The sequence below is a fragment of the Companilactobacillus mindensis DSM 14500 genome, assembly GCF_001434275.1.
Lineage (GTDB): Bacteria > Bacillota > Bacilli > Lactobacillales > Lactobacillaceae > Companilactobacillus > Companilactobacillus mindensis.
The window spans coordinates 26400-84070 of record NZ_AZEZ01000095.1; the positions used below are offsets into that span (position 1 = coordinate 26400).

General features: G+C 38.3%; 52 protein-coding genes, 1 tRNA gene, 2 pseudogenes and 1 other annotated feature (1 of these 56 only partly in view). Of the genes and pseudogenes, 16 read left to right on the forward strand and 39 right to left on the reverse strand.

Going from position 1 to position 57671, the window contains the following annotated elements:
* Nucleotides 1-344: 344 nt before the first annotated feature.
* Nucleotides 345-1196, reverse strand: a pseudogene (locus FD29_RS09185) (alpha/beta hydrolase).
* A 255-nt stretch (nucleotides 1197-1451) separates the two neighbouring features.
* Here FD29_RS09185 and FD29_RS09190 point away from each other — a divergent pair.
* The 3 genes from FD29_RS09190 to FD29_RS09200 all read left to right on the forward strand — a co-directional run bounded on the left by FD29_RS09190 (nucleotide 1452) and on the right by FD29_RS09200 (nucleotide 4610).
* Nucleotides 1452-2483 carry a branched-chain amino acid aminotransferase gene (locus FD29_RS09190; protein ID WP_057888645.1) on the forward strand — a complete coding sequence of 344 codons (1032 nt, stop codon included), beginning with the start codon at nucleotides 1452-1454 and terminating at the stop codon, nucleotides 2481-2483.
* Between the two features lie 667 nt (nucleotides 2484-3150).
* On the forward strand, nucleotides 3151-3624 hold the full coding sequence (locus tag FD29_RS09195; RefSeq protein ID WP_057888646.1) for a nucleoside 2-deoxyribosyltransferase: 474 nt from the start codon (nucleotides 3151-3153) through the stop codon (nucleotides 3622-3624).
* A 185-nt stretch (nucleotides 3625-3809) separates the two neighbouring features.
* A complete protein-coding gene (locus FD29_RS09200; RefSeq protein ID WP_057888647.1) occupies nucleotides 3810-4610 on the forward strand; it encodes a hypothetical protein in 801 nt (266 codons plus the stop codon).
* A gap of 254 nt (nucleotides 4611-4864) precedes the next feature.
* Here the strand turns inward: FD29_RS09200 and FD29_RS09205 are convergent, their stop codons facing one another.
* The 4 genes from FD29_RS09205 to FD29_RS09220 form a co-directional block, all read right to left on the reverse strand.
* Entirely contained in the window at nucleotides 4865-5623 is a 759-nt protein-coding gene (locus FD29_RS09205) for a hypothetical protein (RefSeq protein WP_057888648.1), read from the reverse strand.
* Nucleotides 5624-6582: 959 nt separating this feature from the next.
* On the reverse strand, nucleotides 6583-7737 hold the full coding sequence (locus FD29_RS09210; RefSeq protein WP_057888649.1) for a hydroxymethylglutaryl-CoA synthase: 1155 nt from the start codon (nucleotides 7735-7737) through the stop codon (nucleotides 6583-6585).
* Entirely contained in the window at nucleotides 7737-8978 is a 1242-nt protein-coding gene (locus FD29_RS09215) for a hydroxymethylglutaryl-CoA reductase, degradative (protein ID WP_057888650.1), read from the reverse strand. The genes FD29_RS09210 and FD29_RS09215 overlap by 1 nt, the downstream gene beginning before the upstream one ends.
* Complete coding sequence (locus FD29_RS09220) at nucleotides 8975-10129, reverse strand: thiolase family protein (RefSeq protein ID WP_057888651.1); 1155 nt, start codon at nucleotides 10127-10129, stop codon at nucleotides 8975-8977. The genes FD29_RS09215 and FD29_RS09220 overlap by 4 nt, the downstream gene beginning before the upstream one ends.
* Nucleotides 10130-10225: 96 nt before the next feature.
* Here FD29_RS09220 and FD29_RS09225 point away from each other — a divergent pair, with 96 nt between their 5' ends.
* On the forward strand, nucleotides 10226-10510 hold the full coding sequence (locus FD29_RS09225; RefSeq protein ID WP_057888652.1) for a hypothetical protein: 285 nt from the start codon (nucleotides 10226-10228) through the stop codon (nucleotides 10508-10510).
* Here the strand turns inward: FD29_RS09225 and galU are convergent, their stop codons facing one another.
* From galU to map, 3 genes are read right to left on the reverse strand one after another with little or no spacing between them, the layout of a single operon-like run.
* Nucleotides 10511-11422, reverse strand: a complete 912-nt coding sequence (gene galU, locus FD29_RS09230) for a UTP--glucose-1-phosphate uridylyltransferase GalU (protein ID WP_057888653.1) — start codon at nucleotides 11420-11422, stop codon at nucleotides 10511-10513.
* A gap of 2 nt (nucleotides 11423-11424) precedes the next feature.
* Nucleotides 11425-12381, reverse strand: coding sequence for a YihY/virulence factor BrkB family protein (locus FD29_RS09235; RefSeq protein ID WP_235804297.1), 957 nt, complete (start codon nucleotides 12379-12381; stop codon nucleotides 11425-11427).
* A gap of 15 nt (nucleotides 12382-12396) precedes the next feature.
* Entirely contained in the window at nucleotides 12397-13191 is a 795-nt protein-coding gene (gene map / locus FD29_RS09240) for a type I methionyl aminopeptidase (protein ID WP_057888655.1), read from the reverse strand.
* A gap of 386 nt (nucleotides 13192-13577) precedes the next feature.
* Here map and FD29_RS09245 point away from each other — a divergent pair, with 386 nt between their 5' ends.
* Complete coding sequence (locus FD29_RS09245) at nucleotides 13578-14033, forward strand: flavodoxin (protein WP_057888656.1); 456 nt, start codon at nucleotides 13578-13580, stop codon at nucleotides 14031-14033.
* Between the two features lie 2 nt (nucleotides 14034-14035).
* Nucleotides 14036-14494, forward strand: a complete 459-nt coding sequence (locus tag FD29_RS09250) for a GtrA family protein (RefSeq protein WP_057888657.1) — start codon at nucleotides 14036-14038, stop codon at nucleotides 14492-14494.
* A gap of 659 nt (nucleotides 14495-15153) precedes the next feature.
* Here FD29_RS09250 and rplT read toward each other — a convergent pair.
* The 4 genes from rplT to wecB all read right to left on the reverse strand — a co-directional run bounded on the left by rplT (nucleotide 15154) and on the right by wecB (nucleotide 17625).
* A complete protein-coding gene (gene rplT, locus FD29_RS09255) occupies nucleotides 15154-15510 on the reverse strand; it encodes a 50S ribosomal protein L20 (RefSeq protein ID WP_041499548.1) in 357 nt (118 codons plus the stop codon).
* Nucleotides 15511-15536: 26 nt separating this feature from the next.
* On the reverse strand, nucleotides 15537-15734 hold the full coding sequence (gene rpmI, locus FD29_RS09260) for a 50S ribosomal protein L35 (protein ID WP_025084493.1): 198 nt from the start codon (nucleotides 15732-15734) through the stop codon (nucleotides 15537-15539).
* A 14-nt stretch (nucleotides 15735-15748) separates the two neighbouring features.
* Entirely contained in the window at nucleotides 15749-16276 is a 528-nt protein-coding gene (gene infC / locus FD29_RS09265) for a translation initiation factor IF-3 (RefSeq protein ID WP_083477833.1), read from the reverse strand.
* A gap of 16 nt (nucleotides 16277-16292) precedes the next feature.
* Nucleotides 16293-16418, reverse strand: a sequence feature (ribosomal protein L20 leader region).
* A gap of 64 nt (nucleotides 16419-16482) precedes the next feature.
* Complete coding sequence (wecB, locus tag FD29_RS09270; RefSeq protein WP_057888659.1) at nucleotides 16483-17625, reverse strand: non-hydrolyzing UDP-N-acetylglucosamine 2-epimerase; 1143 nt, start codon at nucleotides 17623-17625, stop codon at nucleotides 16483-16485.
* Between the two features lie 399 nt (nucleotides 17626-18024).
* Between wecB and fba the strand changes: the two genes are divergently transcribed.
* On the forward strand, nucleotides 18025-18894 hold the full coding sequence (gene fba / locus FD29_RS09275; RefSeq protein ID WP_057888660.1) for a class II fructose-1,6-bisphosphate aldolase: 870 nt from the start codon (nucleotides 18025-18027) through the stop codon (nucleotides 18892-18894).
* 638 nt (nucleotides 18895-19532) lie between these two features.
* Here fba and FD29_RS09280 read toward each other — a convergent pair.
* Nucleotides 19533-20744 (reverse strand): GGDEF domain-containing protein, encoded by a 1212-nt coding sequence (locus FD29_RS09280; protein ID WP_147007958.1) that lies wholly within the window; start codon nucleotides 20742-20744, stop codon nucleotides 19533-19535.
* Between the two features lie 113 nt (nucleotides 20745-20857).
* Nucleotides 20858-22201: an FAD-dependent oxidoreductase gene (locus tag FD29_RS09285; protein ID WP_057888662.1), complete on the reverse strand. Its 1344-nt coding sequence runs from the start codon at nucleotides 22199-22201 to the stop codon at nucleotides 20858-20860.
* Nucleotides 22202-22402: 201 nt separating this feature from the next.
* Here FD29_RS09285 and FD29_RS11795 point away from each other — a divergent pair.
* A pseudogene (locus tag FD29_RS11795) lies at nucleotides 22403-22839 on the forward strand (GNAT family N-acetyltransferase).
* Between the two features lie 90 nt (nucleotides 22840-22929).
* Complete coding sequence (locus FD29_RS09295) at nucleotides 22930-23604, forward strand: EAL domain-containing protein (RefSeq protein ID WP_057888663.1); 675 nt, start codon at nucleotides 22930-22932, stop codon at nucleotides 23602-23604.
* 58 nt (nucleotides 23605-23662) lie between these two features.
* Here FD29_RS09295 and FD29_RS09300 read toward each other — a convergent pair whose 3' ends face one another.
* Nucleotides 23663-25024 (reverse strand): FAD-dependent oxidoreductase, encoded by a 1362-nt coding sequence (locus FD29_RS09300; protein WP_057888664.1) that lies wholly within the window; start codon nucleotides 25022-25024, stop codon nucleotides 23663-23665.
* A gap of 431 nt (nucleotides 25025-25455) precedes the next feature.
* Between FD29_RS09300 and FD29_RS09305 the strand changes: the two genes are divergently transcribed.
* Nucleotides 25456-26658: a GGDEF domain-containing protein gene (locus FD29_RS09305; RefSeq protein ID WP_057888665.1), complete on the forward strand. Its 1203-nt coding sequence runs from the start codon at nucleotides 25456-25458 to the stop codon at nucleotides 26656-26658.
* A 649-nt stretch (nucleotides 26659-27307) separates the two neighbouring features.
* On the opposite strand, the gene FD29_RS09310 is transcribed toward FD29_RS09305, so the two are convergent.
* The 4 genes from FD29_RS09310 to FD29_RS09325 all read right to left on the reverse strand — a co-directional run bounded on the left by FD29_RS09310 (nucleotide 27308) and on the right by FD29_RS09325 (nucleotide 30968).
* Nucleotides 27308-27961, reverse strand: coding sequence for a YczE/YyaS/YitT family protein (locus FD29_RS09310; RefSeq protein WP_057888666.1), 654 nt, complete (start codon nucleotides 27959-27961; stop codon nucleotides 27308-27310).
* A gap of 178 nt (nucleotides 27962-28139) precedes the next feature.
* Complete coding sequence (locus tag FD29_RS09315; RefSeq protein WP_057888667.1) at nucleotides 28140-29606, reverse strand: multicopper oxidase family protein; 1467 nt, start codon at nucleotides 29604-29606, stop codon at nucleotides 28140-28142.
* A 274-nt stretch (nucleotides 29607-29880) separates the two neighbouring features.
* Nucleotides 29881-30510, reverse strand: coding sequence for a DUF421 domain-containing protein (locus tag FD29_RS09320; RefSeq protein WP_057888668.1), 630 nt, complete (start codon nucleotides 30508-30510; stop codon nucleotides 29881-29883).
* A gap of 8 nt (nucleotides 30511-30518) precedes the next feature.
* Nucleotides 30519-30968: a DUF3290 domain-containing protein gene (locus tag FD29_RS09325; RefSeq protein ID WP_057888669.1), complete on the reverse strand. Its 450-nt coding sequence runs from the start codon at nucleotides 30966-30968 to the stop codon at nucleotides 30519-30521.
* A 196-nt stretch (nucleotides 30969-31164) separates the two neighbouring features.
* Here FD29_RS09325 and FD29_RS09330 point away from each other — a divergent pair, with 196 nt between their 5' ends.
* Nucleotides 31165-31563 carry a helix-turn-helix domain-containing protein gene (locus FD29_RS09330; protein ID WP_057888670.1) on the forward strand — a complete coding sequence of 133 codons (399 nt, stop codon included), beginning with the start codon at nucleotides 31165-31167 and terminating at the stop codon, nucleotides 31561-31563.
* A 166-nt stretch (nucleotides 31564-31729) separates the two neighbouring features.
* Here the strand turns inward: FD29_RS09330 and FD29_RS09335 are convergent, their stop codons facing one another.
* From FD29_RS09335 to FD29_RS09350, 4 genes are all read right to left on the reverse strand, one after another.
* Entirely contained in the window at nucleotides 31730-32236 is a 507-nt protein-coding gene (locus FD29_RS09335) for an acyl-CoA thioesterase (protein ID WP_057888671.1), read from the reverse strand.
* Between the two features lie 88 nt (nucleotides 32237-32324).
* Nucleotides 32325-32398, reverse strand: a tRNA-Arg gene (locus tag FD29_RS09340).
* A 46-nt stretch (nucleotides 32399-32444) separates the two neighbouring features.
* Entirely contained in the window at nucleotides 32445-33674 is a 1230-nt protein-coding gene (locus tag FD29_RS09345; RefSeq protein ID WP_057888672.1) for a DEAD/DEAH box helicase, read from the reverse strand.
* Nucleotide 33675: 1 nt separating this feature from the next.
* Complete coding sequence (locus FD29_RS09350; protein ID WP_057888673.1) at nucleotides 33676-34671, reverse strand: Gfo/Idh/MocA family protein; 996 nt, start codon at nucleotides 34669-34671, stop codon at nucleotides 33676-33678.
* A gap of 123 nt (nucleotides 34672-34794) precedes the next feature.
* On the opposite strand from FD29_RS09350, the gene FD29_RS09355 reads away from it, so the two are divergent.
* From FD29_RS09355 to FD29_RS09375, 5 genes are all read left to right on the forward strand, one after another.
* Nucleotides 34795-36135, forward strand: coding sequence for an APC family permease (locus tag FD29_RS09355; RefSeq protein WP_057888674.1), 1341 nt, complete (start codon nucleotides 34795-34797; stop codon nucleotides 36133-36135).
* Nucleotides 36136-36203: 68 nt separating this feature from the next.
* Nucleotides 36204-37532: a PTS transporter subunit EIIC gene (locus tag FD29_RS09360; RefSeq protein ID WP_057888675.1), complete on the forward strand. Its 1329-nt coding sequence runs from the start codon at nucleotides 36204-36206 to the stop codon at nucleotides 37530-37532.
* Nucleotides 37532-38422: an alpha/beta hydrolase gene (locus FD29_RS09365; protein ID WP_057888676.1), complete on the forward strand. Its 891-nt coding sequence runs from the start codon at nucleotides 37532-37534 to the stop codon at nucleotides 38420-38422. Before FD29_RS09360 ends, FD29_RS09365 begins: the two co-directional genes overlap by 1 nt.
* A gap of 276 nt (nucleotides 38423-38698) precedes the next feature.
* Nucleotides 38699-39808, forward strand: a complete 1110-nt coding sequence (locus tag FD29_RS09370) for a sensor histidine kinase (RefSeq protein ID WP_057888677.1) — start codon at nucleotides 38699-38701, stop codon at nucleotides 39806-39808.
* 1 nt (nucleotide 39809) lies between these two features.
* A complete protein-coding gene (locus FD29_RS09375; protein ID WP_057888678.1) occupies nucleotides 39810-40556 on the forward strand; it encodes a response regulator transcription factor in 747 nt (248 codons plus the stop codon).
* A 62-nt stretch (nucleotides 40557-40618) separates the two neighbouring features.
* On the opposite strand, the gene FD29_RS09380 is transcribed toward FD29_RS09375, so the two are convergent.
* From FD29_RS09380 to FD29_RS09455, 16 genes are all read right to left on the reverse strand, one after another.
* Nucleotides 40619-40846, reverse strand: a complete 228-nt coding sequence (locus tag FD29_RS09380) for a helix-turn-helix domain-containing protein (protein WP_057888679.1) — start codon at nucleotides 40844-40846, stop codon at nucleotides 40619-40621.
* A gap of 90 nt (nucleotides 40847-40936) precedes the next feature.
* Nucleotides 40937-41128 carry a hypothetical protein gene (locus FD29_RS09385; protein WP_057888680.1) on the reverse strand — a complete coding sequence of 64 codons (192 nt, stop codon included), beginning with the start codon at nucleotides 41126-41128 and terminating at the stop codon, nucleotides 40937-40939.
* A 19-nt stretch (nucleotides 41129-41147) separates the two neighbouring features.
* Complete coding sequence (locus FD29_RS09390; protein ID WP_057888681.1) at nucleotides 41148-41387, reverse strand: hypothetical protein; 240 nt, start codon at nucleotides 41385-41387, stop codon at nucleotides 41148-41150.
* Nucleotides 41388-41562: 175 nt separating this feature from the next.
* Nucleotides 41563-42924 carry a 23S rRNA (uracil(1939)-C(5))-methyltransferase RlmD gene (gene rlmD, locus FD29_RS09395; RefSeq protein WP_057888682.1) on the reverse strand — a complete coding sequence of 454 codons (1362 nt, stop codon included), beginning with the start codon at nucleotides 42922-42924 and terminating at the stop codon, nucleotides 41563-41565.
* A 56-nt stretch (nucleotides 42925-42980) separates the two neighbouring features.
* Nucleotides 42981-43979: a diacylglycerol kinase gene (locus FD29_RS09400; RefSeq protein ID WP_057888683.1), complete on the reverse strand. Its 999-nt coding sequence runs from the start codon at nucleotides 43977-43979 to the stop codon at nucleotides 42981-42983.
* A gap of 12 nt (nucleotides 43980-43991) precedes the next feature.
* Nucleotides 43992-45422 (reverse strand): Asp-tRNA(Asn)/Glu-tRNA(Gln) amidotransferase subunit GatB, encoded by a 1431-nt coding sequence (gatB, locus tag FD29_RS09405; RefSeq protein ID WP_057888684.1) that lies wholly within the window; start codon nucleotides 45420-45422, stop codon nucleotides 43992-43994.
* On the reverse strand, nucleotides 45422-46879 hold the full coding sequence (gene gatA, locus FD29_RS09410; RefSeq protein WP_057888685.1) for an Asp-tRNA(Asn)/Glu-tRNA(Gln) amidotransferase subunit GatA: 1458 nt from the start codon (nucleotides 46877-46879) through the stop codon (nucleotides 45422-45424). Before gatA ends, gatB begins: the two co-directional genes overlap by 1 nt.
* Nucleotides 46879-47178, reverse strand: coding sequence for an Asp-tRNA(Asn)/Glu-tRNA(Gln) amidotransferase subunit GatC (gene gatC / locus FD29_RS09415; RefSeq protein ID WP_057888686.1), 300 nt, complete (start codon nucleotides 47176-47178; stop codon nucleotides 46879-46881). The genes gatA and gatC overlap by 1 nt, the downstream gene beginning before the upstream one ends.
* Nucleotides 47179-47193: 15 nt before the next feature.
* Nucleotides 47194-48327 carry a CamS family sex pheromone protein gene (locus FD29_RS09420; protein WP_057888687.1) on the reverse strand — a complete coding sequence of 378 codons (1134 nt, stop codon included), beginning with the start codon at nucleotides 48325-48327 and terminating at the stop codon, nucleotides 47194-47196.
* An 11-nt stretch (nucleotides 48328-48338) separates the two neighbouring features.
* Nucleotides 48339-50357, reverse strand: coding sequence for an NAD-dependent DNA ligase LigA (gene ligA / locus FD29_RS09425; protein WP_057888688.1), 2019 nt, complete (start codon nucleotides 50355-50357; stop codon nucleotides 48339-48341).
* Between the two features lie 11 nt (nucleotides 50358-50368).
* Nucleotides 50369-52606: a DNA helicase PcrA gene (gene pcrA, locus FD29_RS09430; RefSeq protein WP_057888721.1), complete on the reverse strand. Its 2238-nt coding sequence runs from the start codon at nucleotides 52604-52606 to the stop codon at nucleotides 50369-50371.
* Between the two features lie 221 nt (nucleotides 52607-52827).
* Nucleotides 52828-54123 (reverse strand): adenylosuccinate lyase, encoded by a 1296-nt coding sequence (gene purB / locus FD29_RS09435; protein ID WP_057888689.1) that lies wholly within the window; start codon nucleotides 54121-54123, stop codon nucleotides 52828-52830.
* A 3-nt stretch (nucleotides 54124-54126) separates the two neighbouring features.
* Complete coding sequence (locus FD29_RS09440) at nucleotides 54127-55257, reverse strand: ATP-grasp domain-containing protein (protein WP_057888690.1); 1131 nt, start codon at nucleotides 55255-55257, stop codon at nucleotides 54127-54129.
* Between the two features lie 18 nt (nucleotides 55258-55275).
* Nucleotides 55276-55857, reverse strand: coding sequence for a xanthine phosphoribosyltransferase (locus FD29_RS09445; RefSeq protein WP_057888691.1), 582 nt, complete (start codon nucleotides 55855-55857; stop codon nucleotides 55276-55278).
* 51 nt (nucleotides 55858-55908) lie between these two features.
* Entirely contained in the window at nucleotides 55909-56556 is a 648-nt protein-coding gene (locus FD29_RS09450) for a glycoside hydrolase family 73 protein (protein WP_057888692.1), read from the reverse strand.
* A gap of 77 nt (nucleotides 56557-56633) precedes the next feature.
* Nucleotides 56634-57671 carry the 3' portion of an MFS transporter gene (locus FD29_RS09455; RefSeq protein ID WP_057888693.1) on the reverse strand. Its footprint extends 189 nt past the window's final position, so 1038 of the gene's 1227 nt are visible here — the last part of the coding sequence; the start codon falls outside the window, past its right edge; its stop codon occupies nucleotides 56634-56636.

Genomic DNA, 57671 nt, shown 5'->3' on the forward strand with positions numbered 1-57671 from the left:
AACAACTGGATGGCCTATTTTAGTATTGTTTTAAATAAAATATTGAATCATTAGATCCAAAATTTTAATACTACTAATGTAAAACAAATAAAAAACCGTTTAGTCTGGAATGGAATTCCGGTGGATGCTCAGCCGTGGTAGTCTCTTAGCTGGCGGTACCTTGCCAGGTTAGAGACAGACAAGCTTAGAGACAATTTGAACTGTAATTGGCTCTAAGTTGCTCTCACTGCGTTCCAGCGTCCACCAGAATTTCATGGAAGACGGCAGTGAACAACCAAACTTGAAAAAGAGCCTAAGTATTAAATCAGAGATTTTTTATGTTAATATTCTAAAAAAATCCAAAACTATTTTTTCCACAAGAAATTGATCAACAACTTATCCACTTGTTTATTCTCGTGCAATTTACTGTGTTGAGCCATCTTACCAGTGATTTTCTTCTCTTGATAAGATTTAGCGCGGTCACTGACTAAGTATTTCAAAGATTTGGAAGAAGCATTGCTGACTCGACCATCAGAATGGGTCCCATCACCCTTATCGCCGTATATATTCAAAACTGATGTCTTAGTTGGGTAAACTTTCCGTAATTTCAACAGTTGCTTGTAATCTTTATCCATCTTGTTCGGTTTCCCGGAAGCATTCAATTTCATCTTGTTAGGCTCGTCGTTCATCCCTAAAATACCGTTAAAATGACCTGCAATATCTACGACCTTATTGACTTTAGGCAAGCCTTTTTTACCGGCATAATCCATAATGTAATAATTGATAGCCATATTCCCCATCGAGTGACCAACAAAGTTGACGCTGCTGAATTTGAAGTGTTTTTGCAACAAAACAACCACATTCTTGGCCCATTCGCCGGCCTTCTTATAGTTACCCATCTTGTTATTATCAAAATTGACTTCAACTAAAGGATTCTTAGTTCCCTTAGGAATTGCTCAAATCAATTTGGCATAACCATTGGGGCTGACGTTGACTCGGACGATCTTTTTAGTGACCCCAGCCTTTTTAATAGCTCCAGTCATCTGAGTTTCAGCGTTGAAACTACTGCCATAGCCGTGGAAGAAAATGGTCGGCGTGCTGCTTTGAAGATACTTCTCAGAATTGCTGGCTTGCGTGTGGTGCTCGATGCCAAATAGTCCGCCGATAACTACTAGCAATGCCACAATAATTGAAATAATTACTCGTTTTTTATTCATATTTATTCCTCTTATACTTCATTATCTCTTATTGTAACTACCCTCAGAGCCAATACCTAGAGAAAACACTCCAATTGTTTCTTCAGCAATATTGACTTTGTGATTCAAATTAAAATAAATCTAAGAAAATGTAAATTTAGCCAAAATATATTAAATTTTTCATTGACACTCACTGATTGGTTAATTATGATAAGTCTAATAAATTTAATAATTCTTTAATTTATTAGATTGAATTTAACAAAGGAGATATAAGATATGGCAAAAGCAGATGCAACAAAAATTGATTGGAACAATTTAGGTTTCAATTACATGGACTTACCTTACCGTTTTACTGCTCATTGGAAAGACGGAGAATGGCAAGATGCTGGATTGACAGACGACAGTACCCTTCACATTAGTGAGGCTTCACCAGTCTTGCACTACGGACAAGCAGCTTTTGAAGGTATGAAAGCTTATCGTACACCCGATAACCACATTCAATTGTTCCGCCCTGACCGCAATGCTAAACGTTTAAAGGACTCATGTGAACGACTCTTGATGCCAGTTTTCCCAGAAGACAAATTCGTTGAAGCAGTAAAATCAGTTGTTAAAGCTAACGCCGATTTCGTGCCTCCATATGGAAACGGAGCTACTCTTTATATCCGTCCATTGATCATTGGTACTGGTGAACAAATTGGTGTTCACGCAGCTCCAGAATACATCTTCACTATTTTCGCAATGCCCGTTGGCAATTACTTCAAGGGTGGTCTTACACCAGTTAACTTCACTACTTCTCAATACGATCGTGCCGCTCACAAAGGTACTGGTCAAAGTAAAGTTGGTGGTAACTACGCTGCCAGTCTTTACCCCGGTGCTCAAGCTCACGACAATGGCTTTGCAGACTGTGTTTACTTGGATCCAATCGAACACAAGAAGATCGAAGAAGTTGGATCAGCTAACTTCTTTGGTATTACTAAAGATGACGTCTTCGTTACTCCTAAGTCACCATCTATCCTTCCAAGTATCACTAAATATTCCCTACTTTGGTTGGCTAAGAACCGCTTAGGCCTTGGCGCTGAAGAAGGCGATGTTTACGTTGATGATCTTGACCGTTTCAAAGAAGCCGGTGCCTGTGGTACTGCCGCTGTCATCTCACCTATTGGTGGTTTGGAACATAATGGTAAACTTCATACTTTCTATTCACAAACTGAAGTTGGCCCTGTAACTAAGAAATTATACGAAACTCTAACTGGAATTCAATTCGGTACTGTCGAAGCACCCGAAGGTTGGGTTCAAGTAGTTGAATAAAAATTAGTATTAAGGATTCTATCCTATTAAAGATCATCTAGAAAAACTAGATGATCTTTTTTTATACTATCTTTAATAGTTATCTAATTATTTTAAATTCTAATCACCCCTAATATTACTAACGCAAAACAAACAAAGAATTTATTAGTCTGGAATTTCATGGAAGACGGGAATCAAAAAAATATCTAGGTTTTAGACAAAAAAAGAGCCATGACAGGGGTAGTCACAGCACTTCTTTAATATATATATATTGTTATATGTTGGATTAATCGTAACTATTAATTAAGACATCTGAAGGGTAAGCTTAATTAATTGATTACTCATACGATTGGATGAGGCAGCGGGTTCAATTCGTAATATCCTCATAAAACCCTTTACTCGTTGATAGCCCTAAAGAACGCACAATAAAGCTGCCGTCCCCAGAATTATTAGTATCACTATTCATAACTCTATTGGGATCTAAATCTTCTCGCTAAGTAAAGGTTTATTACTCCTTGAATCTTACAAGACACATTGTATATTGAATCCCCCTTTTTGGTTTATCTCTATCTGTAAAGATTTTTATCCAAAATTGGAATAATCGATTATTCACTAAATGTTATATCCTATATTTAGATTAAGCATGATAGAATATTACAGAACAAATAATAAAAAGAGGTATTTTCAAATGAAGATTTATTTTGCCAATGGCTTATTTGCACTAGCAGATCGTATGTTTAACGAGTTCGTAGTTGATAAAATCAGAAAGATGGATGACACGATCGAAGTTTATCTTCCCCAAGAAAATGGCGACATCAATGACAAAATGAATTACGCTGATTCAATCAAAATTGCTCAAGAAGATAACAAGGAACTACTTTCTTCCGATTTAGTCGTGGCAATTTTGGATGGCGACACAATGGACGACGGCGTGGCTTCAGAAATCGGTTTAGCTTTTGGAAAAGACATCCCCGTTATCGGCGTTTACACTGACCTTAGACAACACGGTTTCGAAAACCCTGAAAAGCTTGAGGCTGTAAAGGGACTCGGTGAAAATCCTTTCGCATATATTAACAATTACACCGTTGGATTGATCAAAATGAATGGCCAAATGGTCAATAATATTGATGATATGTTATCAGCAATTAAAAAATATATCTAAAATATCTTTGCATATTTTGACTTATTTATATTTCAATTCGATTACGCGCATTTTACAGATAAGTTATAACTAATTTACAGTTGAGTTATAATCAACATTTCCCGGTCTAGACGTTATATGATTACTTCCGTTGAGAAAATTAGTAAAACAAAACACGTTTTTTAATTCGGGGGAATCTTTTTATAATGAAGATCAAAAATTTTGTAGCATCCATTTTTACAGTAACAACACTTGCATTGATCGGAGTAAGTGCACAAGCACAAACTGTTGATGCTGCTACTACAATGGCAAATATCAGTGGTGTCGTTTATGTCAACAATACAAACGGCGCAGTTATTTACAACTCACCTAACGCAAATGACGTTACAGAATCAAGAAGATTAGCTAACCAAACTGGTTGGGTCATCAACAAATCTGCTAACGTTGACGGTACTATTTACTATCAAGTAGGTACTAACGCATGGGTTGTTGCTTCTGATACTTCAAACGATGCTCCTGCAGTATCTTTGGACAAAGATATGTACATTAACGTCAATGGTGGTGTAAACGTCTATGATGCTCCTAATGGTAGCTATACTGGTGCCGTTAATGGTGGCGTTATGACTCACGTTTACGCAAGCAAGACTGATGCTAATGGTACAACTTGGTACAACCTAGCCAACAATGGTGGCAACCGTTGGATCAAGGGTGACTTCCTTTCAGAAGATAATGTTAAAAAGACTGTTACAATGTCTGCTACAGCTTATGATCCTGCTGTTCTTGGTTCAAACATGGGTTACAGTGGTGTTGCCGCTAACCTATCAAACTACCCTAAGGGAACACATTTGAGAATTACTGATAGCAACGGTAAAGTCTATGACCGTGTTGTTAATGATACTGGATACTTCGCATACAGCAATCCTAACCAATTAGATATTGCTATGCCTAACTCAGAAGCATTACAATTTGGCCGTCAAAATGTTACCGTTCAAGTTCTTGGTAACTAATTAATTAATTGAGAGAAATAAAAGCTTGGATCTGTGAGGGATTCAGGCTTTTTTGTTTGTTCGTTCACTGCCGTCGTCCGCTCGGCAATATCGGGGCTGGAACTGCTCTCGCTCCCGACTAATTAAATTTAATATGAAATGTATTAAAAAAATAAAGCCTATATCAACTGATGTAATAATAATTCAGTTGATATGGGCTTTTGTATATTTCCAGAAATTTATGTATTTGATTAAATACCATCAAAAATAATCATTTAATGATTTTGTGAATCAATATATTCTTGATGTAATTTTGGTCCGATTGCTTCTGGATCAGTAACTTCCAGACCAGGTTGTGGTTTCAAGTCTACTCCATCGACACTGCCTTGGATCTCGTCGCCATCATTGATGACCGTAAAGTAATTGAAGTTGCCATCAGGATTACCGGAATTACCATAACGGGAACCTTTGCCCAAGAATGATACATCTGTTGGCGTCGTTGACAAAATATCGTCGGCTGTAGGCCATCTGGCATCCAAAGATGTCGCAACTGTCTTATATCTGATCACACCGGCTGAATTAATTTCATAAGTTCCTTTAGTGTAAATGATTCCTGGATTGTTGGTATCGATATTGGCAACTTTATAATTATAAATATATTCACCATTACCTTTTAAAAGCAGCGTATAAGTGTCGCCCTTCCAAGTACATGTGTAAGGTACATCGGCAAACTTCTTGTCAGAATAATCAGTGCTATTCTTGCTGTCTGTTGAAGTTGTATCTTGGGTTGCATTTTGTTGAGTTGTAGCTTGTTCGTTATCTGAGTTATCGTCGCTCTTGTTTGCAGTTGAAGTAGCCTTAGTAGCCGTCTTAGTTGCTACTGGAACCTTTTTCTTCTTTGGTTTAGCAACTTGTTCCGTCTTTTGCGTATCGCTAGCAGAACTCTTGTTGTGTTCCATCCCCATAACGATTCCGACGATCAAAACAACCGCAATTACGACTATTCCACCGATAAATTTTAATATCTTTTTCATTATCTTCCCCCTAATTCATAATAAAAATTATATCAAATATTCTTAACTACGGATTATTTTTATTATTCAAAATATTTCCAATAAAAAGAGCGCAAAAAAAAGAGCCCTCGCTGTTGAGGACTCCCTTTAGTAGATATAAGTGGTAAGATGAAATTTACTGCAGTTTCATCAACGTTAAAATGAATCTAAACTTTAAATGTGAATCTTACTACTTGATACATATCTTACTATATGAATATGTAATACTGTTCAACTAATGGATCCTAGCGAAACACGTATTGAGTTTGCGCGACTACTATATTATTAGGTCGATCTTATGTTAACTTTTGTCGCTAGTTCCAAAAATGTCGTTGAACTGTACAGACTCTAAATTTTCCTTTGTTTTGGTACTAATCCTACCATCGAAACGATAAAACTTTCATAAATCAAAATCTTCTTTAGGGCTACAGTTCCTGACATTTCATCTTTACCACACCCATAATATAGCACGTTCGGTAAGCGGTTTCAATATTAAACACTCAAGTTAGAATATTTTTTTTGACACTAAAAAAGGACTCTCCGTTGGGGAGAATCCCTAGTTAGATATAAGTGGTAAGATGAAATTTATTGCAGTTTCATCAACGTTAAAATGAATCTAAACTTTAAATGTGAATCTTACTACCTGATACATATCTTACTATATGAATATGTAATTCGTTCAACTAAAGGATCCTAGCAAACTATGTAATGGATTTCGTGCGACTACCTAAATATGTCGATCTTATGTTAACTTTTATTGCTAGTTCCTAAAATGCCGTTGAACTGTAATGCCTTAATATTATTTTGCTCTCTACTAATCCTACCATCTCCTAGAAACGATAAAACTTTCTGAATCAAAATCCTTTCTTGGAATACAGTTCCTGACATTCCATCCTTACCACACCCATAATATAACATGTTAAGTAAGCGTTTTCAATACTCTATTTCAACTTTTTATAAAGCCGTTCATTCTCTTTAATTTCACTCAAATAGAACTTCTCGGTGATCGTCTTAGGATCAACGATCGTACCATCTTGATACTCAACTTGATAAATTCTTTCGTAATCATCGATGGTCATTTTTTGACGGTCATCGATGATTTTTTGTAGAGCTTTTTTATCGATAACTTTTTCAAAGTCAGCTTGGATCTGTCCACTGTACAATTCACCCACAGCTCCAGAACCGTAACTGAAGAACAACACTTCTTCACCAGCTTTAGCAGCGTTAACTAAGTATGACAACAAGCCCAGATAGAGTGAACCAGTGTAAAGGTTCCCTACCGCACGGCTGAATTTGATGCTGGCTTGGTAATGCTTTGTCAATTCAGCGTATTTAGCATCTGAAACCTTGCCCTCCAAAGTTCTCAATGCCTTAGTACCCATCTTCGTATATGGAATGTGGAATAGCATCGTTGAAAAATCATCAGCCGTGACATCATATTTAGCTTGATATTTGTTCCAAAGCGTCTGGAAAAAGTCCACGTAAACTTCATTAGAAAACTTTCCCCGAGCAAAAGCTGTCTTAGAGAAAGTTGGACGCCAGAAATCACCGACATTGCGAGTCATATAAACTGACTTGTGATCTAATTTCAAAACTCGAGGGTCTTGGCTGATGATCATAGCAACTGAACCGGCACCTTGTGTCACTTCGCCAGGAGTCTTGATGCCATAACGAGCAATATCAGTCGCAATGACTAATGCTTTTTTACCAGGATTATTGCTGACAAAATCGTAAGCAGTCTGTAAACCGGCTGTGGCTCCGTAACATGCTTGCTTGATTTCAAAAGAACGAATATCTTCAGGCAGATCCAACAGATCCATCAAAAAAGCTGCGGTGGATTTCGATTCATCGACACTGCTTTCGGTTCCAACGATCAGTAAACCTAAGTCCTTTTTATCTTCAGCAGTCAAAATACTGTCAGCTGAACTGGCCGCCATAGTTACTGCATCTTGATAAGGAAATGGCACGGCTTGTTTATCTTGGCCGATACCAATCGTAAATTTATTAGGGTCGACGTCGCGAGCCTTGGCTAATTCAACAATATCAATGTAATCTTTGGGAACGTAAAAACCAATCTTATCAATACCTATATTCATTATTCTTTTCTCAACTCCATCAAAATATTTTGTGCATTTTCAAGCGTATAATTCTTTGTTTGATTTAATTTAGCTGAAACTTGTTGGATCTCTTTACCGACGGCACCAGCTGAAACAGCCAACGATTTACTCTGTAAGCTCATGTGTCCAGCTTGAATCCCAGTCGTGACCAAAGCTCGCAAGGCTGACAAATTATTAGCTAAGCCAACCGCACCAACGACTGATTGCAACTGTTTACTACTATTGATCTTCATGATCGTCAAACTCAACTGTGCCATTGGCAAAGCTTTGATTGCCCCACCAACGCTGCCGAGTTCGATTGGCATTTCAAGCGTTCCAACTAATTGATCATTTTCGATTTTCCACTCACTGAATGGTTGATAAGCACCATTTTCAAAGGCATAACTGTGAGCAGCCGCTTCTTGAGCCCGAAAGTCATTGCCGGTAGCCAAGAATACGGCATCGATACCGTTCATAATCCCTTTGTTGTGCGTTACAGTCCGTTTGACGGACGTTTTAGCAAATTGAGCTAGTTGAACGATCCTTTTAGCAACTTCTTGTCCAGACATAGTTTTAGTGGCTAATTGGGCAAAATCAACTTTAGCATCGACCGTGATGACTTGTCCTTGGCCACTATTCGACAAAATACTGCATAAAATATCTCCAGAAATCAGGTCTGAAATATAATGTGCGGTTTTTTCCAAAATAGTATTCACTAAATTAGCTCCCATCGCATCGACCGTATTGACGCCCAATTCGATCTCAGTGAAATCAGTATAGTGATGAAAATCAAGCGAAACCACGCCACCGCCACGTTTGATCAAACTAGGATGAGCATTTTGAGCAAATTCTAAAATCTCCGGACGTTGCTGCTCTATACATAGCTGCTCAGATTCCGTTAACTTTTCCAAAACGATTTGGCCATAAACAATTCTGGCACTCGGAATCGTCTTGAAACCACCACTCAATTTCACACGCTTAGCTCCATTGGATGCGGCTGCCACCACCGATGGTTCCTCAGTTACCATGGGAACTAAGTATTCTACGCCATCGACCAAAAAATCAGTTGCAAAGCCATAAGGCAAGCTGAAACTGCCGACTTGATTCTCGCTCAAACTGTCAGCTAGATCCGTTGAGATCGTTTGCCGATTCTGCAATAATTCAGCTTGGTTCTTGGTAATATGCCCGCCATCGAGCAGTAATTTTATTCTCTGTTCATCAGTCATTTCGTAAATTTTCATCGTAATTTGGCACCCATTGCCATACCCATGCCACCACCAATACATAGTGATGCTAGGCCTGACTCTTTACCTTCTTGTTGTAAGGAATTGATCAACGTTGCAATCATTCTAGTACCCGTGGCACCTAGTGGATGACCCAAAGCAATCGCCCCACCGTAAATATTCAACTTGTCAACTGGCAATTGTAGATCCCGACTGACCGCAACAGCCTGAGAGGCAAAAGCTTCATTGACTTCGAACAAATCAAAATCAGCAACTGTCTTTTGATAACGGTCGAAGTATTTATTGATAGCATAGTAAGGAGCATAGCCCATATAATTAGGATCAATACCGATTTCAGCGTAACCAGTAACTTCAGCTACAAAGTTTAACCCTAGTTCCTTAGCCCGACTTTCTGGCATCAAGATCAAGGCAGCAGCTCCATCGTTGATTGGTGATGAGTTTCCAGCTGTTACTGTACCCTTTTTATCAAAGACAGTTCTTAACTTACCCATTTGTTCTAACGTAGTTGTTGGACGAACGGACTGATCAGTTGTAACAAGTTCGTCATTAACTTCGATCGGTAAAATTTCTTTAGCTAGTTTGTCTTGTGCTTGGTGAGCTTTTTGATGTGAATCAAAGGCAAACTTATCTTGTTCTTCACGAGTGACGTGATATTTTTTGGCAACATTTTCCGCTGTGATTCCCATTGGCAAGTGATTGAAGGCATCATTCAAACCATCGTTGAACAACGCATCGGATAATTTGGGACTTACGTCCATCTTGCCAGTTCTGGGTGCGTAAAATGGAGCGTTCGACATGCTCTCGATACCACCAGCTACTACGATCTCAGCATTTCCCATCTTAATAGCAGAAATACCTTCATAGATAGCTTTCATCCCTGAACCACAAACTTGGTTGACGGTCATGGCAGTTGAGTCCACGCGACCACCAACGTTCAAACCGATCTGACGTGCACTGTTTTGGCCCAAACCAGTTTGATAAACATTGCCGAAGATAAATTGGTCAACGATCTTAGGGTCGACGTGATTTTTCTTCAACAGTTCTGAAACGAGTTGCGTTCCTAGTTCAACCGCCGTTAAATCAGCAAATTGGCCTCTGAATTTGCCGATAGCAGTTCTTTTTGCATCTATAATTACAATTGGATCCATTATTTAAGTGTCCCTTCAAACTTGGTAGAATATCTCTAAGCCTTAATGATAATTTAATTACTGAATAAAAACAAATATAAATGGTGGAAATTTCTTATGCGTACTATTGATTTAATCTTATTATTAAATGATTTCAAAAAAAATAACCGTGTCTTTGTAGAAACAAACGACCAAAAGCTCGCCGTGATCGACTTAGAAATCATCGACGATGAAGTGATCCTCAAGACCTCGACTAAATTGCATGGTCTCAAGAACTGGGAGTTTCTCGCTTTGATCAATCAAAAAGCTTATTATGAAATGCCCGTTTTCTTCAATAACAAAAACAGCCACCAACAACTCTTCGGTTTCAGAGTTGCTAATGACTGCTTATTATTCGGTTAATTATTTAGTAGTTTTCTTAACAGGTTTGTCATTTGCTTGAAGTTTCTTAGCAAGATCGACAATGTAGCTCTTCAATTCATCTTTAACTTCGGGGTGAGTTAGACCATATTCAATATTAGTCTTAACGTAGCCGAACTTGTTACCGACATCGTATCTGTCACCCTTGAATTCGTGGGCAAAGACGCGTTGAGTCTTGTTCATTCGGTCAATAGCATCTGTTAATTGAATTTCGTTACCAGCACCTGGCTTTTGAGTTGCTAGTAAGTCAAAAATTTCTGGTGTCAACAAGTAGCGGCCAATAATAGCCAAGTTACTTGGGGCATCTTCTGTCTTAGGCTTTTCAACGAAAGTCTTAACATTGTATAGACCTGGTTCATTCTCGCCTTCAGGATCGATAACACCGTATTTAGAAACATCCTTTTCAGGCACCTTCATAACGGCAATCGTTGAAGCGTGAGTCTTCTCATAGTCTTCGATCAATTGTTTTGTCAAAGGAACCTTATCCTTCATCAAGTCATCGCCTAGCATAACGACGAAAGGTTCGTCAGCGATAAATGACTTAGCTTGAAGAACAGCATCTCCCAATCCATTTGGGTGAGCTTGACGACTGTAATACAAGTTAACGCCAAGGTTAGTTGTGTCTTGAACGACTTTTAATAATTCAGTTTTGTTCTTTGATTCTAGGTTTTGTTCCAATTCTGGTACAGAATCAAAGTGATCTTCGATTGAGCGTTTGTTCTTACCAGTGATGATCAAAATATCTTCAATACCTGAAGCCTTAGCTTCTTCAACAATAAATTGAATCGTTGGCTTATCAACGATTGGTAACATTTCCTTTGCTAAAGCCTTAGTGGCTGGCAAAAATCTTGTTCCTAATCCCGCTGCTGGTATAATTGCTTTTCTAACTTTCATTATTATTCTCCTTTTCCATGCGACTGCAAATAACTAGTTAATCTACTAGTACTTATCCTTAAAAATGGACCACCATATGCTTCAGCAAAACCGACATTAATAGCATTTCCAAATAAAAAGATTGTCACTGACATATTCACCCACAATAAAAACACGATAATTGCGCCAATAGCACCGTAATTGTCCCAGGCTGCACCGAAGTATTTCAGATAATACGAAAACATCTGTGACAAGCCCAAAACGCCTATGCTAGTAATAATGGTCCCAACTATAATGTAATAAAATTTTAAATGAATACTGGGTAAAAAATAAAATAAAGCAAACATGATCAAAAACATTATAACAATTGCGAACGGCCATTTCCATCTAGTAAATTCATCCAAAAGTCGGGAATTTACTCGTAGTAAAGGAATCAGCCAATTTAAAAAAAGTTGTCCGAACGTAAAGGTTACGATTGCGGCCACACCGATCACCAATAATAGCAAGGTCGTCACAAAAGCTAATCCGCGTCGGATAATATAATTTAAAAAAGTTTTTTCAACAAACAAACTGCTGATATCTAAACCATAGGCTTGATTCATTGTCATCTGTGCAATATTTAAACCTCGAGAAATAGCCCACAAGGAAACCACAATACCAATTGACAAGATACCTTTATTCGAATTGGATAAGACTTTAATGATTGTCGGTAAAATATAGTGATGCAAGTCATCCGGCAAGATGAACTCGATATAACTAATAACCGTCGGTTTATCCAATCTTAATAACGGAATCAAGTTTCCCACGATGATCACAATGGGGAAAAGCGACAACAGGATGTAATATGTAATCGCCTTTGAAGCTAAAGGAATATTGGACTCGGTCACCGCTTGAGTGACATATTTTACAAAACCAACTAACTTCTCTTTTTTGGATATGGGCTGTTTAAATAATGGCACCTGTTGTTTATCTTCTTCCATTATTCACACCATTGATTATAGTAAGTATTTAGCATCAAATTCAGGATCTTGCGATGTCAAAATTTTAGGACCATCTTTAGTAATGGCGATTGTGTGTTCATATTGAGCTGAGTCTGTGCCGTCGGCTGAAACAAAGTATTCCCAACCGTCAGCTTTAACAAACTTATCTTTGATCTCCCAAGTACCCAGGTTGACCATAGGTTCAATTGTAATCGTCATACCTTCACGTAATCTTAAACCTTTGCCAGGTTCGCCATAATGAGGAACATTTGGAGCTTCGTGCATCGTTGGTTGAATACCGTGGCCAATCAAATCACGCACGTCTCCCATGTGGTTTTCATCTTCAACGTAATGTTGGATAGCATAACCGATATCACCTAAACGATTGCCAATAACCGCTTGGTCGATACCTAAGTAAAGTGCCTTGTGCGTAACGTCCATTAATTTTTGGTCTTCAGCTGAAAGGTCGCCTACGGCATATGTCCAGCATGAGTCGCTTTCATAGCCATCAAGGTTAACTGTCATATCGACCTTCAAAACGTCGCCACTCTTTAAAATAAGGTTCTTACGAGGGATTCCGTGAGCAACTTCATCATTGACACAGACACAAGTAGCATACTTGTAGCCTTCGAAACCCTTTTCTGATGGACGGCCACCGTGAGATACGATGTAGTCGTTGGCAAAGTTTTCAATTTCCATTGATGAAATTCCCGGTTTGATAATGTCACGCAAATCAATATGTGTATTAGCAAGCAATTCTCCAGACTTTCTCATTCCTTCTAGTTCTCTTGCAGATTTTAATGTAATCACTTTTTAACATGTCCCTTCAAAAATGTGTTAATTTCATTATAACATTGTAGGAAGTTTTAAAAAAAACTGCTTTACATCTAAAAATATCAAAGGAGTATATCTAACAACGAGTAAATTCAAAAAGTTACTAAAAGTAAATAGTCTAATTATCGGTTCGATCATTGCTGCCGATCTCTTTGTCCTAAATCGACACCATCTTGAAAATGATTCTCACATTCGCAAAGTTGCAGCTTCACGCCAAATGAAGTTGACGCCACTGTCACGTTTGAAAAGTATTCAAGCTGACGAAGAGCAGGAATTTGATAGCAAATAATGATAAAGGTTAAGAAAAGGCTTGATTTTTGCTATAATATCCCAAGATATGAAAAAATGAGGCGACATTTAATATGACAAAAGTAAAAATCGTTTTTGCCAGCGTTACTGGTAATGATGAAGACATCGCATACATCTTAACTGAAAAATTCGAAGAACTTGGCTGTGAAGTAGATATGAGTGAAGTTTCTCAAACTGATGCGGCTGACTTCGAAGATAGTGACATCTGCGTAATCGCAAGCTACACTTATGACCAAGCTATCGTCCCTGATGAGGCTTTAGATTTCTACGATGATATGAAGGACCTCGACTTGAGTGGCAAAGTATACGGCACTTGTGGCTCTGGCGACACGTTCTATGAAGAATTCTGCCGTGCCGTTGATGAATTTGCCAAAGTTTTTGATGAAGTTGGTGCCACTAAGGGTGCTGATTCCGTCAAAGTTGAATTGGACCCTGAGCAAGATGACATCGATCATCTCGATAATTTTGCCGAAGAAATTTATAAAAAGGCACAAGAAATGGATCTTTAATAATGGACTTTCTAAAAAAATATCGGAATTTTTGGGTGTATTGTCTCTTTGGATTCCTAGCATCTCTGATCAATATTGGAATCTTTGACTTATCGCACAATTATTTCCATATCCCACTGTGGATAGCTAATACGATTGCTTGGTTCATTTCGAACTTCTTTTCATTCTTCGTAACGAAGATCTACGTTTTCAAATCAGAAATAGAAAATCTCAAAAAACTCTTTCAAGAAGGTTTCATTTTCTTGATCTCGAGAATCTTTTCACTGATTTTCGATGACATCTTTATGATCGTAGCTGTTTTCATTTTCCCTTGGAACAATTTGATTATTAAAGCCATCGACCAGTTGATTGTCGGACTTTTCAACTACTTCTCTTCCAAATTGATTTTCAACTATCAGAATCGACACATTTTGGAACGGATCAAGCGTATCAAAGAAAAACGTAGTCGTAATGAATATTAATATTAGTTATTGTTTGCTTCCCGTCTTCCATGAGATTTCGGTAGACGCTGGAACGCTGTGAGAGCAACTTAGAGCCAATTACAGTTCAAATTGTCTCTAAGCTTGTCTGTCTCTAACCTGGCAGAGTACGCCAGCCAAGAGACTACCACGGCTGAGCATCTACCGAAATCTCATTCCAGACTAATGAATTTTTTTGTTTGTTTTATACTTAATAACATTAAAAAAAGAAACATCCCATAATTGTTAGACAAATAAATCTAATAATTATGGGATGTTTTTTTATGATTAACTATTCGTTTAAATTAAAAGCAAAAGTAATTAATGACTATCTATCAGAAATATATATCTTTCAATCCATATGAGTCTTTAGATATATTCCAAATAAATTCATTAAACCAGCTTGGAACAAAAATGAAAATTGGCTCAGCCGTGGTAGTCTATCTTACTTCGCGTACCTTGCGGAGTTAGATAACACCTCGAATTTGAGACAATTTGAACTTCAATTGGCTCAAATCGATGGTCACAGCGTTCCAGCCAAATTTCAATTTTTGTGGAAAGCGGCATCCTTCAACCACCCCAATTTAACGGTTCTAATTTATCTCAATGCGAAAAAAAAGTTCAAACCATCAAAATGGTCTGAACTTTTTAAATTAAATAAATTAAGCCAAAGCTTTCTTAGCAGTGTCTACTAAGCTTGTAAATGCCTTTGGATCTTCGATAGCAACTTGAGCTAACATCTTACGGTTGATGTCAACGTTAGCTAACTTCAAACCGTGCATTAACTTGCTGTAACTGATTTCGTTCATTCTTGCAGCAGCATTGATTCTGGCAATCCAGATCTTACGGAAATCACGTTTTACTTGACGACGGTCACGGAATGCGTAACGGTATGAAACCATGATTTGTGTGTGTGCAGCTTTGAAGGTAATGTGTTTTGAACCACGGTAACCTTTAGCTAATTTTAAAACCTTCTTGCGACGTTTACGTGTTACTGTTCCACCTTTTACTCTTGGCATAGTGAATTTCTCCCTTTATTTTTAGATTAGTAAGTTGCTAACATTTGTTTGATACGTTTCATATCACTTGAGCTAACCATACCTGGCTTAGCTAATTGGCGACGTTGTTTCTTTGTCTTACCATGGAAACGGTGACTTGTGTAAGCATGCATTCTCTTCCAGCCACCATTAGCTGTTTTCTTGAATCTCTTTGCTGAAGCACGGTGTGTCTTTTGTTTAGGCATAATAAACTCCTCGATTATTTTTTATTATCGTTAATTGGATCTAGCATGAGAAACATGCTACGTCCATCCATCTTAGGTCTAGTAGTTACTGTGGCAACATCTTTTAGTTGTTCAGCAGCCTTGTCTAAGACTTCCTTACCAATCTCTTTATGAGTAATGGCTCTACCTCTAAAACGAAGGGAAACTTTTACTTTATCACCCTTAGTCAAGAACTTACGGGCGTTGTTCAATTTTGTATTGAAGTCATTTTCTTCAATTGTGGGACTCAAACGAACTTCTTTGACTGTGAAAGTCTTTTGCTTCTTACGAGCTTCACGGTCTTTCTTTTGAAGGTCGAATTTGTATTTACCGTAATCCATGATCTTGGCAACGGCTGGTTTAGCATTTGGTGACATTAATACAAGATCCATATTAGCACCCTGGGCTAAACGCTTAGCTTCAGCTAGTGGCTTTACACCAAGTTGATCACCGTTTTCGGAAATCAAACGAACTTCTTTAGCACGTATTTCATCATTAATGATTAATTCTTTAGCGATAGCTATACACCTCCTGAAATTTTAAAAACAAAAAAAGTGGGCGCATAATGCGCCCACTTTTATTTAGTAAATAGCTGCCTATTTACATAATCGTATTAACCCAGCGGCATATTGCTTAGGTGAGAAGCGGGCGCTTCTGCTTTATCTCAAGTAAAATCTTACTAAAATAATATAACTTTGTCAACAAAGTTAATTATTTTTATGAAAATTTACTATTCAAATTCACTAGGCTTAGTAGTTGTTTGTTTGAAATAGTAACTGATCGAATCAAGGATTCTTTCGGATGCTTTACCGTCACCATAAGGGTTCTTGGCATTTGCCATGCGGTCATATTCGGCTTTGTTAGTGATCAAATTAGTCATTTCTTTTTCAACTACATCTGAATCAGTTCCGACAAGCTTCAATGTACCAGCTTCAACACCTTCAGGACGTTCAGTCGTGTCACGCAAGACAAGTACTGGCTTTCCTAGTGAAGGAGCTTCTTCTTGTACCCCACCGGAATCCGTCATGATGAAGTAACTTCTGGAAGCTAAGTTGTGAAAATCAACTACATCAAGCGGTTCGATCAAGTGAACCCGTTCAACGTCACCCAAAATATCTTTGGCAGTCTTTTGAACGACTGGGTTCAAGTGAACTGGATATACTAATTCGATGTCATCGTGTTTCTCAACGACTTTCTTCATTGCACGGAAAACTTGTTTCATTGGTTCACCTTGGTTTTCACGACGGTGCATTGTGATCAAGATCATCTTCTTATCCGGATCAATAACATCCATGATATCGTGATGATAATCCTTGTGAACGGTACTTCTCAAAGCATCGATAGCTGTATTACCAGTTACGAAGATGTGGTCTTTTTTGTGGTTTTCTTTCAACAAATTAGCTTTGCTTTCATTAGTAGGTGCAAAGTAAATATCAGTCAAATCATCAGTCATTTGACGGTTCATCTCTTCAGGCCATGGGGAATACTTGTTCCAAGTTCTCAAACCAGCTTCCACATGTCCGATAGCTGTTTGGTGATAGAAAGCTGACAAGGCAGCACTGAAAGTTGTTGTCGTATCACCGTGAACTAAGACGATGTCTGGCTTTTCTTTTTCGATAATACTGTCTAGTTCTTTCAAAACTAATCCAGTAATACCACTTAATGTTTGACGTTCCTTCATAATATTCAAATCATAATCCGGTTTGATATCGAAGATCTCCAAAACTGAATCCAACATTTCACGATGTTGTGCAGTCACAACAGTCACAGTTTCGAAGCGGTCACTATTTTGTTTTAATTTTAAAACTAATGGTGCCATCTTGATTGCTTCTGGTCTCGTACCAAAAACAGTCATAACTTTAATTTTATCCAAAATTATCACCTCAACAAATTACTTCAAGTATATCAAAGATACGATTAATAATATAGGTAGTTACCTTTTGTTTATATAATGTCATTTTCAGAAAGAATATGGTTATAATAAGCTATTATGATAAATTTATTCGCGTTAATTATAGTTAGCATTTTGACGACTTTAGTCGCTTTTTTCACAGTTATGGCAATTTACTATACAATTACCAAATCCGATAGCAAAAAATACTGGTGGTTGATCCTTTTAGGACTGGTAATCCTTTATCTAATCGCAATCTTCATCTATTTTCACGTTAGGTAAAACGCTTACTGAAATAGTTTGGCGAAATAAGTATTAATTTCGACTACTTTGAGTTAAAATTATCAATGTATTCAAAATGAAATTTATGGAGGTTTATCGATGGCTTTAACAAACGGTAACGAAATTTTCAATAACGCCCGTAAAGGCAAATATGCTGTTGGTGCTTTTAACATCAACGACTTGGAATGGACACGTAGCATTTTAGCTGCTGCTCAAGAAACAAACACACCTGTCTTGGTTCAAACATCAATGGGTGCTGCTAAGTATATGGGTGGATACGAATTATGTCTACACCTTGTACAAGACACAATCAAATCAATGGGTATTACAGTTCCAGTTGTAATGCACTTGGATCACGGTAACTTTGAAGCTGCCAAAGAATGTATCGAAGTTGGTTACAACTCAGTTATGTTCGATGGTCACGACTTACCATTCGAAGAAAATCTTGAAAAGACTAAGGAAATTGTTAAATTAGCTCACGCTAAGGGCATTTCTGTTGAAGCTGAAGTTGGTTCAATCGGTGGTACTGAAGATGGTATCGTTGGTCTTGGTGAATTAGCTGATGTTGAAGAAGCTAAGACACTTAACGCAACTGGTGTTGATTATCTTGCTGTTGGTATTGGTAACATCCACGGTGTTTACCCTGACAACTGGAAGGGCTTAAGCTTTGACCGTCTTAAGGAATTAGCTGATGTTATCGATACACCACTTGTTCTTCACGGTGGTTCAGGTATTCCTAAGGAACAAATCATCAAGGCTGTTTCAATGGGTATCTCAAAGGTTAACGTTAATACTGAATTACAACTTTCATTCGCTAAAGCAACACGTGAATATATCGAAGCTAAGAAAGACTTGGATATTGACGAAAAGGGTTATGACCCACGTAAATTGCTTGCACCTGGTGCTAAAGCTATTACTGAAACAACTAAGGAACGTATCGCTTGGTTCGGTACACCTTCAATCAAGTAATTTAATTACTTACTTAAAAAAGACAGAAACTTTTGTTTCTGCCTTTTTTTGTACCCTTTTTACCGCTAAAAAGCTCGATCGTCTCTTCCCTATTTTTTAACAATTGCTGAGTTTCATTGTGAAGTAGTCATATCACAATCGAAATTTATTTTTATCACTTATATCCAGCAATAATCCATATATACCAACATTTGGCATCAAATTTTATTAACAATTTCACAATCATTTGTATTGTGAAATTTATAAAATCTTGCTATACTATGTTTGTACCAATAAAGAAAGCGCTAACATAGAGAAAGGAGGGGCTAAATATAGTCACTTTGTCTAAATCTGGAATAGGTTTTCAAAGTCTATCTTCCGCCTCCCATGTAGAAAACATAATAACTTGATCTATGACTAGATGCTTATTCTAGATATATAGTTGATTTTACTTGTAACTCCCAATTGCAAAATCGGTAGGAATAAAAACTCATTTCTTAAATTTACCCGAAAATACAACGGATCATAATAATCTCCCTAATTCATTGAATACCCCATCATTCAATGACGATAGTTAATTTCTTAAATTCCTATCGAAAAATCAACTACACATAAAAAAAGATCAGTAGGTTCCCCGCCTGCTGGTCTTTTTGTTTTGTCTAAATATGCATGATCGGTTGAGCTGTATAGTTTTCGGTCTTGCCTTCGATCGTCATGCGGTTACGACCTTTGTTTTTAGATTCGTAAAGATAATTGTCAGCACGCTTGAGGGTATCTTCAAAAGTCTGATCCCCCACTCTAAACATTGTTACGCCAAAGCACAAGGTGACGCTCAACTGCTTATCTTGAATGAACAAAGGCATTTCTTTTAACGTCTGATTAATGGCGTTGATAATGGTTTTACAGTACTCACCATCAACTCCATTGACGATAATGACGAATTCTTCGCCACCGTAGCGGAACAAATTGCTGTCGCTTTTATCAACGTGCAATTCTCTTTCCACAATATGGGCCACATGCCGCAAAACTTCATCGCCAATCTCATGTCCGTAATGATCGTTGAATTTCTTGAAGCGGTCGATATCAAACATGACCAAAGACACTGGTCTGTCCACATCCTTTAAATGTCTTTCAAAGGCCTCATGCGATAATTTATTGAAATTAGCTCGATTTCTAACCCCAGTCAAAGCATCGTAGTTGACCTTTTTATTCAGATCATCATACGCATGCAAGTACGTCGTCATCTTCTGTTCAATGACTCGAGCAACTAGCATGTACAATTCAAAGACGATAAAAATACCGATGATATCCGGAACTGGAAAGTTGTAATCTATCCAAATAATGACCCACCAACAAACACCAAATAATATTTGAGCCGCAAGGTATTTATAGTTTGAAACTAACAAAACGCCTTTGTGATCGTACAAAAAAGTAATCACAACGAACAAAATTATATAAGAGATCACAAAAAGCGGCATCTCCGGCCCTTTTAAGCGTTCCATTACAAAAGATGGATGATAAATAAACGGCAAAGCCAGATTTAATAACACGATCAAGCGATTATTGAAGACGAACAGACAGTAAAATAACAGAGTCAATTCAGCATTGGCATACAGCCCACCCAATTCAACCACTTGCCCACCAGTTAAGTTGTGAAAGACTCGTTTGACCAAAACTAACGCGATGATCAATAACGCCATTTCTGAGATATTAACGACAACTTTTTGTAAATACGGCGATGTAATACTGATTTTCTTTTCCAAAGTGAAAGCAAAATAAGTAATCAAGGTAATAAAACCTATCGTTACGATCCCCGTTATCAGTGAATTGATACTAAAACAGATCCTAAATATTTCGTATAAATTTCCCAATTTAATATCCCCGCAATATCTATTAAACTACCGTCAGTTTAGCATTAAAACCATGCTTAATAAATATACAGTTTTTAGGGTATTAAAAAAATCATACCATCGAGGTATGATTTTTATTCATTATCTTCTTTAGCGATAGCCTGTTGTGCTACCAAGTTAAGATAGTTAAATGGATTATCGTAATTTGGTTGGAAAAGCATGTCGACAAAAGCCAAATCATCGATCGTATTATTATTTTGAATACAGATTGAAATAGCATTGGCCGATTGAGCCACTTCATGTTTACTGAACAACTGAGCTCCAAGAACTTTTCGCGTATCCTTGTCATAAACTAGATAAATCGTCAGCATATCAGTCGTTGGCATATAGGCTGGCCGGTAATTATCGTGGTAAACGACGCAGTCAGCATTTATTCCGCTGGCCAAAGCTTTTCTTAATGTCAAACCAGTTTCAGCCAAAGTATAGCCAAAGATTTCCATGGCGGTTGTTGCTTGTGTACCCATGTATTTGCGAATATCGCCAAAAATGTTGATTCCGGCTAAAGTTCCTTGGCGAACCGCATTCGTAGCTAAAGGAATATATTTCATTTCACCAGTTGGATTGAATTTAACGACACATGAATCTCCCGCTGCATAAACATCTGGATCTGAAGTTTGCATGTAATCATTGATGATGATGGCACCATAACCGTCCATTTGGACTTGGCCCCGTAACAAATCAGTGTTGGCAAAGAAACCAGTACATACGATCACTAAGTCAGCTTTGTAAGCATGTCCGGCTTTAGTCTTGATCGTCAATTGGTCACCGTCTTCAATTTCAGCAACCCGTTCGCCTAAGTGAACTTGAACGTCGTGTTCCTTTAATTTTTCAATAATTTCTTCTGACAAACCTGAATCGACATAGTTATTTAAAATTTGATTCCGTGATTGGATCAAGGTAACTTCGTGGACTGTATTGGCGTAGCTTTCTGCAAGCTCAACTCCCACATAGCCAGCGCCAACAATCGCAATGCTAGGATAATTCAAAGCAGATTCATAGATCTTTTTGGCTTGGGCATAGCTCTTGCACAAAAGAACACGTGGGTTATCCATACCGCCGATGGGTGGGATTCCTACTTCAGAACCAGTCGTCATGATCAATTTGTCATATGTATCTTCAAAAATATCCTTAGTAACAAGGTCTTGAACAACGATTTTTTTATTTTTAGTATCGATTTTTATAACGTTATGCTTCATATGAACCTTGGCGCCATAGCCTTCAAGTGTGGTAGGGTCAGCATAAAACATATCTTCAAGGTTATTGACGATTCTACCAAGATATAAAGCAATTCCGCATGACAAAAACGCAATATTATCATCACGTTCATAAACTGTAACATCTGTTTCTGGATGCTTTTCTAATATTTTTTCAACTGCAGCCGTTCCAGCATGTGTACATCCGACAACAATAACTTTCAATAGTCGGTTCCTCCTCTACAGTACCTTTTTATACTCACTTATTCATTCAGCATAACACAATATATATAGTTTTATTATATCAATGAAGTAAATATCTCATAGTTTAAAAATTGTATTTTTATCTCTCAATTATCGGACCGAATATTTGCCAAATTTGTAATATAATAAACTTGTGTTGACTTTTTTAATTGGAGTTTATTTATGAAAGAAATCAAATATAGCAACGACATTAATTCAGCTATTTATAAAGATAGTCTCAAAATCAGGACCGACGTTTTCGTTGACGAGCAAAACGTTCGTAAAGATTTAGAGATCGACGATCGCGAAGCTGACTGCACTTACTTCAATGTCTATTTGGATGGATCGGCTGTGGCTACGGCTAGGTTCTTCCCTACAGATGACAATGGTATTCACGTCCAACGGGTCGCTGTACTCAAAAAGTTTCGTCAAGAACATTAGGTTCACACCTTTTAAAATATATTTTCGCTTATGCCAAAGATCACCACTATAATTATGTGATTTTAGGTGCCCAAGATCATGCCCAAGACTTTTATAAAAAACTAGGCTTTCATGTTGTCGGAGATGCTTACCAAGAAGTCGGCATCGCCCACCACGACATGAAATTGGACTTACAATAAAATTTACTTTAGTATTAATTCGCAGATATTTTTTTCACAAACCCCATTAGGGTGAAATATTATAGGGACCGCGTGTAAAGGAGTTTGATTATGTATAGATTTTTTATTCAACCCCAGCTTGATAAAGTTAATAATTCACTGATCGGCTATGAATTGTTAATGAAGAAAAAAACTGATCAGGGTTGGAGACCACCAGCTAATTTCTCAGATATACCCTCTCATACAATGGCTTCAGTCTTGATTGCCACAACCAAATTATTATCATTGAAGATCGGTTCAGTTTCCGTCAATATCAACCGCAACCAACTGATGGATAAAGAAGTTCGGGACGCTATCATTGAAGCTCAAAGCATTTTACGACCATTGCGTGTAGTCGTTGAATTGACTGAAGATACGCCTAACGAAAACTGGCCTAATTCGACTTTGATTCCTTTGATTCAAGAATTCATCAATTACGGCATGGACTTCAGCTTGGATGACTGTGGAACTGGTGTCAATCAATTGGACCAAATTCAAGATATGATTCCTTTAGCTTCAGAAATAAAATTTGCCATTCAAAATTTTGGTGAAAAATTACGTGATCCTGACATCGAGAAAAAAGTTATCTTCTGGAGAGATTTCAGTGAGAAGAATAATCTCCGCTTTATTCTCGAAGGTATCGAAGATGAACACGATGACGCTTTGGCTGACTCGCTCAATATCGATCTACGCCAAGGCTACTATTACGGCAAGCCACACTTGTTGAAGTTAGATGGCGACAAATGATTCCAAACAAATAGCATCAATATTACCGAAAAAATTCTTGGTAATATTGATGCTATTTTTATTTATTTTTCTTTTCGTCACGTTCTTTAGCAACCGCCATTTGGGCTACTAAATTCAAATAATTGAACGGATTGTCATAATTTGGTTGGAACAACATATCAACGAAAGCTAAATCGTCGATCGTATTTTTATTTTGGATGCAAACCGAGATCGTATTCGCCGATTGGGCTACTTCATGTTTACTGAAGAGTTGAGCACCTAAAATCAACCGTGTGTCTTTGTTATAAACTAACTTGATCGTCAACATATCAGTCGTTGGCATGTAGTCTGGACGATAATAATCGTGATATTCGACCATATCAGCATTGATGCCACCAGCTAGAGCATGTTTCAAAGTTAAACCAGTGGAGGCAATCGTATAGCCAAACAATTCCATCCCTGACGTTGCCTGTGTCCCCATATATTTCTGGATATCGCCGAAAACGTTGATTCCAGCCAAAGCTCCTTGACGAATAGCGTTAGTTGCCAATGGCATATAAGAGTGTTTGTGAGTTGGATTGAAGTTGACCGTACAAGCATCCCCAGCAGCGTAAATATCTGGATTGGATGTTTGGGTATATTCATTGATGATAATAGCTCCGTGACGGTCCATACCTACTTGACCACGCAAAAGTTCCGTATTAGCCACGAAACCAGTGCAGACGATCACCAAATCAGCTTTGTGGTCTGCTTCATTAGTTTCAATCAAAACGCTGTCACTGTCATCATCACGACTAAAGCCAGTTACTCGTTCATTCAAATACACATTAACATCGTGTTCTTTCAAAAGTTCAATGACTTTTTGCGACATATCTTTATCAATATAATTGTTGAGCACTTGGTCTCTTGATTGGATCAAAGTAACTTCGTGATCTGTATTAGCATAACTTTCCGCTAGTTCCACGCCAATGTATCCACCACCGACAATCGTTATGTGCTTGTGTTCTTTAGCCGTTTCATAAATCGCCTGAGCTTGATCGTAACTCTTGCACATCAAGATCCGTGTATCAGAAATCCCCATAATTGGTGGTACAGCCACTGTGGAACCAGTCGTCATGATCAACTTGTCATAAGTGTCATTGATGATCTCATGCGTCTTCATGTTTTCGCACATTACCGTTTTCTTCTCAGCATCGATCTTTAGGACATCATGTTTCATATTGACCTTAGCCCCAAGTTTTTCGAGATCTTTAGGACTTGCATAAAACATATCTTCTAAACGTTTAACTCTTCTTCCTAAATAAAGTGCAATTCCACAAGATAGGAAGGAAATATTGTCATCACGTTCATAAACCGTGACTTCAGTACCTGGATGGTCCTGTAAAATTTGTTCTACCGCTGCCGTTCCCGCATGTGTACATCCAACGACTATTACTTTCATATTCTTACCCCTCATTTTTTAAAATACATTTATACTATAAAATGATTTATTGGCATATCATTAAAAAATCCACAACGAATAAGACTATTATAACCTTATATTTTTATAAATAAATAAGTGTATAGTATTACGCGAAGTAGTCTTTAAATCAAAACAAGTTAAAATTTTATGTTTTAGAACATTTTAATTATTGAATGATAGATATTTATCTTCTGATAGCGCTGCCAGGCGATGATTATATCAGTTATAATTAACACCTATACACTTAAAATGAACTATAATTAAAATTATAATTTCTTGACTTGATTCATTGCCGTAATTATCATTTGTTAACTATGATAATTTTTATTGTAAAACTATAAGTTCTATTGATTACAATAAACCTTTTATCATTAAAATATTAAATAAATCTTATTAATTGAGGGAGAATTTTGCCAGACACTATTTTACAAAAAATTCTAGATAATTACTTGAATATCAACTCGGCAATTATTACCTTAGTAACGATTGGCTTGATTACTATCATTACTATCGTTGCCTATTCGCTAGAGCAAAAAATCAGTCATTCATCGCCTCTTTGGAAACGTATCTCTGTTCATACCATTGAGGGTTTAGTCTTAGGGTCTAGCATGATCATGTTGCAAAATATCTTTCACATTCTAAACAGTGGCTCGATCAACCACGGCTGGCTGTATGCCAATGCTCAGTTGACCATCCTGCTTTATTGTATGTATTTGATCCGCAACAAAATCACCCTACTGATCAATATTCTGATGCCGTTTTTATATTATCACGCTGCGAATATTTCTCGGTTGGATAACCGGAACTTGCCACTCTTTGTTATTTCTTACATTTCACTCATCTTAATCGTTATTTTTATTTATCGACGAACCGACTTTCTAGAAAGTAACGAATGGCAATATTTGTTGCTCCAAGTGCTTTTTGGACTTGCTTGGTGGATTTTACTTTGGGTAGACCACAGTTTCCCATACGTGGAAATATTCAGTATGCTGTTGGTTTTTCTCATCTACATGTCGATTATTCGCTTCTGTGCTCGAAAATTGCAGGATACAATGCTCAATTACGACGATCTGCAAGTTCAGGTCAATTACGATGAGTTGACTGGTGTTAGAAACCGAGCCAACTTGGATAAAACTTCCGAAGAAATTTACGAAACTTACTACTCCGAAAGTGCTGTACCTTTGACGATTGCTATGTTCGATATCGATCACTTTAAACAGTTCAATGACCAATACGGTCACTCTACCGGTGATGAGGTCTTGAAGCATGTCGCTCACACTATGGAACGAGAAATGTTTTTGACTGACACTAAAGGACAACTATTTCGTTTCGGTGGTGAAGAATTTATCATCATCTTCCGTGGAAAACGTCCTGCTGACTGCGTGTCGATCGTAACTGATTTGCGTGACACTTTAGTCAACACGCCTTTGATTTTGAACGGTCAAAGATTGGATGTCACGATATCCTTCGGTATTTCCAAATTGGTTGAGTCTGATGACTCCTTCTCCGATCTCTTCAATCGGGTCGATAAGTATCTTTACGAATCTAAAAATGCCGGCCGCAATCGTCTAACGGTCGAAGGTATCACTTACGATTTCAACGATATTAAATAATATTAACTAAAATACCCTCTGATTCAATGAAGGTTCTTTTTCAAGTTTGGTTGTTCACTGCCGTCTTCCATGAAATCCCGGCGGATTGCTGGAACGCTGTGAGAGCAACTTAGAGCCAATTACGGTTCAAATTGTCTCTAAGCTTGTCTGTCTCTAACCTGGCGAGGTACGCCAGCCAAGAGACTACCACGGCTGAGTATCCGCCGGGATTCCATTCCAGACTAAACGGTTTTTTATTTGTTTTACATTAAGTAGTGTTAATATTATAGATTCTAATGATTCGACATTTTATTTAGATATACTAAAAAGGCCATCCAGTTGATTTTTTGGATGGCCTATTAGTATATCTAAATAATTGTATGTAACCAAACTTGAAAAAGAACCCAATGAAGAATCAGAGGGTATTTTGTAGAAAAAGCTATGTTTAATGATAAATCAAATTTTCTTTAGTCCTTCACTTGGGCAAAAAAATAGTGAGAAATTAATCTCACCGTCGGGAAGGAATCAGTTGTTTTTGAATCTGGTAGTCCCTACTAGCCATATTAAACCATGTGACGGTTCACCGCAAGCCCATAAACTAATTATTTTAACTCTTTTTTATATAAATTTATTAATATTTATTATTTCTTAACTAGATTGTTACGAACTTTTAAAATGAGTAATGATGTTTTAACGATGGTAACACAATCTTATCAGAGATACCGATGACGATACCCTGACAAAACATAGCCAAAATCGTCCCAATCCCAACTGAAATAATATTACCGGTCAAGACGTAACAAATAATCATAATGATGACCGGTGGCGTGTAACTGATCAATTGCCCCCAGCCTGCTGAGCCGTGCAAATATTTGAAGCGCAACAAGTACGCTAGTTCATCGTTAGGGTGTTGGATCAAATTACAACGTTGATAAATCGAAGTTCCGACCGAAACCCCGATCAACCCCAAAACATCTACTAACAAACGTGGGATCAACGATAAATGATTTAGTTGCAAAGGATTCATAATGTCAGAGAAGAAACCAACTAAATAACTGAATGGCAATGAGAATAGTAAATTAGAAAGAAAAATATGACTGTCAAATTTGCCTAGCAATAATTGATTAGCAATCGTTACAATGACCGCATAGACAAATAACGTCGTTCCATAAGACGAGTGCAAGAGTTTAGAGATATTGACCGCTGATGCCGTCCACACTGCACTCCCCATATTACTGTTGATCATCAATGCATTCGCAAAGGCATCGATAACGATGGCCAAGATCAAATAGCCTAAACGTGTTTTAAATTTAGTTTTTTCCAAAAATGATTCCCCCAACGCCTTGATAAAAGAGATATTGTAACAAACCCCTAACTGGTATTTAAAAAGGCAACAATATTCGTATTATGAATATTGTTGCCTTTTCGTAATCTCTTATAACTAACAAAGTTTTCATAATAGACTCAGTCTAGATTAGTGTGAAAACGTTGTCAATATTGTTTTATTTCTCACTTGGGTGATTCATTTCTTCCATACTGATCAAGTGATACTTGTGTTCGTGATCAGGGTCGTAAGCTTCGATTTGTGCCATCATACCAGTATCTTCGTGTTCAAGGATATGGCAGTGATACATATAAACTCCAAACTTAGTAAATTGAACGGCAATTCGCACAGTTTCACCAGCATTGACGCCAACGGTATCTTTCCAGCCGTGTTCATTAGGATAAGGAGCTTTACCATTACGGCTAATGACTAAGAATTGGCAACCGTGCATGTGGAATGGATGAATCATCCCGCCGTCCATGTCGTTAGTATTTACCACATCCCAAAGGACAGTGTCACCAATCTTTTGTTTGCGGTCGATTCTTTGCATGTCGAAGAGTTTACCATCAAGTCTAACTTGATCGTCCATTCCGGACATGACTGTTCTAGTTACAGGAAGTCCTGGCGTTACTTTGGGAGCGTCAATCGTTGTTAAGTGTTCTGGCAAAGTAACATCTTCATGCTTGTATTCACCAATCTTAAATTTCATAACAGGAATATCGTCAGTCATCAACGTTACTACGTCACCAGGCTTCTTGTCGCCAAAGTCTACGATCACTTCAGCACGTTCCGCACAAGTCAACATCAACTTAGTGAATTTGACTGGAGAAGGTAAAGTACCACCATCTGAAGCAATTTGGGTAAATTCATGGTTGTCGTCAAAGTGCAAACGCCATTCACGACGGTCAGAACCATCAAGAATTCTGAGACGAACTCTTTGGGTCGTAACATTAAAGACCCCATTGATCGTACCGTTGACTAAAGCATACTTGCCTTCAGTACCATCCATATCATAATCAGCCTTGTAGTCCAACTGATTGTCATGGTAATTTCTATCTTGTAAAATAACCGGAATATCATCAACGCCATAGTTTCTTGGGAATGGCAATTTAGCTTCTTCGTCATCAGTCACAACGACAGCAGCGGCCAAACCATTCCAAACTTGGCGAGCAGTGTTAGGACATGGGTGTGGGTGGATCCAGTCAGTTTGGGCTGGTTGGTCTAATGTAAAGTCAATGTCACGGCTACCGCCTGGGTAAACTGGTGCGTGGGGGCCACCGTCAACGATTGGTCCGGTAACGTTGAGACCATGCCAGTGGAAAGTCGTTACTTCTGGCAATTCATTAACTAGATGTACGTGATAGTGAACGCCTTGTTTCAAAACGATCGTTGTTCCTAATAATGAAGCATTGTAGCCCCAGGTCTTAGTTTTAGCCCCAGGTAAGATCTGTGTCTCGCCCTCTTGAGCCGTGATCGTATAGTAGACGTCGTTGCCTTCTACCTTATCTGGTTTCAATAGTGCTGGTATATTCAATGGTTTTTCTGGTACATCGTTTGCCTTCTCAAGCGGAACGTACCCACCATCGTGTAAATCAAATACTGGTTCATCGAAAAAGTAATCTGTGTAAACTTGTGAATCTGTCATTTATAATCGCCACCCTATTTATTAGTTTTTGATCGAAACGTACAAATACAATTTACTAAAGCTTCTATAAACATACCGATACCCATCATGTACATTGCTACCATATTATTGTTAACGAAAACGAAGTACATTAAGATTGCATAAAAAATTAGCATGAATACAGAAAACACCTTAGATCCACCTGCCATGTTATCACCACCAAAATTTTAATACATTACTATTTTAGTACAGTATCCTTTACTTTAAAAATTAATTTTGGCGCGCCTAAATTATGTCAATATTCATAAATAATTAATTGATTATCGATATAATTGGCCAAATAAACTTCGGAAACTTCCAAATTACGTTTTTCCAGTTGCTCATCGATCCACTCTTGATCTTTGTTGATTGTTGCCAACTCGTCATAGTCGATCTTGCCATCCAAAATAATTGGATATTTGATGCTATCTTCATTTTTCATCACCAGCGTTAATTGACCATTACGTTCAAACACGCCTCTTTTGACATTGCGAATGTCCATCACGCCAGCTTGACGCAATTTGAAGGACAAATCATTAGCAGACAGGCCATTTTTCAAAGCCAAATTTACATCGATCTTGCCGTTTTTAATTATCATCTGTGGCGTTCCCTCAATGACCTTCTTGAAAAAGTTATTGTGGTTCGTCAAGAATTTAGCAACGAACACTACCAAGGTCCAAATCAAAAGCACCAAGGTAAATTGCAATAGCGAAATACTCGAGTTGTAGATCATACCACCGACGATACCACCAAGCACATAGTTTTGCAGTTGATCAATGGCACTGGTTGGAGCAATGTTCCCCCGACCGAAGAGATTGATCTGTAAGACCATGACTAAGAAGCCGACGATAAATTTTAATGTTAAATCTCCATATAATAAGACCATTATTCCACCTACTTATTAACCAATTGAATTTTGTCATTACTGATCAGGTTAGCTTTCACCAGCGTATAGCTATTTTGATTATTATCGAAACTGACACGATAAATATCTTTACCAGCCTTGATCAACATACCCTCGGTCAAACTGGAACTATTTGAATATACTTTTTTAGTCGAAACTTTTTTGTCACGCGCCACTGATTTCATCAAGGTCAAAGTCTGACTATTTTTATTGCTGATATCCAATTGTTGCTCGTAGTTGTTGTAATTAATACCGATGAATAAAATGATTCCTAAAGCAAAGATGATCAACAAATCACGATACTTATTGTCCGAACGATTCTTGAAATATAAAAATCCGGTGACAAAAATGGCCACTGCTAGAATTAAGATTCCTATAATGAATAAAAAATTAGGTTCATTATTATGAGCCTCTAAATATTTGAACGAATAAAAATTCATCTGCTTTCCCCCACTTCTCTCTACAATTATTCGTGATTAGTATAGCAAAAATAACTTTATTTGGAGTTGTTAGCCCTTTTACAATTATTGCTTGCGCAAAAATGCTATAAGTTTCATAATACGTAAATGTTATTATTATTTTTAGGAAGGAGTGATCACTATCAACACTAATTCTAATCTCTGCACGTGGCTGAATATGAAACATTTCGAAAATGATGTTCAGAATAAACTGGAGAAAGCTTTGATCAAATACGACTTATCGCCAGTTGAATTCAGCTTTCTTCACTACTTGTATGACCAATACGATTCACAAGCTAGTCTGCTAGAAATCAAAGAATCATTGCACCTCAGTGCTGCGGCAGTTTCCAGATTGGCTGTCCGTTTAGAAAACAAAAATTGTCGTCCTATCATCCGCTATCACAGTGATGACAATCAAAAGGCCGTCTGCTTAAAAATCACTACTTCTGGAATCGAACACTTTAAAATTGCTCAAAAAGTTGCAAATGAAGTTCTCGATGAAGCATTTGCCAACGCTGACTTTCAAGACTTACGCGATATGATCCTAAATACGAATATAAAACTCAATAAACAATAAAAAATGTCGATCATAATGACCGGCATTTTTTATTGTTCTAAATTAATTCAAAAAAATTTTCATCTGCCCGGAAAACGACAATTTGAGACTCAACTATGTTTTTCATTAAATATGCAGCATAAAGAGTGCAACAGAATTCAACTTCTTCCGAGTTCTGTTGTACTCTTTATTTTTGCCATGGAAATTTCAAACTAATATTTTTATTAAACTTCTCTTGTTCCAACAGTTTCTTCAAACGCTCATCTTGTCTTTTCTGGTAGCCGCTGCAGACGTATTCTGATTCATCACTATCAGGTATGATTCCCGGCAGAACGACCTCCTTATCCGTTACAACGAAGGTCGAGAAACAAGTTAAACCTAAAAAGCGTTTACCTGTCTTCAAATGCTCACCAATAATCTTAGTAAAGACTTCAATTGAACGACTGCCAACTCCCGAAACATAAGATTCTGTACACATTGAATCCTGTAATTCAAATGGCAAAATGAAGTTAACTTGATCGATAGAAGCCGTTACGGTCTCAATTCGGGCAATCCGAGAAGCTGCAATCGAGGAATTGTCATCAATGACTGTTAAAGTTTTTCCACCAAAAACGGTTCCGTGTTCATTCAGATCTGAAGAAAACACACGGTGATTACTAATTGAAAGTGTCTGTGAACATTTTAATGTCTCCATTATCCTACCTCACTTAATTGAAAAAATAAGTCACGACATTAAGTGATTTAATATCATGACTCATTATTTTTATTTATCAATTGATTAATGATCCCTCCCGGAATCGAACCGGGGACCTACTGCTTAGGAGGCAGTTGCTCTATCCAACTGGGCCAAGGGACCATAAACACACTTTTTATTTTAACTCAAAAAGTGTGTTTAGACTAAATTACTTTTGTTCTGACTTCTTATGAAAACTACGTTTTCCTTTGTTCTTTTGATCACGTAAACGTTTCTTAGGCTTGTTGTCAGTTTTCGACTTATTCTTTGGAGCGTTATGACGCTTGTTGAATACTGGTTTCTTTGAAAGCTTACCTTCGTGATCAACGTAAACTTTCGTTACATCGTAGTCGATCATTTCTTGAAGATTACGCATATCGTGACTATTACCAAAAGTAATTACTTCGCCACTCTTCCCCATACGACCAGTACGACCAGCACGGTGAACATATTCACTGTCATCACGGGGCATCATGTAGTTGACGATCATATTGACATCGTCGATATCCATTCCACGAGCCGCCACATCAGTCGTTAGCATCAAGTTTACTTTCTTACTGGAAAACAACTGTAACGCCGTTTTACGTTGTTGTGATGACATCTTGCTATCCAAAGCCACGAAATTAGTCTTGTTATGATTCATATCACTGATAGCTTTGTGCAATGAACGAGAATTACCGAAGAAGACGATTCCTAAGAATTTCTTGTTGTGTGCTAATTCACGCAAGATAGCATTTTTGATGAATTCATTGTTGGCATCGACGAAGTAATGCTTGATTCCAGCCGTGTAACTTGTGTCGTTTCGTTGATCGATGACCAAGAAGCTTTGGCCAAACCACTTGTGCATGTCTTTGAAAATGTCATTGCCAGTAGCTGAGAAGAAAGTCATTTGCACGTCAGCTGGCATTTGTGAGATGGTGCTGCGAACACTTTCTAGTTTAGATTTGTTCAACATTTCATCAGCTTCATCGACGATGACTGTATTGATCTTGCCTAATTTCACTTTGCGGCTTTCGACCAATTCGTTCAAACGGCCCAAAGTAGCTACGATGATCTCAGGCTTTTCTTTCAATTTTTTTAATTGACGTGTAGGATTAGCTCCCCCAGTCAAAGCTTGAACCTTACAGTCAACCAGTTTAGCCAATGGTTGGATGACATCTCTGACTTGCATGGCTAATTCCTGTGATGGTTCCAAAATCAATACTTGTAAGCCATCCTTAGGTACTAAAGTCTCAAGCATGGGCATGACAAAACCTAGGGTTTTACCAGAACCTGTTGGGGCCATGGCAACTAAGTCCTTGCCTTCCTTGAAAGGCATATAGACAGCATCTTGAATCTTAGTCAATGTTTCAAATTGATTTTGCTTAAAATAATCTTGATATAGTTTTGGTATTTCCACTTTATTTTTCCTTATCTGCTTCAAAAACAAGTCCTGCACTTATTCTAGCTTGCTCTAATGTTCTGTTGACGATTTGAGCGTATTTTAATAGTTTATCATAAGTTTCCGTATCATTTTCATTCATTATTCTAGCAAATTCGACCGCTTCAGAGTCCATAGGATTTTCACTCTTGGTAGTTGGAATATCAGTTACATTCTTATTGTCGTCGGCCCAATCAAGATGACGAATATCGCCACCGTTATCGAGCAATAATGTGTCACGACCAAAGTAAATTTCAGAAGACATGTATGAGTTCTTGGTCTTGCCGACAATTATATTGACGTCAAACTTGGGATAGCTCAATGTCAAACTGCCGCTGCCATCAACGCCGGAAGCCAAAAATTCTGCATCGTAATCGACCTTCTTTGGTTGACCAAACAAGACTACTGCATCATAGATCGTATAGACACCTAAGTCATACAAAGCGCCACCAGAGAATTTAGTTGTGAAAATGTTAGGATTTTTCCCAGCTAGATAGGCGTCATAACGGCTGGAATATTTCATATATGAGAAGGTTGCTCCAGATAATTCATCGCGGTGCTTCTCAACTACTTCAGCGATTTTTTTGAAAATTGGTTCATGAATGTGTCTAGCAGCTTCAAACAAGTAGACGTGATTCTCACGAGCTAACTTTTCCAAGATCGTAAATTCAGCGATTGTTGACGTACTTGGCTTTTCAACGATAACGTTCTTACCGTTTTCCAAAGCCTTCTTAGCTTGACTAAAGTGCAAAGCATTTGGTGAAGCGATGTAAACTGTATCAAAATTCATACTCAGAAATTCGTCCAAATCAGTGCTGATAGTAATATCTTTCTTATCCAAGTCCTTAATAAAGCTCTTCGCCTTAGCTTCCGTCCGTGAATAAACATGGGTTAATGAAAAACTTTTAGTTTCATCGGTAGCTTTAACGAATTGTTCCGTAATCCAATTTGTTCCAATTATTCCTAAACTTATCATAAAATCACCTCTCCTTAATTCTACTTATATGTAAGCGCAATTACCAACAAAAAAATAACTGAATCTTATCATTATGGTATATAATTTTATTCTATACCATTTTGAGGGGAGTACTTTTCTTTTATGAACGACGAAACAGACAAATTTAGTCTGAAAAGGGACCTCGGTTTCTTTCCGGCACTATCAACAGTAATGGGTCTTGTCATTGGTGGAGGAGTTTTCTTCAAAATCTCCAGTGTTACAGCCGCTACTGGTTCTTCCAGTTTAACGATTTTCGTTTGGATCCTTGCTGGTTTCATTACCATCAACGCTGGTTTGACTGTTGCCGAACTCGCATCAGCTTTACCAGTTGCTGGGGGGATTTATAAATATATTGAATATATCTATGGTAAAGTTCCTGCCTTTTTACTGGCTTGGGCACAATCAGTTATCTATTATCCCGCTGGGATCTCTGCTCTTTCGATCATCTTTGCCACACAAGTTATGAACCTTTGCAATATCTCTAGTACTTGGCAGATTCCTATCGCCATTTCACTGGCTGTTTTCTTATATTTAGTCAATCTATTAGGGGCCAAAGTCGGTGGTCGAATTCAATCGATTGCTTTGATTGCTAAACTGATCCCTATCGTATTGATCATCACCGTTGGTATCTTTACGCCAGTAACGCATAACGTCTCACTTTTCCCTATCACCTCGGGAAACCATGCTAACTTCTGGTCATCAATGGGTGGTGGCCTGTTAGCTACGATGTTTGCTTTCGATGGTTGGATGAACGTTGGTAATTTAGCCGGGGAAATGAAGAAGCCTGAAAAAGACTTATCTAGATCAATTATCGTTGGGCTTTTCTTTATTACCTTGATTTACGTTTTGATCAGTTTTGTTTTCATCAAGGCCTTGCCTTTTCATTTAATTCCTGGAAATCAAAACGCTGCCTCCGAAGCTGCCATCAAAATTTTTGGTGATATCGGTGGCAAAATCGTTACTATCGGTATTTTGATCTCTGTTTTCGGTTCAGTCAACGGTTATACGATGACTGGTCCTCGGGTCAGTTACGTTCTTGGTACCGACGATGAGATCGTCTTTTCAAAGTTTTTTGGAAAATTGACAAAGAATACTCGTGTCCCTGCCAATGCTGGTCTGATTCAAACGATCATTGCTATCATCATGATTTTCATGGGAAGTTTTGATTATTTGACCGATATGTTGGTTTTCGTAATGTGGATTTTTTCAATGATGATGTTCGTGGGTGTTTTCATCTTGCGTCGTAGCGAACCTGAATTGGAACGTCCGTACAAGATCAACTTTTACCCTATTCCACCAATTATCGCTATGGCTGGTGGAGCTTATATCATCATCTCAACCCTGATACGTCAACCTGGATTGGCTTTCATGGGTATCGGTATTACCTTGTTAGGATTGCCGATTTATTACATTCACTATTTCAACAAAAAAAGGTCGCTTTAATAGCGGCTTTTTTTGTTGCAGGTTATACTTTTAAGTAGGTATAGTAATTAAAATTGTGGGTGATTTTCATGAAAGTTCAATTTAAAAATAAATTGGAAGAACGTTTAGTAAAAACAACCTTAAAAATTCAACACTTATTGATCTATCGCATTATTCAGCGGACGCTATTACTAATTTTTCCCTTCGCTTTATTCGGTAGTTTCATCAAAATAATTCAAACTGTCGTCATCGGCCGAGAAGGATTCTTAACTGATATCTTTCCAAATTTGAACAATGACTTCGTCTATCGACAAATCGACAATATTACTAACGGACTGTACAACATGTCGCTGGGCTGGGTCTCAGTCATCGCTATCTTCGGTGCGGCCAAATATACCGCCAAATATTACAACCGTGACGACCAAATCGCTGGACTCGTGGGGATCAGTTCCTATTTGATTGCCGACTACTCATACTCCAAAGTCCAACCAATTTCCTTTCATCCAGGCATGCTTGGTATGAGAGGTTTGCTCTTTGCCATCGTCTTGGGTATGTTTATCGGTTGGCTATTCAAAAAGTTCAGTCGGCCCGCTCCCAAACTTCAAAGTAATCAGGTACCAACCAGTGTTTTGGAAAGAGCCTTTATTTCTTGGAAGCCATTGATTCTTTCACTAATTATCGCAATGATTTTCAGTACCTTTATCAACGTCACCTACTATTCAGAAGCCCCTGGCAACTTTATCAATTCCTTAGCTACTGAATACACCTCCCACAATGATTGGACGCAACTACTCAAAACTTTGCTCTTCTCGCTTTATACAATCATCATGTCATTTCTCGGTTGGTCGGGTACTTACTCAGCCTTAGGCGTGGAAAAAATGGATGTCCTTTCTACCGTTAACCTCAATTATGCTCTAGAAAAACACACCGCATGGAACGCTCCCAATCCATTCACCAGTGCTTCCTTATATCACGGCTTTGCTACTTATGGCGGGACTGGCTGTGTGTTGGGTCTGATCATCGCTATCTTGATAGTAGCTCGGGACAAAGACTTTCAGACCGTTGCCCGTTGGGCTATGGTCCCTAGTATTTTCAATATCAGTAGCGGCGTTATGACCGGAATTCCCGTCTTATTCAACGTCATCTTTTTAATTCCATTTATCTTAGCTCCTTTGGCCAACATGTTAATGGCCGCCTTAGCAATCACTTTGCATTTAATGCCACCTAGCGTCTATCCTGTGCCCATTGGAACCCCAGGACCACTAATTGCCTTCATTGCCACTAACGGCAGCTGGCAGGCCTTAGGATTCTCTGTACTGGCAATTGTTATTTCAACCTGTATTTATATTCCATTCGTCAAAATGGCTGTCAAAGTAAAAATCTTGGATAATCTTGGTCTTGAAGAAGGTGAAGCTTAATGCGCACTCGTAATTTAAGAAAAAATAAAAATTTTAAATATCTAGTAGCGATTGCTATTATCTTAGTTTTGCTAGGTATCCCTTCTTACATTTGGACAAAAAGAAACGTCACTACCTTAGCCGGGCGCTATAATTCACCAATGTCACCAGTGATCTTGATTCCTGGTTCCAGCGCCTCAGCTAACCGTTTCGATGACTTAGTTAAAACTGTCAACCGGACATATGGCGAACACCACAGTCTCCTAAAAATGACCGTTCACACTAACAACAAAATCACTTACAGCGGCAGAATCCGTTCAAACGATGAGCGTCCCTTTATCGTCGTGGGATTTGAGAATAACAAAGATGGCTATTCCAACATTAAAAAGCAAGCAGCTTGGTTCAATATTGCTTTCAATCAACTGAAGAAGCGTTACCGTTTCAATAACTTCAATGCTTTTGGCCATTCCAATGGCGGTTTGATCTGGACACTCTTCTTTGAAAAGTACTTTGACGATTCAACTATCACCGTTAATCAAATGTTGACCGTTGGTACGCCTTACAACTTCGAAGAAAAGAACACTTCTAATCGGACTCAAATGCTAAACGACCTCGTCAAAAGCCGCGACAAGATTCCGGAAGATCTAACCTACTACTCCATCGCTGGTACCAAACTTTATACCGATGACGGTATCGTTCCCCTTGGAAGTGTCGATGCTGGAAAATACGTTTACGAAGGCCATATCAAACACTACACGCTCATTACTTTGACCGGTTCCAAAGCTCAGCACTCCGACATGATCGATAGCAATCAGTTTATTACTATTTTCCATCAATACATCGTCGGTAATGGTATCAACAATCCTGGTCGGAACAAGCCAAATAAGAAAGTTCCTAAACCACAGCAATAAGCCCTTGTATTACGCGAATCTTTTAAATACAATTAGCTTATGGTATATATAGATTGGCAATTAAGCTTAATAGCAGACTTTTTCTTATTATTTTCTACGTTGTTACTACATCGTTACTTTTTAAGAACATTCAATATAAAATACTTTCTATCCGATATAGCCATTTCTTTGATTTTTGGTTATATCGGATTGTTTTTTGACGACTTTTTTATCTTGATGTTTATTTGTCTTATGCTTTTGATAAATTGGCTCTCTTCCAGGCCGCATCAGCTCGATATGGCCAAATCCATTTCCTTGATCACGGCTGCAAGTATTGAGATCGTCTTGTTCAGCTTTGCTACTTACAGTGCTCGGATCCTCTTTTTCATCGCCAATAACGAGTGGAAATTACGTATCTTGGAACAGTTGCAACAAAATTTCATTGCGGTTTCTTTGATAATCAACGTTTTATATTTGATTATCTTTTTACTTGTCGCCAGCAATTTCAAACCACAAACGGTTAAATTATGGATTCAGATCGAACAGTATCACTTAGGCAAGCGTGTCTTTCAAATGGCGCTCGGTTCGTTTTTAGCCTTCATGATCATCTTGATCATCAGTGACTTCCAATCTGTGACAGCGACGATTCAGGCCGTTTTACTATTGATTTTTTCTATCGGATTAGTCATCACTTACCGCCAATTGATTTTTTTCATTCGAACAATTGCCATTCAAAACGAGGCCAAAGAAAAAATTCTCTACAACAAGCAGCTCAACGAATACTTAACAACGGTCCAACAGCAATACACGGATTTACGAAAGTTCAAACACGATTTCCAAAACATCATGCTCTCAATGAAACCGTTCGTTGACAACAGTAACTCGACTGAGTTGAAAAACTATTATCACGATATCTTAAAAGAACGAGTTGAAATGTCCAAAGTCAGTGGCGGCAATATTACTGAGGTCCGAAATATCGACAGTGACGCCATTCGGGGACTTCTGATCCAAAAATTCTTTATTGCTCGCAGCGAACAGATCCAATTTAATTTGGAATTGAATCAGACCCATTACCACTTTGACAACGATATTTTGATCCTAGTTCGTATCTTAGGAATCTTGATCGACAACGCTTTGGAATATGTCCAAACGATCGACGAAAAGATCGTCACTTGTGCGATTACTCAAACAGATAATACGACAGAGATCACCATCGATAATCCCCTGAAAAATAAATTAAATTTAAAAGCAATCTTCCAGTCAGGCTACACGACTAAAGACCAACACACCGGTTTTGGTTTGGCCAATGCTCGAAAATTGATTTCGGAAACTGATAATCTATACTTAGAAACAAAAATTATTCATGAACACATCATGATGACACTTATAATCGTTGGAGGTGAATAGGATGTTTCCAGTTTATTTATTAGAAGACAATGACATTCAACGATCTAAATATGCCGAATTCATTAAAAATGGCATCTTGATCAATGACGCTAACTTAGAATTAAAGGTCAGCAGTGGCACAGTCGACAACTTTTTGGCCAATTATGTGCCTCAAGAACAAGGTTTATATTTTTTGGATATGGAAATTCAAGATGACAAATTGGCCGGTCTAAACATTGCCGAAAAGATCCGCAAAGATACTCCTTTGGCTCAGATCGTCTTCATCACTACTCACGATGAATTGTCACTGACGACTTTGGAACGAAAAATTGCTCCGATGGATTACATTCTCAAAGACAAAGGCTTAGACGAAATCAAAAACCGTATCACTGACGACATCGAAACTGCTCAAAGCAACTTGCAAAAGTACAGTCACTCTTCCAAAAATTTGTTGGATTATAAAATTGACAGTCGCTACTTTTCAATTTTAATGGACGATATCATCATGCTTTACACGCAAAAAGATGTCCCTGGCCGCATCTTCGTCATCACTAAGAATCAGCTGGCCGAATTCAATGGTTCCTTGAATACCTTTGAAACAGACTACCCTAACCTCTTTCGATGCAACCGTAGCTACTTAGTCAATCTGGAAAATGCCACGACTTACGACAGTCACACGCGTACTTTGGCATTTATCGACGATTCAACTTGTGAAGTCTCATTTAGAAAAAATAAAGAATTGATCAAATTGCTTTCAAACAAAAAATAGCGCTAGAAAATTTTGGACGTAGTCATATCTTGTCCGCTTTCTCTAGCGCTATTATTTTATTTTTATTTTCGACCAACTAACTCATCGAGACTAACTTCATAAACATCCGCAAATCTCATCATCATATAAATATCGGGAGTTCTTGTGTTGTGTTCATACTTAGAAATCGTCGTAATATCAATGTGCAGCATCTTTGATACTTCACGTTCCGACAAATTGCAAAGTCTGCGATAATTACGTAAATTATCACCCAAGAAAGTTCTCTTACGATTCAAACTTAATTCTTCCATGATGTTCCCTCAATTCTTACTTATGGAAACATTATATTTCAAAAGTAATAAATGAAACATAAACTCCTATGAACGTATCACTTTTCCCGATTAACGTAATGAAACAAGTGCCGTGATCCCATAATAAAACAAAGCCACGGCAAAGACCATACTAGCAATCACTGCTATAAAGGCAAAAATCAGGGGACTCGACTGTTTTCTTATATTATTGAAATATTCTTTGGAGACCGTCAGCTGCCAGATACCCAACAGGATAGCTCCAATTCCTAAAATCACTTTCATTGTTGAGCTCTTTTCAAAATTATTTTTTGGTAGTTCTTCCTGCAAACAGATATACACCGATCAGAACCAAAACGACAACAATCGGCATTAAGACATTCGAAAAACTGAGATTATATCGACCGACAGCAATCAAATAGATGACTGAACCGACAAATAATATCGGTAAAATCATCCCTAAATATTTATTATGGCGATATCCGGCAAAACTTTGAACAGCAATTACAATGACTGCCAAAATTGATCCAATTAATTCCAACATAATTTCTCCTCTGATCCACTTAGATTCAGTGTATCATGTCTACAATAAAATAATGGCAAAAAAAACTACCAATATTCGTCATCTGAATATCGGTAGTTTTTGATTTATTGGGGCTGTTATACCCTCTATCTAAAACGAGCTACTCAAACCAACTTACTGCGGTTTGCTACGCTCTCTATTTCTTTAATTTAAGTTGTGTAACACATTCGATATGGTTAGTCATTGGGAACATATCAACTGGTGTCACGTCACCAATTTCATATGTATCGCTTAACAATGATAAGTCACGTGCCAAGGTAGCTGGATTACAACTGATGTAAACCATCTTTTCTGGTTTGATATTCTTGATTGAATCGATCAAGGAGTTAGCCAAACCTTTACGTGGAGGATCGACCATCAAGACATCGACACCGATATCATTTTTAGCCCATTCATCCAAAACATCTTCCGTCTTGCCGACTACGAAGTCAGCGTTGGTAATGTTGTTCAACTTAGCATTTTGGTCCGCATCCTTAACAGCATCTTCGATCACTTCGATACCAGTAACGTGTTTTGCTTTGTTGGCTAGTGAAAGTCCAATCGTACCGATACCAGAGTAAGCATCGACAACTTTTTCCTTGCCTGTCAATTCAGCTTTATCAATAGCTAATTGATAAAGGTTTTGTGTTTGAACTGGATTTACTTGATAGAAAGATCTTGGTGAGATTCGGTATGTGTGGCCGAGAATTTCGTCATCAATATACTTCTTGCCACCGAGCAAAGTCATCTTTTGACCAAAGATCACGTTCGTATTCTTAGAATTGATGTTCAAGAAGAGTGACTTAACATCTGGGTTAGCAAGGATCTCGTTAGTAATATCCTTGTAGTGAGAAATATCAGGTGTTCTTGAAACTAAGACGATCATGATTTGACCAGTAAAGTAAGCCCGGCGCACCATAATAGTTCTAATTTGGCCCTTTTGGTTTTGTTCATCAAAGCCACGCACGTTGTACTTACGTAAGATGTCACGTACACGGATGATTTCAGCATCGATCTTAGGATCTTGGATCAAGAAGTTTTCCATTGGCACAAGGTCGTGAGAACGACGGCGATAGAAACCAGTTGTCAATTTACCATTAACTTGGCGCACTGGTACTTGAGCCTTGTTACGGTAGTTGAATGGTGAATCCATACCGAGAGTTTCGTTAACTTTGAGGTCTTTTAAGCCCATCTTGTTAAAGTCAGTTACCACTTGGTTGTGTTTGAATTCTAGTTGTTTGTCATACTTCAAATGACTCAAAGGAGCGATCCCTGTTTGAGCATAGATAGCGTCGATGTCACTGACACGATCAGGAGAAGCCTTCAAGACATCCAAAGTTCTAGCAAAACCAAAGTTTTTGTTGATACGAGTAATAACAGCCTTAACGGTTTCACCTGGCAGTGCATTGTCAACAAAGAGTGTAAAGTCATCGACTTTAGCAACACCCTTACCTTCGTATGATAAATCTTGAATGTTTAATTCTAGTTCTTGGTTCTTTTTTAAATTTGGTTTGTCCATTTTTCACCTATACATAGAAAAAAGAAGTGTCCGATTGATACACTTCTTGATTCTTGTTATTTGTTTTCTTTATCGAGATTCTTTTCTTCTTCGATAATCTTTTCACCAGCATCTTTTTCACTAAGAGTTGATGAATCAATTGCTTTGAGAGGTATGGAATCGACATTGGCATACATTGTTAAATGATTATGCAAATTAGTGAATTCCATTGGCGCATCCCCACCATATTCACCATCCAAGTTGACCATGACCCGATTGTCATCGTTGGCCTTTACACTGATCTTCTTAGTCTTTGTGTAAATAACTTTGGGATTGTAAACATGACGGCCACCATTTAAGACCAAGGCAATCAAATGCACTAAGTCTCTCAAATTAGTTTCCTTGACGATGATCAACGAGAAGGTTCCATCACCAATGACGGAATTAGGAGCGATCTGTTCCATTCCACCGATTGAATTAGTTAATCCTATCAGAAACATAGTTGCTTTACCATCAAAAACTCCATCGTCATATTCAATATGCATATCGATAGGGCTGATTCGAGGCAACATTTCGGCACCTTTAACTAAATAAGCCAAATATCCGAGGATTGATTTGTAAGCTGAAGGCACTTCATAAGTCAATTCAGTCATTGAGCCACCACCAGCAATATTGATAAAGTACTTGTCGCCCGCTTGACCAATATCGACTGGTAGTTTTTGACCTTTGAGAATGATCTTAGCTGCTTCAACCACATCGTCTCGTGGAATCTTCAAAGCTCTGGCATAATCATTAGTCGTTCCAGCTGGAATAATCGCTACTTCTGGGCGTTTGTCCAAGTCAGCAATTCCGTTTACAACCTCATTGATCGTACCGTCACCACCAGCAGCTACTACTAAGTCAAAACCCTCTTTAGCTACTCGTCTAGCTTCATCTTTAGCTGAGTTTTTCTTAGGTGTAGTTCGATAAGCACTAGCCTCATAACCAGCTTTTTCAATAATATTCAAAATGTCTCCAACATTACTGTTCATGGTCTCGTGGCCTGAAGTTGGATTATAAATAAGTCTAGCACGCATAACTTTCCCTCACTAACGACTCTTTAACTCTGCCATCAAAATCTTATTAACGACCTTAGGGTTGGCTTGGCCATGTGTTTGTTTCATAATTTGACCAACCAAGAAACCAACAGCACGATCTTTACCATTCTTAAAGTCATCGATTGATTGTTGATTATTATCAAGAATTTCTAGGATCATTGGTTTCAAGACTGCAGGATCAGATTCTTGAACGAGTCCCTTAGACTTAACCCATTCTTCTGGTTCTGTACCGTTGCTGATAGTTTCTTGGAAGACCTTCTTAGCAATCTTAGAAGAAATTGTTCCATCAGAGATCAAGTTGATCATCTTAGCCAAGTGCTCTGGTGTCAACTTAGTTTCTTGTAAACCAATTCTCTTTTCGTTCATGTACGCATTAACTTCACCCATCAACCAGTTAGAAACAAGTTTTGGATTAGCGTTGTACTTAACTGCTTCGTCAAAGAAGTCAGCCATTTCCTTAGTATCTGTCAAAACGTTAGCATCATATTCAGGAATACCTAGTTCATTAATGTAACGAGTACGTCTTGATTTAGCAGATTCTGGCAAACTAGCTTTGATTTCGTCGATCCATTCTTGTGAAATGTCATATTTTGGCAAATCAGGTTCTGGGAAGTAACGATAATCATCGGCACCGGACTTAACACGCATTAAGAATGTTTCGCCAGTCTTTTCATCAAAACGTCTTGTTTCTTGACCAATCTTGCCACCGCTCTTTAGAATAGCTGCTTGACGTTTTTCTTCGTAAGCTAAACCTAATCTAACGTGGTTGAATGAGTTCAAGTTCTTCAATTCGACCTTAGTACCGTATGAATCTGAACCTACTGGTGAGATAGAAATATTGGTATCAACACGCATTGAACCTTCTTCCATCTTAACATCTGATGCGCCAGTAAATTGAACAATCTTACGAAGGTTTTCGAGATATTGATATGCTTCCTCAGGTGAGTGCATGTCAGGTTTTGAAACAATTTCGATCAAAGGTGTGCCTTGACGGTTTAAATCAACATAAGAATAACCGTTGTTACCGTGGGTATTCTTACCGGCATCTTCTTCGACGTGAAGTTCTTCAACACCGATCTTCTTCTTCTTGCCATCGACTTCGATTTCAATGTAACCATCGTGACCTAATGGCTTATCTTGTTGAGTAATTTGGTAAGCCTTAGGGTTATCAGGATAGAAGTAGTTCTTACGATCGAAGTGAGTGTGTTTTTCAATTTCAGCGTTCAAAGCCAAAGCAACCATGACACCTAAACGGTAACCATTTTTATTTACAGTTGGCAATGTTCCTGGAAAACCAAAATCAATTACGTTGGTGTTGATGTTAGATTCAGCACCATAAGCAACTGGTGAAGGACTGTACATCTTGGACTTTGTCTTTAATTCAACGTGAACTTCAAGTCCGATAGTTGTTTCAAAATTCATTAGTCTTCCCCCTTGAGTGCAGTTGGTATTTGTTCATAGAATTTATTTTCTTCTTGTAAGGCGTAAGCAGCATTGAAGACGTCTTGTTCAGCAAATGGTTTACCGATAATTTGAAGACCAACAGGCATACCATCAGCCAAACCTGCAGGAACTGAAGCAGCTGGAAGGCCGGCCAAGTTAGCAGGAATAGTCAAGATATCATTCATGTACATAGCCAATGGGTCGTCAACTTTTTCACCAATCTTGAAAGCAGGCGTTGTTGTGGCAGGTCCCATAATTAAGTCATAGTCCTTTAAGACGTTAGACATTTCATTGATAAAGATAGTTCTTACTTGAGCAGCTTTCTTAAAGTAAGCATCGTAAGCACCAGCAGATAGAGCGAAAGTACCCAACATGATACGACGTTTTACTTCGTCACCAAAGCCTTCTGATCTTGAGTTGACGAACAATTCCTTGATGTTCTTAACATCTTTAGCACGGAAACCGTATCTAACACCATCGTATCTTTGAAGGTTAGATGAAGCTTCACTAGATGCCAAGATATAATAAACTTCAACGGCATGCTTCAAAGTTGGCAAACTAACTTCGTCAACTGTGGCGCCCATTGCTCGATATTGATCCAAAGCTTTGTTAACAGCATCGAGTACTTCTGGATGTGTTCCTTCATGATAGAATTCCTTAGGAACAGCGATCTTAACTCCGTGCATATCCTTGTTCAAGTTAGCACGGTAATCAGGAACTTCTTTTTCTGAACTTGTTGAATCGTGATCATCGTGACCAGCAATCACAGAAAGAACCGTAGCTGAATCTTCAACACGTTTTGACATAACACCTACTTGATCAAGCGATGAAGCAAAGGCAATGACACCCCAACGTGATACACGGCCGTATGTCGGCTTGATACCGAAGATACCATTGAAAGCTGAAGGTTGTCTGATTGAACCACCAGTATCAGTACCTAAAGCAGCAACTACTTCCCCAGTAGCAACGGCAGCAGCGGAACCACCTGAAGAACCACCAGGTACACGGTCAAAGTCCCAAGCATTGTGAGTTGTACCAAAGTATGAAGTTTCAGTAGATGAACCCATGGCAAATTCGTCAAGGTTAGTCTTACCAATATCAATAGCACCGGCAGCCTCTAATTTTTCAAGGACCGTAGCACTGTAAACTGGCATGAAGTTGTAAAGGATCTTACTTGCAGCAGTAGTCTTGATACCGTTAGTAACGATATTATCCTTGATAGCGATTGGAATACCTGACAAAGGACCTTTGATACCATCCTCGTCAATTTTCTTAGCGTCTTCAGTCGCCTTGTCGTTAACTGTGATAAAAGAATTTATCTTCTTTTCATCAGCGTTGATCTTGTCGATTGCTTGGCTTGCTAAATCTTGTGCAGTTACGTCTTTGTTGACTAATTTTTCGTGCAAAGATGCAATTGTTTCTTTCTTGATGTCCACTATTCATCGTCCTCCTTGTCAACAATTGTTGGTACCTTGATAAGGTTATTATCAGTTTCGGGCACATTTTCAAGCAATTGTTCTCTAGTTTGGGTACGAATACCCTTGTCTTCACGGAAGACTGAGTTAGTGTCACCCATGTTGTAAGTTGGTTCGATACCAGTTGTATCAACGCTTGATAGTTGACTTTCCATACCAACGATTTTACCTAGTTGGCTAACGAAACTATCAACTTCATCATCTTGGAATTTTAAATTAGCCAATGTGGCAACGTGTAAAATTTCATCTTTTGAAATCATAAAGTTCTCCTTTTTTTAATCTGCATTATAAACGTGTGAATAGAATTTACCACCAGTGCGTGTTACCACAGCTTGTTGTGAATCAACGGTCTGAATATTAATATCCAGATCAGCCCCGGATGGTAAGTACTTCGAGGCACTCTGTTGCACAAACTGAGTAAAACTGGTTACTTGAGCCAAACCATCAAATTGAGTATTGATCGTAATGTCCATTGATTTGAGACTAGTTCCATCATAATGGGCTTGAGCAGTTACTCCTGAAAGATTAGGGAAGTAATCTTGAATGTGGGATTTAAAGTTAGTAAAGGCATCCGAATCGCTGCTGCTAATAGCAGTTTCACCATTAACAGTTGGCAACATTTGATTCTTGTAGCCCAGATCAGCCCAGTTGCCTAGGCCATCACTCTTACTGATCGAGTATTGGAAGTATGTTCCCCCAACCAAAGTATCCTCAGGTGCTACTGAGTACAAGCCGACTACGATTGGAATATTACCAACCTTACTATTTTTACGTAAACGTTTCACAACTTCTTGAGCGATCCGTTGACCTTGCTCTTTTTGTTGTTCTTCAGTAATTGTCGTTTTATAAGTTGCACCATATTGTTTCTTTTGGTAATAGTCGATCTTGTTCATTGCAATACCGATCGACATTCCGGTCAATTTATACTTGCCGTTTTGTTTTTGAAGATAATCTTCTTCAAGCATTTGTTGGAAGTACATTGGATTTCTCTTAGTAGCATCAGTTGAACCATTTGATTCAGGGTTCAAACCATCAGGATTCTTCTTAGTTTTTCTACCTAACCAATCAGTAACCGTGCTAGCTGAGAGAACTTGACCTTCTTGGAAAACATATGAATTAGTTGAAAATTGTTTCTTCGACAAATTCATCAGTCCACTTTCAAAACTTCTACTATTAAACTGATTAGTATTATCAGCCGCAGTTATTCCATCGATTGGACTGGTCTTATACTTACCACTACTTAATAAAACATCGTAATTGCTCGAATCAGTCGAAGAGGTCGTTTGAACGGTCCCCTTTGATGAATCGCCACCACCAGATGATAAACTGGAATTTTGTAAATTGCCACATCCGGCCAAAAATAGCGCACACATAAGCAATAACGATGTAGTTTTTAAGAATTTTTTCAAAACTGTTTCTCCTACTCTTTGGCATCATCCAAATAATCGGATAATGTTGCTTCATCAATAATCTGCGTCCCCAATTGTTGTGCTTTGGTCAACTTGCTGCCGGCTTTTTCACCAGCAATCAAAATGTCAGTCTTCTTAGTAACTGAACCCGTGACCTTGGCGCCAAGATCTTCAAGTTTCTCGGCCAACTGTGAACGTTTGTAATTTTGTAGCGTTCCGGTTATAACAATTATTTTATCAGTAAAGTGACTATTTGTTTCATTAGAATTAGAACTACCGATAAAATTCATATTAATATTTACTGATTTTAGTTCATTTATCAACTTTTTAACATCATCATTTGCAAAATAAGTTGAAATACTGTCGGCAATTATCTCACCCATCGTATTCACTGCCAAGATTTCTTCAGTTGAAGCTTGCATCAAATTATCCAAGCTGCCAAAGTTTTCAGCCAGAATACGACCGGCTTTAGCACCAACGTGACGGATACCTAAGCCAAAGATCAAACGTTCAACTGAATTGCTCTTGGAATTGTCGATAGCGGTCAATAAATTATTGATCGACTTCTCTTTGAAACCGTCCAATGTAGCTAAATCATCAGCCGTCAATTTATAAATATCAGCCACGTCTTGAACTATTTTTTTCTCATATAATTGTTCAATGATCTTAGGCCCCAAGCCATCGATATTCATCGCATTCCGTGATGCAAAGTGAGTCAACTGTTCTTTGACTTGAGCGGGACATTTAGGATTGATACAACGCAAAGCCACTTCATCTTCCAAGTGGATCAATTCTGAATTGCAGTATGGACAGTGTGTTGGAATCTGGGCTGGTACTGAATCTTTAGGACGTTTACTCAAAACGACTTGTGAAACTTCGGGAATGATATCGCCTGCTTTGTGCAACAAAACAGTGTCGCCAACTCGAATATCCTTTTGACGGATCATATCTTCATTGTGCAAGGTAGCTCGAGCAACCGTCGTACCGGCTAAAGTCACCGGATCCATCACCGCAGTCGGCGTCAAAACTCCGGTTCGACCAATCGTCCAAGTAATTTCACGTACGACTGACTCTGCTTGTTCAGGTGGAAATTTGTAGGCAATTTCCCAACGAGGAACTTTAACAGTATTACCCAATTGTGCTTGCAAAACTAGGTCATCGACCTTTAATACTACACCATCGATGCCATAATCCAAATTATCACGAACCTCGCCGTAGTGTTCGATGAAATCTTTGACGCCTTTTAAGCCTGTGGTTACTTGTGCAGTGGGGTTAACATTGAATCCCAACTCTTGCAAAGTTTCCAAAGCTTCATGCTGAGTCGTGACGTTTAATCCATCAAAAGTAACGATCGTATACATGAATGTATCAAGCTTTCTTGAAGCCGTGATCTTAGGATCTAATTGGCGCAAACTACCGGCAGCCGCATTTCTAGGATTAGCAAAAACTTGTTGGCCTTCATTTTCACGCTCTTGATTCAAACGTAAAAATTCTTTCTTTGACATGAAACATTCGCCACGAACTTCAAATGATAAAGGCTTGCTTAATTTTTGGGGAATATCTTTGATTGTTTTGACGTTTTCAGTTACATTCTCACCGATCGTTCCGTTACCACGAGTCGATCCTTGAACTAAGATACCATTTTCATAAATAAGTGACAGTGATAAACCATCAATTTTTAATTCAACATTATAATCTACTTCATGTCCAACATTTTTTTCAATTCTTTCATTGAATTCTGCTAATTCAGCTTCTGAAAAGACATCCCCCATTGATAGCATGGGAATATCGTGCGTAACCTTATTGAAATCAGGTAAGGTCACATCACCAACTTGTTGCGATGGTGAATCAGGCGTGACTAATTCCGGATATTGTTGTTCCAAAGCTAATAATTGATTGTAAAGCTTGTCATAAACATTATCTTCAACTTTGGGAGCATCCTTAGTGTAATAAGCATCACGCCACTCATTTAGTTGTGGGCGGATCTTCTCTAATTCTTGTTCGGCTTGTTCTTTAGTTAAATCTGCCATGTTATCACCCCTTAATCAGTAACTTTGGTAATTGGTGCATACTCAGCCAAGAGACGCTTGATACCTTGACTCTTAAAGGCTACGTCCAATTCAGCATTTTGGCCATTACCGTTAACTTTAACGACTGTACCAGTACCCCACGCTTTGTGGTTAACTTTGTCGCCAACATTCCAAGTCAACTTCTCAGCTCCTGAAGCACCCTTGGCTTTGAGCGTTGGTGACTTGAAAGTCGTAGCAGTGGCTCTTTCACGACGATTTTTACCCGGTGTTGAATGGCCCATTCTTGGGCTTGTAAAGCTCTTGATATTACCAACGTTATTATTGACTGAATCCAATACATCATCATCGATCTCTTGTACGAAACGTGAGGTTGGATTAGTCTGACGTTTACCATAAAGCATTCGGCTAAAGGCATTAGTAATGTAAAGCTCCTTTTCAGCTCGCGTGATACCTACATAAGCTAAACGACGTTCCTCTTCCATGTCATCATCGTTCAACATCGCCCGGCTCAATGGGAAAATTCCATCTTCCATTCCGACTAAGAAGACAACTGGAAATTCCAAACCTTTGGCAGCGTGCAAAGTCATCAACGTTACTTCTTTTTGATCTTCTTCGATATCATCTTGATCACTGACCAATGATAATTCCGTCAAGAAAGTCGTCAAACGTGTCTCATCAACTTGAGGATCGGGTTCATAATTTTGATCGAATTGCGTAGTAACAGTCAAAAGTTCTTGAATATTTTCGATTCGAGTTTGAGCTTCAAGGTTATCTTGATTCTTCAATTCATCTAAATAACCTGTGTCATCTAAGACATGATTCATCAGAACGGTCATTGATTCACTCTCTGAGTACTTTGTCAGCTTATCAATAACTTTGGCAAACTCACCGATAGTCTTTCTAGGACGAGCTGCTAAGGGGGATAATTCGACATTCTCAGCTGCTTCTAACAATGACCAATCATGTTCGTTGGCAAATGTCTGTAATTTTTCGATCGTACCCGGTCCAATTCCACGCTTGGGACTATTGATAACTCGTTGGAAACTCATCGAATCATCGTGATTAGCTATCAAACGTAGATAAGCCATGATATCTTTGATTTCCTTACGATCGTAGAATTTGTGTCCACCGATAATCTTATAGGGAATATTGGCTTTCACAAATTTATCTTCAAAGTTACGTGACTGAGCATTTGTCCGATAAAGGATAGCAAAGTCGCCATAGTTATAGCCCTTTTTGGATAATTCTTGAATCTGATCGATGACGTAAAGTGCCTCGTCAGTGTCAGTTTGACCACGATAGAACTTGATCTTATCGCCACTCTTATTGTCAGTCCAAAGTTCTTTCGGCGTACGGTTGGAGTTGTTATTGATGACTTCATTGGCTGCTTTTAAGATCATCTTCGTTGAACGATAATTTTGTTCCAACTTGATTGTCGTTGCTTCAGGATAATCTTTTTCAAAGTTCATGATGTTCTTAATATCAGCACCACGCCAACCATAAATACTCTGGTCAGCATCACCAACAACACAGACGTTGCGATATTTGGCCCCTAATTGTTGAACTAATTTGTATTGGGCTTCGTTAGTATCCTGATATTCATCAACGTGAATGTATTGGAATTTTTCTTGATACTTTTCCAAAACATCTGGATGTTCGTCGAATAAAATACTTGTCTGCATGATCAAATCGTCGAAATCAAGCGAATTGTTACGACTCATCTCTTTAGAATAAGCATCGTAAACATTAGCAACCGTCTGTTCATAAGGCGTTGCGGCATCTTGAGCATAAGCCTCAGGTGTCAAAAGTTCATTTTTAGCATTGCTGATCGTACCCAAAATAGCCCGTGGATCGTAGCGCTTAGGATCCAGGTTCATCTTAACTAGAATTTGCTTCATCAAAGTTCTCTGTTCGCTAGGGTCAGCAATCGTAAAACTAGTGGGTCTACCCATCTTGTCGATATCTCTTCTTAAAATTCTTACACAAAGAGAGTGGAAAGTAGAAACCCAAACATCATTAGCAGATTCATCGAGCAATTTGCCAATTCTTTCTTTCATTTCTTTAGCCGCTTTGTTTGTAAATGTAATTGCCAAAACGTGCCAAGGCATGACATTCTTTTCTTCAATCAAAAAAGCCACTCGGTGAGTTAGTACCCGAGTTTTACCAGAACCGGCACCGGCCATGATCAAAAGTGGTCCTTCAGTAGTCTTAACAGCCTCTTGTTGTTCAGGGTTAAGACCTTTTAACATAGTATCGTCCAATTTAAAAATCCCTCAAATCTTTTGTGTAAAAAGTTTTAGTTGTACTTAAAATAGCTGTTTACATTGTAGCAAATTTTTGTATTGATAGCGAAAGACAAACCGCAGATTTCGAACGTACGTTTTTAGTTTTCAGTTCTCTAAATGGCGGTAATAACTCAACAAAAAATCGTATCGGCCGGAAAAATCCAGCTGATACGATTTTTATTTTATTATTCCAAACCAACACGTTTGAAAATTTCATCAACATTACGTAAGTGCCAGTGATAATCAAAGGCATCATCAAGGTCTGCGTCAGATAATTTATCCGTCACACGCGGATCTGCTTCAAGCATTGTTCGGAAGTCCTTCTTTTCGTCCCAAGCTTTGGCAGTCATTGGTTGCACGATGTCATAAGCTTGTTCACGGGCATAGCCTGCTTCAACTAGCTTCAACAATACACGTTGTGAGTAGATCAAACCGTGAGTGATGTTCATATCTTCCAACATCTTGTCAGGGAAAACAGTTAAGTTCTTAGTGATCTTTGTAAAACGTCTCAAGATATAGTCCAACAATTCAGTTGTATCGGGAATGATGATTCTTTCAGCTGAACTGTGTGAAATATCACGTTCATGCCACAAAGGAATGTCTTCCAAAGCTGTGAAAGCATGCCCTCTGATCACACGAGCCAAACCAGTTACATTTTCTGAACCGATTGGATTACGTTTGTGAGGCATAGCTGATGAACCCTTTTGTCCAGCAGCAAAGTATTCCTCCGCTTCACGGACTTCAGTTCTTTGTAGGTGGCGTACTTCCAAAGCAAAACGTTCGATCGATGTAGCGATCAAAGCCATTGTTTGAATGTATTCAGCGTGAAGATCACGTGGAAGAACTTGCGTTGAGATTTCTTGGGCACGAATACCTAGTTTGTCACAGACAAATTTTTCAACACTAGTTGGTACATTAGCATAACTACCAACAGCACCACTGATTTTACCGGCTTCGACACCTTTAGCAGCATGGTCAAAACGTTCGATATCACGTTTGATCTCTGAATACCAGTTAGCCAATACTAAACCAAAAGTTGTTGGTTCAGCGTGCACACCATGAGTTCTACCGATCATTGGCGTATCTTTGTATTCCAAAGCTTTTTGTTTAACTACTTCTAGAAATTCATTTAGATCTTCACGAATAATGTCATTGGCTTGTTTCATCAAGTAGCCATAAGCTGTATCAACGACATCAGTTGATGTAAGACCAAAGTGGACCCATTTTCTTTCCGGTCCAAGATAGCGTGAAACATCACGTGTAAAAGCAACTACGTCGTGTTTTGTTTCCTTTTCGATTTCAGCAATCTCAGAAACATTGAACTTAGCGTTTTGAGCAATCAACTTAGCATCTTCAGCAGGGATTTCTCCTTCTTTGCTCCATCCTTCAACGGCAGCAATTTCTACTTCGAGCCAAGCTTGAAATCTGTTTTGGTCAGTCCAAATTGGTTTCATTTGTTCAGTTACATATCTATCAATCATGAATTATTCTACTCTCCAAATATTAGTTGTTAAGATATCATTTTTTAATTCTTCGACATCGTCTGAGAAAATTGAAATATAACCGACATCCCTATCGGCTTGATTCTTAGCTTTAAAACCGGTGTAATAGTTAAATTTCCATTGGGCCTTTTCCTGAAGCAGATCCAAACTCTGTGGCAAGTTACCTTCGATGATCTTCAAAGTTGCCGCATTGACCATTGGAAAGATCTCAGGAATTGGCCAATCACAAATCGCTCTGATATGTAATTCAAATTGTGAAATGCCAGTCGCTTCTTGATAGACGTTGGCTGAATAATTAATACCTGGGAAAATTCTTTTGACGTACAAAACCCCGGATTGAGATAGGATGAAACCTATCCCGAAAATTCCGACATAATTAATTTTTTCAGCCACCATCAAGGCGACTCGTTGCATTTCGGCTTCCACATCAGGATTATTCTTCTTGTAAATAAAAGAACTCATCAAATGTGAACCATCATAAATCTCTTGAATCATGGGGAAAGTATGGATTTTACCGTCCTTACTCTTGCTGACCATGATTGAATATTCAGTCTTAGTGTCGATCCATGCTTCAAGAATATACGTACCATCTTGAAGCAGTTTTTGAACTCGTTCCACATCCAAGTCGTTGTAAAGAATATGACGTCTCAAAACAGTTTGGTTCTTTTGGATCGGTTTTAGAATACATGGAAAACCAATCTCTTCGACAGCTTTTTTGATGTCATCGACCGTTACGATCGAGAAAAATGGCGGAACGTTGATATTTAAATCATTAAGGAAAGTCCTTTCGATATAACGATCTTGTACGATTGCCAACAGATCAGCGCCTTGAGCGACGTTGAAAGTTTCAGACAATTGTTTCAAAAGGTTGCTGTCGAAATTTTCATCCATATACAAAAGAAGGTCACTTCTATGGCCCAATTCACTTAGATTCTCGATGTTTTCTAATGTGCCGACCAAAAAGCTGTCAGCAGCTTGTGTTGCAATATCTTTTTCCTCATCGGTCAAAAGCATAGTTCTAAAGCCCATTCTTTTAGCTTCGAGTTCGAAGATATACGTTTCACTTCCGCCACCAATTATGCCTAATGTTTTACCGGGCGCAATAAAAGTCATAACTCCACCTTCTTATTACTAATCGTCTTCCTTGCCGAAGACTACTTGTCCATTTTCAAAAGCTGTGATTCTAGCCAATGAATAAATTGGAATACCTGATTTGTCGATCATTTGTCTACCTTTTTGGAAAGACTTCTCGATCACGATACCAATACCGGCAAGTTCTGCACCTGCGGCATCGATGATCGTGTTCAAACCATTAACGGCTTGACCGTTAGCCAAGAAATCATCAATGATCAAAACTTTGTCATCGCTTGATAGGTACTTTTTAGCAATACTGATGTGATTTGATGTTTTCTTGGTGAATGAATAAACTTCTGATGAATAAAGATCATCACTCAATGTTACTGATTTGTGCTTTCTAGCAAATACTACTGGTACTTGAAATTTCAAACCAGTCATAACAGCAGGAGCAATACCTGATGATTCAACAGTCAAAATCTTGTTGATTCCTGCATCCTTAAAATGTTCGTAAAATTCTTCGCCCATTTTTTCCATCAACATTGGGTCAATTTGATGATTCAAAAAACTATCGACTTTAAGTACGTCCTTACCTAAAACTCGACCATCTTTTCTGATTCTTTCTTCTAGTTCCTTCATTACGCTCTCCCTATTTACATAGAATAATTAGAGTCTATCATACTTTGATTTTTACTTGATACCCTCATCGTACTTTTTCAGGTCATATTTTTGAATAATCCGAATAATTTTGCTCGTATACCCAGGATCAGTCGCATATCCGTCAGTTTGTAAAGCAATGGCGGCTTCAATATAATCCTTCGATTGTAGAACTTGCTTGTATTGTTGCGAATTCCACGTTGTACCATTGACCAGTAATTTAGTATGATCTTTCATCGACTCTCGAAAATCCGAATAAACTCGGAAGCGCCCGTTGATGGTGACCCACTGACCGTCAGTATATTCTTTCGTCTGTAAAACCTTCGTATTAGTAGGGTTTTCACCCTTGATACCAAAGTAATTGTTGTACTGACTAGCCAATGAACTGTTACCCCAGTTGCTTTCAAGAATTGCTTGCGCAATCGTAATACTTGGTAAAACTCCATATTCTTTGCCTAACACTACTGCATATGGAGCTACTTTTTTTACAAAAGCCACATGTTCTTGCTGAACCATTTCAACTTGCGTCTCACTTTTATATTGAACGTATCTCCTGTATCCAAAAAAGCTGATCACGAACACGGCCACTATCGCTAGCAAAATATAAGTTGTACTGTTCTTGTTTCGACTCTTTTTGCGCCGAGTCTTTCGACGTGGTGTGTATCTTCCTTTTTGTGGCAATTGATTCATCCTTTAATAGTTTATTAACTCTAATTATAGCCGATAACTTTGAACTTTTTATGATTTGAAAAATAATTTTAAGAATTGCTTAGATTATCATTTTTCCAATTTTTTTGACGATATTTTGCATAATAGATCCAAGCTATCAAAGCTAAAGCTTCTAAACAGGCAGAGAATAAAAAGATGCTCTTGTAACCGGAAAAACTAGCGATCCAAGCAGCAATCATTGGTCCTAAGACGTTGCCAAACGACTGTGCTGATTGATTATAACTGAAAACTCGACCAAAAATGGCCTTCGGTACGTTTTGTACAGTCAAAACTTGAATCGAAGGAATCAAAGCCGCATCGGAAATGCCCAAAATGAATCGCAAGATTATTAATTGCCAGACGTTTTGCACTAGACTCGTTAGACTCAGACAAGCAATCGCTAAAATCAAAAAAATCAGCATACTTTTCAAAGCACCTAACCGGTCGATCAAACGTCCTACGACACCAGCCATGAGAATAGTCGCAAAACCTGGAGCAGCTGAGACTATCCCAGTTAAAATCGTCAGTTCTTTGCCCCCTGAGTTGAGCTCTCGAACTAACAAACTCAATAGAGGTGTAATTGCATTGGTCGTTGCTTGAACGGCTAAGAGCGACCCAAACAAGGCCAAAAAGAATGGCCAACCGATTTTCTTCATTAAAGGTAACGCTGGCTGCAATTCTTTTTTAGAGATCGGTTGAAAGTCTTCTTTAACGCCCAACAAAGTTGACATGAAAACTAATAGCATCAAGAAACTGGTCACAAAGAAAGCTCCCCGATAACCGACAGTACTAGCCAATACTCCACCAATCAACGGTCCTATCAAGGTTCCTGTGATGCTGCCGGTCACTAATTTACTCATGACGCGGCCTTGGATCTTTGGTGGTGCAGAAACTGACATTAAGGCGTTGGCATTGTTGATATAGCCAGAAAATGCTCCTTGCAGACAACGAAACACTAATAGAAACCAAACATTTGGCGAAAAGCCGATCATCAAAATCGTCAAAGTCATCACGCCCGATGCTCTTAGACACATCAATTTTCGTCCCTTGAGATCAGTCAAACGCCCCCACAAAGGAGACACAATAGC

Excerpts from the sequence above, each read along its gene's own strand:
- FD29_RS09190 (WP_057888645.1), top strand. The coding sequence starts at position 1,452 with ATGGCAAAAGCAGATGCAACAAAAATTGATTGGAACAATTTAGGTTTC.
- FD29_RS09195 (WP_057888646.1), top strand. The coding sequence starts at position 3,151 with ATGAAGATTTATTTTGCCAATGGCTTATTTGCACTAGCAGATCGTATG.
- FD29_RS09200 (WP_057888647.1), top strand. The coding sequence starts at position 3,810 with ATGAAGATCAAAAATTTTGTAGCATCCATTTTTACAGTAACAACACTT.
- FD29_RS09205 (WP_057888648.1), bottom strand. The coding sequence starts at position 5,623 with ATGAAAAAGATATTAAAATTTATCGGTGGAATAGTCGTAATTGCGGTT.
- FD29_RS09210 (WP_057888649.1), bottom strand. The coding sequence starts at position 7,737 with ATGAATATAGGTATTGATAAGATTGGTTTTTACGTTCCCAAAGATTAC.
- FD29_RS09215 (WP_057888650.1), bottom strand. The coding sequence starts at position 8,978 with ATGAAAATTTACGAAATGACTGATGAACAGAGAATAAAATTACTGCTC.
- FD29_RS09220 (WP_057888651.1), bottom strand. The coding sequence starts at position 10,129 with ATGGATCCAATTGTAATTATAGATGCAAAAAGAACTGCTATCGGCAAA.
- FD29_RS09225 (WP_057888652.1), top strand. The coding sequence starts at position 10,226 with ATGCGTACTATTGATTTAATCTTATTATTAAATGATTTCAAAAAAAAT.
- galU (WP_057888653.1), bottom strand. The coding sequence starts at position 11,422 with ATGAAAGTTAGAAAAGCAATTATACCAGCAGCGGGATTAGGAACAAGA.
- FD29_RS09235 (WP_235804297.1), bottom strand. The coding sequence starts at position 12,381 with ATGGAAGAAGATAAACAACAGGTGCCATTATTTAAACAGCCCATATCC.
- FD29_RS09245 (WP_057888656.1), top strand. The coding sequence starts at position 13,578 with ATGACAAAAGTAAAAATCGTTTTTGCCAGCGTTACTGGTAATGATGAA.
- FD29_RS09250 (WP_057888657.1), top strand. The coding sequence starts at position 14,036 with ATGGACTTTCTAAAAAAATATCGGAATTTTTGGGTGTATTGTCTCTTT.
- rplT (WP_041499548.1), bottom strand. The coding sequence starts at position 15,510 with ATGCCAAGAGTAAAAGGTGGAACAGTAACACGTAAACGTCGCAAGAAG.
- rpmI (WP_025084493.1), bottom strand. The coding sequence starts at position 15,734 with ATGCCTAAACAAAAGACACACCGTGCTTCAGCAAAGAGATTCAAGAAA.
- fba (WP_057888660.1), top strand. The coding sequence starts at position 18,025 with ATGGCTTTAACAAACGGTAACGAAATTTTCAATAACGCCCGTAAAGGC.
- FD29_RS09295 (WP_057888663.1), top strand. The coding sequence starts at position 22,930 with ATGTATAGATTTTTTATTCAACCCCAGCTTGATAAAGTTAATAATTCA.
- FD29_RS09300 (WP_057888664.1), bottom strand. The coding sequence starts at position 25,024 with ATGAAAGTAATAGTCGTTGGATGTACACATGCGGGAACGGCAGCGGTA.
- FD29_RS09315 (WP_057888667.1), bottom strand. The coding sequence starts at position 29,606 with ATGACAGATTCACAAGTTTACACAGATTACTTTTTCGATGAACCAGTA.
- FD29_RS09320 (WP_057888668.1), bottom strand. The coding sequence starts at position 30,510 with ATGGTCTTATTATATGGAGATTTAACATTAAAATTTATCGTCGGCTTC.
- FD29_RS09325 (WP_057888669.1), bottom strand. The coding sequence starts at position 30,968 with ATGAATTTTTATTCGTTCAAATATTTAGAGGCTCATAATAATGAACCT.
- FD29_RS09330 (WP_057888670.1), top strand. The coding sequence starts at position 31,165 with ATGAAACATTTCGAAAATGATGTTCAGAATAAACTGGAGAAAGCTTTG.
- FD29_RS09335 (WP_057888671.1), bottom strand. The coding sequence starts at position 32,236 with ATGGAGACATTAAAATGTTCACAGACACTTTCAATTAGTAATCACCGT.
- FD29_RS09350 (WP_057888673.1), bottom strand. The coding sequence starts at position 34,671 with ATGATAAGTTTAGGAATAATTGGAACAAATTGGATTACGGAACAATTC.
- FD29_RS09355 (WP_057888674.1), top strand. The coding sequence starts at position 34,795 with ATGAACGACGAAACAGACAAATTTAGTCTGAAAAGGGACCTCGGTTTC.
- FD29_RS09360 (WP_057888675.1), top strand. The coding sequence starts at position 36,204 with ATGAAAGTTCAATTTAAAAATAAATTGGAAGAACGTTTAGTAAAAACA.
- FD29_RS09365 (WP_057888676.1), top strand. The coding sequence starts at position 37,532 with ATGCGCACTCGTAATTTAAGAAAAAATAAAAATTTTAAATATCTAGTA.
- FD29_RS09370 (WP_057888677.1), top strand. The coding sequence starts at position 38,699 with ATGGCCAAATCCATTTCCTTGATCACGGCTGCAAGTATTGAGATCGTC.
- FD29_RS09375 (WP_057888678.1), top strand. The coding sequence starts at position 39,810 with ATGTTTCCAGTTTATTTATTAGAAGACAATGACATTCAACGATCTAAA.
- FD29_RS09380 (WP_057888679.1), bottom strand. The coding sequence starts at position 40,846 with ATGGAAGAATTAAGTTTGAATCGTAAGAGAACTTTCTTGGGTGATAAT.
- FD29_RS09385 (WP_057888680.1), bottom strand. The coding sequence starts at position 41,128 with ATGAAAGTGATTTTAGGAATTGGAGCTATCCTGTTGGGTATCTGGCAG.
- FD29_RS09390 (WP_057888681.1), bottom strand. The coding sequence starts at position 41,387 with ATGTTGGAATTAATTGGATCAATTTTGGCAGTCATTGTAATTGCTGTT.
- rlmD (WP_057888682.1), bottom strand. The coding sequence starts at position 42,924 with ATGGACAAACCAAATTTAAAAAAGAACCAAGAACTAGAATTAAACATT.
- FD29_RS09400 (WP_057888683.1), bottom strand. The coding sequence starts at position 43,979 with ATGCGTGCTAGACTTATTTATAATCCAACTTCAGGCCACGAGACCATG.
- gatB (WP_057888684.1), bottom strand. The coding sequence starts at position 45,422 with ATGAATTTTGAAACAACTATCGGACTTGAAGTTCACGTTGAATTAAAG.
- gatC (WP_057888686.1), bottom strand. The coding sequence starts at position 47,178 with ATGATTTCAAAAGATGAAATTTTACACGTTGCCACATTGGCTAATTTA.
- ligA (WP_057888688.1), bottom strand. The coding sequence starts at position 50,357 with ATGGCAGATTTAACTAAAGAACAAGCCGAACAAGAATTAGAGAAGATC.
- pcrA (WP_057888721.1), bottom strand. The coding sequence starts at position 52,606 with ATGTTAAAAGGTCTTAACCCTGAACAACAAGAGGCTGTTAAGACTACT.
- purB (WP_057888689.1), bottom strand. The coding sequence starts at position 54,123 with ATGATTGATAGATATGTAACTGAACAAATGAAACCAATTTGGACTGAC.
- FD29_RS09440 (WP_057888690.1), bottom strand. The coding sequence starts at position 55,257 with ATGACTTTTATTGCGCCCGGTAAAACATTAGGCATAATTGGTGGCGGA.
- FD29_RS09445 (WP_057888691.1), bottom strand. The coding sequence starts at position 55,857 with ATGAAGGAACTAGAAGAAAGAATCAGAAAAGATGGTCGAGTTTTAGGT.